Here is a 44943-nt window from a genome sequence, read left to right on the forward strand (position 1 = left end):
GGCCGACCAGATGGCCGACATGGGCTTCATGCCGCAGGTCACCGAGCTGCTCGACCAGGTCAACGCCGACGGCCAGCGGATGCTGTTCTCGGCCACCCTGGACCGCAACGTGGACCTGCTGGTCCGCCGCTACCTGCACGACCCGGTCGTCCACTCCGTGGACCCCGCGGCCGGTGCGGTGACGACGATGGAGCACCACGTGCTCTACGTCCAGGGCGCCGACAAGTACGCGACGACCACCGAGATCGCCGCCCGTGAGGGCCGGGTGATCATGTTCCTCGACACCAAGCACGCGGTGGACAAGCTCACCGACCACCTGCTGCACAGCGGTGTCCGGGCGGCCGCGCTGCACGGCGGCAAGTCGCAGCCGCAGCGCACCCGCACCCTGGACCGCTTCAAGACCGGCCATGTCACGGTGCTGGTCGCCACGAACGTCGCCGCCCGCGGCATCCACGTCGACAACCTCGACCTGGTCGTCAACGTGGACCCGCCCAGCGACCACAAGGACTACCTGCACCGCGGCGGACGTACCGCGCGCGCCGGGGAGTCCGGCAGCGTCGTCACGCTGGTGCTGCCCAACCAGCGCCGCGAGATGACCCGGCTGATGGCCGACGCGGGCATCACGCCGCAGATCGCCCAGGTCCGCTCCGGCGAGGCCGAGCTCAACCGCATCACCGGTGCCCAGGCCCCCTCGGGTGTGCCCGTCACGATCAGCTCGCCGGTGTCGGAGCGCAAGAGCGGCAGTTCCGGCCCCCGGGGCCGGCGCGGCGCGCGTCCCGGCCAGGGGCGCCGTTCCAACGCCAACACGCCCACGCCGCAGGCGCGAGCCGCTTCGGCGCAGCGCCGGGCCAACAAGGCCGCGTAGTCACCCGGCCGGGAGCCCGGCCGTCCCTGTCCGGTTTTCTCCACGACACCCTTGTTGAGGCACCATGCGCTGTGTCATCGCCCGCTTCCCCTTCGACTTCTTCAAGAACGAGGTCGAGGACCTGATGAAGGGCGTCAAGCCCGAACCCGTCACGGGTGACGCGGTGGTCGTCAACCGCCGTGTGTACCCCGTCAAGCAGGTGGGCGAGATCATCACCCGCCAGGACCGCCGGGACTTCTCCGCCGGTGAGGTGACCAGGGCGCTGTCGCGTCTCGGCTTCACCTGCCGCCCGGCGGAGGTGCCCGTCCCCGTGGCGCCGCTCACGCCGCTGGAGAACGCGTCCGCCATGCTCGGAACGCCCGGCGAGGCCTGAGCCGCCGCTCCCTCCCGCGCACCGCACCCCCGAGGCCTTCCCGGCCCGGGGGTGCGGTGCGTCCCGGGGGCCTCAGGACTTCGGCACGGGCTTCCTGGCCCAGTCGAGCCGGGGCTCCACGACGTGACGGAACACGCGCCGCACGGGCGGGCTGCAGAGGGCGGTGACCACGGCCGCGGCGACGGCGGAGACCAGGACCCGGCCCAGCGGCGTGGAGACGACGTCCACCTCGTAGAGGCCGAGCTTGACCGCGCCCTTGATGAAGAAGCCGTGCAGCAGATAGCCGTAGAGCGTGCCGGCGCCGAGCGCGGTCATCCACAGCCTGCGGTTCGGCACCCAGGCGAGGAAGCAGGCGCTGAGCACGAGCGCGCAGCCGAACAGCAGCGGCGTCACCACGGCGCCCGTCCAGGCGGGCGAGCCGAGCTGCTCCGCGCCGTAGCGGCGGAAGAACCACGAGGTCGTCGAGCGCGGCACGGCCCAGTAGGCGACCGCCAGGGCCACCAGGCAGACCGGTACGGACGCGAGGCGCACCGCCCGGCGGCGTACGAGGTCGAAGTGCTCGGGACGCAGGCACAGCCCCAGGACGTAGTACGGGAGGAACTGCAGGATCCGCTGGAACTGCAGGTCCTCGCCGACGTTGCTGGTCACCGCGCCCATGGCGGCGATGACCAGGGCCAGTGCCATGGGCCACCGGACCCGTAGCCAGAAGGGTGTGGTGAGCCGCCAGAGGAACAGCGCGGGCAGGAACCAGAGCAGCCAGTACGGCGTGAGCGGGCTCAGGGGGAACTCCGGGGACCCGGTCAGGCGCTCGAAGAGGGTATAGGCGACCTCGAAGACGGCGTAGGGCACGGCGAGGCTCGTGACGAGCCTCCACACCCGGTCGGAGCTCAGCTCCAGGCCGCGCGAGAAGTATCCGGCGATGATGATGAAGACCGGCATGTGGAAGGTGTAGACGAAGGTGTAGAGCGTCTCCACCAGCCGCCCGCTGCCGGGGAGGGGCTCCCAGGAGTGCCCCATCGCGACGAGGACGATGGCCAGGTACTTCGCGTTGTCGAAGAACGGGTCGCGGCCGGGGCGGGACCGCGCTGCGGCCGGTTCTCCGGCGTCGGCGCCTGCCGGTCCCGGGGTGCGTGAGGTCAGGGAGGGCATCGGGCCACCCTAGAGCCTCCCGCCCGGGCCGGGCGGGTTCAGGGCGTCAGGATCAGCTTTCCCGTGGTCCGGCGCGCGAGCAGGTCCTCATGGGCGCGCCGGGCGTCGGCGAGCGGGTAGCTGCCGCCGGTCACGGGCCTGAGGCGGCCCTCGCCGACGAGGGCGAAGAGCTCCTTGAGGGGGCCGCTGACGCCACCCGGGGCCGCGAGGGCGGGGCGCAGCCAGAATCCGACGACGGAGGCGTTCAGGCGGCCGAGACGGGCCGGGTCGACCGGGGTGAAGCCGCCGCGGGCGGCGTTGCCGTAGGTCACCAGCCGGCCGAAGGACGCCAGGGAGCCCAGGGCCCGGTCGAAGAGGTCCCCGCCCACGGCGTCCAGGACGACGTCCGCCTTCTCGGCGAGGGGGTAGGCGGCCACCGCGTCGGCGCCGAGGTCCAGGGCGAGGCGCTCCTTCTCCGGGGTGGAGGCCTGGGCGAGCACCTGGCCCGCGCCGAACTCCCGGGCCAGCTGGACGGCCAGGCTGCCGACGCCACCCGCCGCGGAGTGCACGACGACGGTCTCCCCCTCGCGCAGCCGGGCCGCCGACCGCAGCAGATGCCAGGCGGTCAGGCCCTGCATCATGAGGGCGAGGGCCTGTGCGGCGCCGAGGTCCTCGGGGATCTCCAGGACGGCGGACTCCTTGGCGGTCACCTGCTCCGCGTACCCGTGGGAGACCCGGGCCAGCACCCGCCGGCCGTCCGGGGTGCGGCCCACGACCTCGCTGCCCGGGACGTACGGCAGGGCGTCGGCCCCGAGGTAGGAGCCGTCCACCTGATGGGTGTCCGCGAAGTTGACCCCCGCGGCCTCGACGGTGAGGAGCACCTCTCCGGGGCCGGGCACGGGGGCGGCCAGTTCCACGGGGCGGAGGACGTCGGGGCCACCGAAGCGGTCGAACTGGATCGCGAGCATGCCGCAGGGTATCGCGGGGCCGTCCGGAGGGGCCGGGGCCCGGTGACCGGCCGTCGGAATCCGGTGAGCGGGGAGGCGAAAACAGGACAATCGGTCGGTTATGGTCGTGAGGCCGGTCCGGGGCCCGGGGGGTGGGCCGGCCGGTGCTCCGGGCGTATCGGCCGTGGTCGTGGAGCGGTGCGCCTGCCAGACTGCGGGCCATGAGCGATCTTCTTCACGACAGAGTCGTCCTGATCACCGGGGCGAGCAGCGGTATCGGCGCGGCGGCGGCACGGGTGTTCTCCGAGGAGGGCGCGACGGTCGTCCTGGCCGCGCGCCGGGAGGACCGACTGGCCTCGCTGACGGCCGAATTGAAGGACAAGGGAGCCCAAGCCTCCTACGTCGTCTGCGATGTCACGGTGGCCGAGGACGCCGCCCGTGCCGTCGACTTCACGGTCGACACCTACGGGCGCCTGGACTCGGCCTTCAACAACGCGGGCCTCGGCGGTGACCGAACTCCCCTGCACCTCATGGGAGATGACGTCTACGACGCGGTCATGGACACCAACGTGCGGGGCGTCTGGAACTGCCTCCGCCACGAGATCGCGGCCATGCTGCCCAATTCCGGGGGCAGTTCCATTGTGAACAACAGCAGCGTGGGCGGGCTGGTGGCCATACCGGCGGCCGCGCCCTACATCGCGGCCAAGCACGCCGTCGTCGGTCTCACCAGGGCCGCCGCGGACGAGTACGCCCAACAGGGCATCAGGGTCAACGCGGTGGCGCCCGGTACCACCCGCAGCGAGATCACGGCCGACTGGTTCGGCCGTAACCCCGGGCTGGAGGAGATGGTCAACAGCCGTACGCCACAAGGGCGTACGGCTGAGCCCGAGGAGATAGCCAACGCGGTGGCCTGGCTGCTCAGCGACCGCTGCCCCTTCCTCACGGGCACCGTGCTCCCGGTGGACGGTGGCTTCATCAACCAGTGAGGCGTCAGCCGCAGGGCCCGCTCAGCCGGCCCCGGTAGACCGTCTCCCCGTCCTGCGCCGCGGTCACCAGGACGGAGGTCTCCCCGGGGCCGGCGGGCAGGATCTCCGCCTCGATCCAGCAGGGGCGGTCGAACTCGGCGTACCGCAGGAACTCACTGGTGACGGTGGTCGCTTCGAAGGGCGCGGGATACAGGGAGGCGTTCGCGGCCTGGTGGGCGGCCTCCATCAGGACGAGCCCCGGGACGTGGTCGACGGGGTGGTCGTAGAGCACCACGTTGTCCACGTCGTTGCGCAACTGCCAGTGCCGGGGCCGGTCTCCGGCCGAAAGGATCACGTCGTGCGGAGTGTGCCGCCCTACGGTCCGGGGGTCGACCGGGGCAGGCAGTGGCCAGGCGTTCCAGTCGACGGCGAGGTGTTCACCGCGGAGCCGGCGGTAGGCGCGCGGAGAAATCCAGCCGAACTCGGAATCCGCACGGGCGACCAAGCTGCCACCCTGGAGCACGCGGACGTCCATCCCGAGCGAACTGACCGTCCGTCCGCGCTTCTTGGGCTCGGCGACGGAGACCTCCACGTCGAGGCCGCAGGGGCCGTCGGCGGGGACGCGGAAGCCCGGGGCGACGGTGAAGTCGAAGTAGTGGAGCAGGGTTTGATCGGTCAGGGGAACGCCGTACGCTGCGTGCGCGATGACCAGTCCGCTCTGCCTGATGGTCTGGGTGAGCACCCGGGGGTCGTAAGGGAGCCCTTCCGCGGGTGCGGGCCATCGCGCGGACAGCGAGAACTCGCCATCTTCCCTGCTGTGCCAGGTGGTGAGGAAGACCATCTCGGTACGCCCGAGGTGGACGTACTCCTTGGGGACGCCGTTCCGGCCCTCCGCCGCGGAGTGCGGTGGTCTCGGAACAACGGGTATGTCGGGCACGGCCCTCCCGGAGAATGGAACAAAATGGGCATTACGGCGCTGATATGATACCGGTTCACCGGTACTTTTTGAAGAAGCGTCAGGCCACGTTCAAGGGGAGCGCGAGTTGGCACGACAGCAACGGGCGATCCGCACGCGCAGAATCTTCCTGGAAGCCGCCGCCGAGGTCTTCGACGAGCACGGTTACGACGCCGCCACGATCGCCGCGATCCTCGACCGGGCCGGTCTCACGCGGGGTGCGCTCTACTTCCACTTCACGTCGAAGGAGGAGCTGGCCCGCGGTGTCCTCCAGGAGGCGGTGACCGCGGACGGGGTCACCCCGCAGACCTTCAAGCTGCAGGAATGGGTGGACATAGCACTCCTGCTCGCCTACCGGCTGCCCAGGGAACCCCTGCTCAGTGCCTCGATCCGGCTGTCCGTCGACCCACGGGCGCGCGGGCTGTTCGGCACCCGCTGGCCCGACTGGATCGCCCTCGGCACGGAGATACTCACCGAGGCCAGGGAGCGGGGCGAGCTCCTTCCGCATGTGGACCCGGAGGCCACCTCGCGGCTCTTCGTCGGGGCGTGGACCGGGGTCCAGCTGGTGACCGAGTCCATGGCGGAGCCGCCGGACCTGGTCGCCGAGATCTCCGCCCTCTTCGAGCTCATCCTCCCGAACAACGCGGTCCCGGGCGTCCTCGCCCGGCTCGACACCTCCCCGCACCGCGCGGCGCGCATCATCGAGCAGCAGCAGGCGGTCGCCGTCTCCTGACCGTCCGGGCGGTGTCACGGGCGAGCCCCGGGCCCCCGCCCCATGTCACCCGATCGGGTGTGGGCGCCTGCGAAGTGGCTGGTCAGCCCGCATGGTGGCCCTATGTGGCTTCGCCGAACCGCCGTGTGCGCCATGGTCGTGCCGCTGGCGTTCCTGGTACTCCGGGACGCGCCGGTACGGCTTGCCGCGCCCGAGCAGGCCACCGCGAAGCCGGCGGCGCAGCCCGCGGCCCCGCGTCCCGCGATCGTCAGCCGGGCGGAGTGGCACGCGGACGAGAGCCTGGTCAAGGAGGACGCGGTGTACACGGGGACGGTGCGGGCCGTCTTCGTCCATCACACGGGTCACACCAACAACTACGACTGCGCCGACGCCCCCGAGATGCTCCGGGCGATGGAGGAGGCGCACGTACGCGGTGAGGGCTGGGACGACATCGGCTACAACTTCGTGGTCGACCGCTGCGGGACCATATACGAGGGCAGGGCGGGCGGCGTCGGGCGCACCGTGCGCGGGGCCCACACCACCGGGTTCAACGCGCACAGCGTGGGGATAGCGGCCCTCGGCTCCTTCGATCCCGGTGTCACCGTGCCGAAGGCGCTCATCGAGGGGATCGCGAAGGTCGGCGCGTGGAAGCTGGACCGCTCCATCGACCCCCGCGGCATCGTGCGGATGGTGTCGACGAACGACGACAGCCTGTACCGGCGCGGTGAGGTGGTCTACCTCCACGCCGTGGCCGGGCACCGCGACACCTTCTCGACGTACTGCCCCGGTGAGGCGCTCTACGCCCAACTGCCCGCTATCCGGGCGGAGATGGCGCGGCTGCGGGACCGGAAGAAGTAGCGCGGGAGCCGTACGGCGCGACGTCCCGCCCCGCACCTGGCGGTGCCGGCGGCGGCTGCGCGCGGTCACGCGGCGCGGCGAACCGGCGGGCCCTCCACCCGGGTGATTGTTCGGGAGTCGGCCGCGTCGAAGCCCATTGAAAAGATGATCGGCGGCTTATCTGTTCGTGCCCTTGCACACCTTCTGGAGCACAGCGGAGGAATACCGTCATGCCGGCATCACCCCTCGCAAAGCGGCCCGTCGAATCGGTGCTCGCCCTTCTGCTCGTCCTCCTGAGCGTGCTCGGCCTCGCCGGCCGCAGCGTTGCGGACGCCCCCGCCCAGGCCCCGGCCCGGACGCCCGCCCAGGCCGTACCTGCCCAGGCCGTCCCCGCCCGGGCCGTCATCGCGCCGACGGTCGTCGCGCCGACCGTCACGGCCGGCACCGACTGGGACCGCATCGCCGAGTGCGAGAGCAACGGCCGCTGGGGCATCAACACCGGCAACGGCTACCACGGTGGCCTCCAGTTCTCCCCCTCCACCTGGCGGGCCTACGGCGGCGGGCAGTACGCGCCCCGCGCCGACCTCGCCTCCAAGTCCGAGCAGATCGCCGTCGCCGAGCGTGTCCGGCGCTCGCAGGGACTGGGTGCCTGGCCCACCTGCGGCCGGCTCGGCGCCAACGGCACATCGAGCTCCTCGTCCTCCGGTGGCAGCGGCAGCAGTGGCAGCGTCGGCGGGAGTGACACGGCGCAGGCAGCCCCCGAGCGGCAGTCGACCGGCAGTTCGAACAGCGGCTCGTCCGGCAACACGTCGTCCGGCAGCTCGGCCGGCAGTTCGCACCACGGCGACGACAGCACCGCGGGCAGCGACAGCGGCACCACGCACCACTACTCCGAGGACCTCGTCGACGCCGACACGTACGTCGTCGAGCCGGGCGACTGCCTCTCCGTGATCGCCGAGCGAGCGGATGTGGACGGTGGCTGGCCCGCGCTGTACGAGCTGAACCGCGAGATCCTGGACCAGGGACCGCACCTGATCTTCCCCGGACAGCACCTCCGCCTGAACGCCTGAACGTCTGAACGCCTGAACGCTGAAACGCTGAACGTCTGAACGCCCGGACTTCTGAGCCATGACGGCCACGGCAGAGACGGAGACGAGAGCCATGAAGGCCACGGCGATTCACCGGTCGAGCGCGGACAACCCGCGGATCCGGAGCATGATGATCGTGACACCGAGGACCCCTGGCGCCGTACGTCCCCCGCTCCCGCGGACCGGACCGCATCCGGCTCCCGCCCCGACCCAGGCTCCGACCCGGACCCCGGCCCCCGCTCCGCTCAGTGACCGACGGAGTGCCTGCCCCGGACGGAATGCCTTCCCCGGTCCGACCCGGAGGTGGCCCCGGACATCCCCTCGTGACGGTGGCACTCAGGGTTGTCGCACGGCCCAGGTCCCCAGTGCGGGACGAAGATGCCGAGAGTTTTGTGCCGCGCCAGTACGGTCGCGACGGGCTGCTTGCAGGCCGGACACACGTACTCCGCCTGCCTGTCGGTCTGACGCTCGGTTCTGGCCATGTTTTTACGGTAGCCCCGAACGAGACATTTAGAAACTTTTCCGACTTTTTGCCAGTGCTTTCCTCGAAGGTTGCCCAGAGCTCGCGCCGGAGAACCGGCCTGCGGGCGCCACGAGGAGCGGCCCGGTCCGGAACCTGGTGCCATGGAACGGGGGCGCCTCGACGAAGGGACCACCGGTCATGGCACGTGCACCGTCACCGGCCGCAGTCCTGCTCTCCCTTCACGCCGTCGTCTTCGACACGGACGGTGTGATCACCGACTCCGCCCCGGCACACGCCGCGGCCTGGAAGGAGGCGTTCGACGCCTGCCTGGCCTCCCACGGAGACCGGCGCCCCTTCGACGAGGAGGCCGAATACCGGCGCTACGTCGACGGCAAGGCGCGTATGGACGGTGCGGCAGCCTTCCTGGCGTCCAGGGGACTCGATCTTCCCGAGGGCAGCCCCGACGACCCTCCCGGCACCGGAACGGTGTGGGCCGTCGCCGCGCGGAAGGACGAGGCCTTCACCCGGACCCTGCGCACCGAGCCGATCGCGGTCTGGCCCGGCACGGTCCGACTCCTGCACGTGCTGCACGAAGCCCGCGTGCCCATCGCCGCCGCGTCCGCGTCCCGGCACGCGACCGAACTGCTGGCAGGGGCAGGGCTCCTGGAGCTGTTCACGGCCGTGGTCGACGGCAACGAGGCGCGCCGCCTGGAGCTGCCGGGCAAGCCCGACCCCGCCCTGTTCATAGAGGCGGCACGGCGCCTGGGCGTCCCGGCCGGGGACTCCGCCGTCGTGGAGGACGCGCTGGCCGGCGTGGAGGCGGGCCGGCGGGGCGGCTTCGGACTCGTCGTCGGGGTGGACCGGACGGACAGCCCCGAGGGCGCCGCCGATCTGCGCCGCCACGGGGCCGACCTGGTGGTGGCCGATCCGGGCGACCTGCTGATCACCGGGGAGGACTGATGGCGCGCGGCTGGGTCTGGGCGTACGAGGGGTACGACCCGGAGAAGGAGCGCCTGCGCGAGGCGCTGTGCACCCTGGGCAACGGCTACTTCGCGACTCGGGGAGCCGCGCCCGAGACACCCGCCGCCGAGAAGCACTACCCGGGCACCTATGTGGCGGGCTGCTACAACCGGCTGACGTCCTCCGTCCAGGGGCGCCAGGTCGAGAACGAGGACGTGGTCAACCTCCCCAACTGGCTGCCGCTGCGCTACCGCATCCGCCCCGCAGGCTCCCGCACGGGCCCCTGGCTCACCCCCGACCACGCCTACCTCGTGGACCACCGGCAGTGGCTCGATCTGCGCGGCGGGATCCTCAACCGCCGCTCGGTGTACGAGGACAGGGCCGGCCGTCGGCTGACGGTGGAGCAGGAGCGGCTGGTTCACATGGGCGACCCCCATCTCGCCGCCCTGCACACGGTGTTCACCGCGGAGGGCTGGTCGGGCGAGCTGGAGGTGGAGTCCGGGATCGACGGGGACATCCGTAACAACGGGGTCGCGCGCTACCGGGAACTGGCCGACCGCCATCTCACCGGCTGGGAGACCGGCACCGAACCCGGGTCCATGGTGTGGCTGCGCTGCCGCACGGTGGAGTCGGACATCGGGATCGCCCTGGCCGCCCGCACGGTGGCCTCCTGCGGCCCGGAGCGCAACGGCGACCACCGGGCGGAACCCGAGCAGCAGCCCCGCGCGGTCCACCAGACGCTGCGGCTCCCGATCGCCCCGAAGTCCGGTGCCGTCGTCGACAAGACGGTGGCCCTCTACACCTCCCGGGACCCGGCCATCGGCAGTCCGCTACGGGCCGCCGTGTCCGCGGTGGGTGAGGCACCGGCGTACGTCCGGGTGCGGGCCTCGCACCGCAGGGCCTGGGCCGACCTGTGGCAGCAGGTGAAGATCGAGGTGCCCGGTGAGCCCGGGCACATCCTGCGGCTGCACCTCTTCCATGTGCTCCAGACCCTCTCCCCGCACACGGCGGAACTCGATGTCGGGGTGCCGGCGCGAGGGCTGCACGGGGAGGCGTACCGGGGGCATGTCTTCTGGGACGAGCTGTTCGTGCTGCCCTTCCTGAACCTGCATCTCCCGGAGGTCTCACGGGGGTTGCTCGACTACCGCCACCGAAGGCTCCCCGCGGCCTGCGCCGCCGCGCGTGCGGTGGGCAGGGAGGGGGCGATGTATCCGTGGCAGAGCGCGGCCGAGGGGCGTGAGGAGACCCAGGAGCTCCACCTCAACCCCCGCTCGGGGCGCTGGCTGCCCGACCGGTCACGGCTGCAGCACCACGTCGGCTCGGCGGTGGCGTACAACGTGTGGCAGTACTGCCAGGCCACCGGCGACACGGAGTACCTCTACTCCAAGGGCGCCGAGATGCTGATGCAGATCGCCCGCTTCTGGGCGGACAGTGCGCAGTGGGACGCCTCCGTCGGGCGCTACCGGATCCGGGGGGTCGTCGGGCCCGACGAGTACCACGACGCCTACCCGGACTCCGAGGCCGCGGGGCTCGACGACAACACGTACACGAACGTGACGGCGGCCTGGGTGCTGGCCCGCGCGGGCGAGCTCTGCCGCACCCTGCCGCCGAGCCGGTGCGCGCAGCTCCTGGAGATGATCCGGCTCGACCCGGCGGAGCTGGAGCACTGGGACGACGTCTCCCGTCGGCTGTACGTCCCCCACCACCGGGGTGTCATCAGCCAGTTCGCCGGTTACGGCGACCTGGAGGAGCTGGACTGGGACGGCTACCGGCAGCGGTACGGGGACATCCGGCGGCTCGACCGGATCCTGGAGGCGGAGGGCGACACCGCCAACCGCTACCAGGCGTCCAAGCAGGCCGACGTCCTCATGCTGGGCTACCTCTTCTCACCCAAGGAACTCGCCGCGCTGTTCCGGCGGCTGGGCCACGCGCTCGACGACGACGCCTGGCGGGACACCGTCGACTACTACGTGGGCCGTACGAGCCACGGCTCCACGCTCAGCTCCCTCGTCCACGCCTGGGTGCTGGCGCGCGTCCACCGCGACGACGCCTGGGCGTACTGCGAGGAGGCGCTGATCGGCGATGTGGCCGACATCCAGGGCGGTACGACGGAGGAGGGCATCCACCTCGGCGCGATGGCCGGCACCCTCGACTTCGTCCAGCGCGGCATGACGGGCCTGGACACCCGCGACGACGCCCTGTGGCTCGCCCCGGCCACGCTGCCCCAGCTCTCGAAGTTCCGCATGCGGCTCCGCTTCCGCCGCCACTGGGACGTCGACCTGCGCCTGCGCGCCGAGCGCCTCCGGATCGCCGTACCGGACTCGGAGCGTCCGGGGGTACGGGTCAGGCTGGACGGCAGCGCGTACGTCATCGAGCCCGGGGAGGCGCGGTGGCTGGAGCTGCCCGACGACATGCCCGGCGGTTCATGACGGCCTGGAGGACACCAGGACGCCGATCTTGTCGATGCGGTGCTCCGGGTTGTGGTGGGCGTCGCGCCAGAAGTTGCCGGCCGCGTCGTCCTCCGGGGTTGCACAGGTGGAGAGGGTGATCATCGCCCGGGACGGTTCCTCGCCCGGCTTCCCCGGCACCTCGGCCCGCTGTTCGGCGAGCGAGCGCTCGGACCTGAAGGACGTCTGCCGGGTCTCCGTGATCCGGTACTCGTACACCGTGCCGCCCTCGGTGATCAGGACTTTGTCGCCCTTGTCGAGCGACGGCAGGTCCCGGAACGGGCCGCCGGCCGCGATCCGGTGGGCCGTCACCAGGTAGTTCCCCTTCTCGCCCGGCCCGACGCCGCCGTCCTCGCCGTACGGGCTGGCCGCGATACCGCGGTCCTGGATGCGGGTGCCGGGTCCGTCGTCCGTCGTGCCCTCGTACGGGACCACACGCAGGTCCGTCATGCCGATCGCCGGGACGGTGAGCTCGGCGGTCGCCGTGCGCGGATCTGTCCGGTCGGCCGGCAGGCCGGCGGGCGGCGCCGGAGCGGCCGCCGCGACGGCCGGGGGAGGGCCGGTGGCTGTCGGAGTCCCGGCGGCGGCCGTGCCTCCGGCGGCCAGCAGGACGACGGCCGCGCCCGCGAGGGCCCGGGGAACGCGTCGGAATCCATGGGGACGGTTCATGACGGTGTCCGGATCGGTGGCCGGTGGTGCCTGGGGCGGGCCCGGGAGCGCGGCCCGCACCCTTCCAGTACACCACCGGTCACCCGATCGCGTCGGGTGCGCCGATCAGCTCGCGCACCTCGTCGGCGCCCAGCTCCGTGAGCTCCTCGCCCACGAGCAGCCAGCGGGTGATGCCGGCCGACTCCAGGAACGCCAGGTCATGGCCCGCGATGATCAGGGCGCCCTCGTAGGACTCCAGGGCGCTCGTCAGCTGGCGCACGCTCGCCAGGTCCAGGTTGTTGGTCGGCTCGTCGAGCAGCAGGAGCTGCGGGGCCGGGGTGGCCAGCATCGTCGCCGCGAGGGCGGCCCGGAAGCGTTCACCGCCGGAAAGCGTCCCCGCGAGCTGCTCGGCGCGCGCCCCCTTGAACAGGAACCGGGCGAGCTGGGAGCGGATCTCGTTGTCGGTGGTCCCCGGTGCCGCGCGGGCCACGTTCGCGGCGACGCTCAGCCCGTCGTCCAGGACGTCGAGCCGCTGCGGCAGGAAGCGCAGCGGCACATGCGTCCGCGCCTCGCCGGCCTCCGGCGCCAGCTCCCCGGTGAGGGTGCGCAGCAACGTCGTCTTGCCCGCCCCGTTACGCCCGATCAGCGCGATGCGTTCGGGCCCCTGGACGTGGAGTCCGCCGTCGCGCAGGGCGCCGAAGCGGGGGCGGAGCCCGTGCGCGCTCAGGACCGTACGGCCGGCGGGGACGGCGGTGTGGGGGAGCCGTACCCGGATCTCGGCGTCGTCCCGGATGGCCTCCGACGCCGTGTCGAGCCGCTCCCGCGCCTCCTGGAGCCGGTCCTCGTGCAGCCCGCGGAGCTTGCCCGCCGCCTCCTGGGAGGACCTCTTGTGCTCGCCCGCGACGATCCTCGGCGCACGCCGCTGCGCGTCCATCTTCTTGTTGTGCCGCTGGCGGCGGGCCACCTTGATCTGGGCCTCCTCCAGCTCGCGCTTCTGCCGGCGTACGTCGGACTCGGCGGCCCGCACCATGCGGCCCGCCGCCTCCTGCTGGGTGGCCAGCGCCTCCTCGTACGCGGACCAGCCCCCGCCGTACCAACTCACCGCACCCGCGCGCAGATCCGCGATGCGGTCCACCCGTTCCAGCAGGTCACGGTCGTGGCTGACGACCACGAGCACCCCGGAGCGCCAGGACTCGACGGCGTCGTACAGCCGGCGGCGTGCGAACACGTCGAGATTGTTGGTCGGCTCGTCGAGCAGCAGGACGTCGGGGCGCTCCAGCAGGAGGGCGGCCAGCCGCAGCAGCACGGTCTCGCCGCCGGACAGCTGCCCCACGGTGCGGTCGAGGCCGACCTCGCCGAGGCCGAGCGAACCCAGGGTCGCCAGGGCGCGCTCCTCGACGTCCCAGTCGTCGCCGACGGTCTCGAAGTGCTCGTCGGCGACGTCGCCCGCCTCGATCGCGCGCAGCGCCGTACGCCGCGCGGTGATGCCGAGGGCGTCCTCGACGCGGAGACCGGTGTCCAGGGTGAGGTTCTGCGGGAGGTAGGCGAGATGCCCGCCGAAGGTCACCGAGCCGGCGGAGGGCTTCAGCCGGCCGGCCAGCAGCCGCAGCAGGGTCGACTTGCCGGAGCCGTTGGTCCCGACGAGCCCGGTGCGGCCCCGGCCGACGCTGAGGGAGAGCCCGTCGAAGACCTCCGTGCCGTCCGGCCACCGGAAGGACAGGGACGAGCAGCTCAGGGAAGCGGCGGGAGCGGTGGGATGAGACATGTGATCCTCGCGGTCGAAAGCGTGTGAACAGGGGCTTCGTGTGCGAGCACCACGCGGCGACCGGCCGGGGAGGAAGGGGTGTGGTCCGTCCGACGTACGGAGGACGGCTCATGCACCGAGGTCGCATCCACGCGGTGGGTCACGGGGCGGCAGGAAGGCCGACAGGGCGTGACGAGCTACGGCAGGGGCCGTACCGCGCGATGATCGCGGACCTCAGATGCGCAACGTCCACCTCTATCGGAGACAACAGGACTCAAAAACTGTACACCGTGGCCTCCCGCCGTGTCCCGGATCGTGTCCCGGGACGGACGGCCGCAGGGGGCGGCCATCCGGTGCGACGGAATCGGCCGTGCGATGCCTCCGAGACACCATCTGACCTGTGTGTACGCGGAGTTGTGCAGGTGGGACGCCCTCTTGACGCGGGCCTGCGGGCCTCCTTACCGTCTGCTCGCCCGATCGTGGTTCCGTACGAAACTTTCGGGTCCTGCGGCGGGTGACGCCCCTGCCGCTGCCGTCCGGACCAGGAGACACCGACGTATGAGACCGCACTCCGCACGATCCACGGGCCGCGCCCGTTCCGCCGGCCCCGGCCGTCCCGTCGGCCGGCTGGTGGCGTTACTCACCGGGGCCCTGCTCCTGGCGACGGCGGCTGCTCCGGCCACCTCCGCCGAGCCCGTGTCCCGGAGCACCGCGCCCGCGTCCTGGACCGGGACGTGGGCCACCACACCCACGGCGGCTCCGGCCTCGGACACCACGGAGTTCGCGAACGAGACGATCCGGCAGACCGTCCGCACCAGCATCGGCGGTGACCGGGTCCGTATCCGGCTGTCCAACGAATTCGGCAGCGGTCCCCTCGTCGTCGGCGAGGCCCGGGTCGCGCGTCCGGCGGCCGGCGGGCCCGCCGGCCGCATCGATCCGCGTACCGACCGGCCGCTCACCTTCGGCGGCCGTACCTCCGTGACCGTCCCGGCCGGGGCGCCGCTCCTCAGCGATCCGGTCTCCCTGAGGGTGCCCGCCGGGACCGACCTCGTGGTGAGCATCCACCTGCCCGGCCCCACCCCGGGCTCGACGCTCCACGCGTTCGCCCAGCGGCACAACTACGTGGCCGCGGGGAACGTCACCGGCCGTACCGACATCGAGCCCACCGCGACCGTCGACCGCTGGTACTTCCTGACCGGCGTGAGCGTGAGCACCGGCCGGGCCTCCTCGGCCGTCGTCACGCTCGGCGACTCGATCACCGACGGCGCGGAGACGGAGGTCGGCGCCGACCACCGGTGGCCCGACTTCCTCGCCCGACGGCTGCGTGCCTCGGCCGGGCCGGACACCGTCGGCGTACTCAACGAGGGCGTCAGCGGCAACCGCCTCCTGCACGACCCCAACCCGCCCGCCGGGTCCGACGCGGAGGACTTCGCCGCGTACTTCGGGCAGAGCGCCCTGCGCCGCTTCGACCGGGACGTCGCCTCCCAGCCCGGCGCCCGCCATCTGATCGTGCTCCTCGGCGTGAACGACCTCGGCCACCCCGGCACCGTCGCCCCCGAGTCGGAACGGGTCACCGCAGCCGACCTCATCGAGGCCCACCGCCAGATCATCGCCCGCGCCCACGACCGGGGCCTGAAGGCGTACGGCGGCACGGTCCTGCCCTTCAAGGGCGACACCCTGGGCTTCTACAGCCCGGAGAACGAGGCCGCCCGCCAGGCCCTCAACCACTGGATCCGCACCGGCGGGGAGTACGACGCGGTGATCGACTTCGACAGGGCGCTGCGCGACCCGGCCGACCCGCAGCGCCTCCTCGCGCGCTACGACAGCGGCGACCACCTCCACCCCGACGACGCCGGGGCGGAGGCGATGGCGCGGGCGGTTCCTCTCCGTCTGCTGCGCTGAGGAACCGTCCGAGCCCTTCGGCGGATGCGGAGTCCGTGTCCGTGGGTGCCGGTCACGGTGCCGTGAAGCCGATGGTGTCGATGCCCTGGTCCAGGAAGGCGGCCAGGGCATGGGCCTCCTCCTCGACGGCTTCCCGCTCCTGGGGGGAGAGGGGCCGCAGGGGCGTGATGCCGAGCCGCCGGTCGCGCGTGGTCCAGGTGGCGGCGACGCGGCCGTCGACGAGCACGGCGCGCAGCCCCGCGACGGACAGCCCGAGGTCGGCGTCGTCGATGATGCGGCTGCGGTCGCGGTAGCCGAGGATCGCGTTGTCGAAGGCCGGGAGGAAGCGGACGGGGGCCGGGGTGTCCGGGGACGGGCGGGGTGCGTCGGGCAGGTCGAGGAGCACCCGGCCGCGTTCGTCGCGGAAGGTGACCAGCTCGTCCCGGACGGCTTTCACCGCCGCGGGGAGGCCGGCCAGACCGCTCCAGGAGCGGAGGTCCGCGGTGGAGGCGGGCCCGTAGGCCGCGAGATAGCGGCGCACCAGCTGCTGTCCCACGGGGTCGTCGTCGGCGGCGCCCTCCGGCAGCGGAGCGAGGTCCCGTCCGGTCCAGGCGTCCAGGGGCAGGTTGCGTACGCCTGCCGTCGTCCGCCACAGACCGCGCGGGGGCAGCTGGGCCATCGGGACGAGCGCGGCGACGAGGAGCTCGCCCAAGGCGCGGCGCGGCGGGCCGGGCCAGCGGTCCTGGAGTGCCTGGACGAGCTCGGCCATGGTGCGGGGCCGGCCGTCGGCCATCACCGCCCGGCCGGCCGCGGCGAGCTCGTCGGGGTCGATCCCGGCGAGCTCGCTCCGGTAGGTGGCCAGCACCCGCCCGCGCAGCATGGCGTCGTGGCGGGCCCGCCAGGCGAGTGCGTCGTCGGCGGTGACCAGGTGGACGGTGCGGCGCATCAGATGCGTGCGTACGACGTGCCGGTCCGTCAGGGCCCGGTCGAGCAGGCCGGGGGTGAAGCCGCGCTGCCGCGACCACAGGCCGGTGAAGGGTTCCTGCGGTTCCTGGGCCTGGAGGCCCGCCAGATGCGCCACCACCTCCTGGACCGGTGCGGTCGTGCGCTCCAGCAGGTGCTGCCGGGCGAGGGTGGCGCGGTTGAGAGCGCGTGCGCTGAGGACGGTCATGGGAGCCGGCCCTCCTTTCTGCCGCACACCATGCTGTCCGGCTACCTTGCGGTTCGTCGCCGACCGGGCCGGTCGGGGAGAGGTTCAGCCGTTGTACGGGGCCGCCACGTCCAGCACCCAGGTCACGCCGAAGCGGTCGGTGAGCATGCCGTACAGCGGTGCCCACGGCGACGGGCCCAGGGGCTGCACGACCGTCGAGCCCACCGCCAGCTTCTGCCAGAGGGCGCTGATCTCGTCCGCACCGTCCCCGCGTACGGAGACGAAGAACGGGCTGCGGCCCTGGTCCCAGGGCAGGTGGGAGGGCACGTCGTACGCCATGACGTGGAAGCCGTTGTCGCCCCGCACCTCACCCCACATCACCCAGTCCGCCTCGCCCTCGTTCCGTACGTCCCCCGTGTCCTTGTACGTGACGGCGGTGACGCGGCCGCCGAAGACGGACCGGTAGTGGTCCAGAGCGGGCCGGGCGTCCCCGCGGAAGTTCAGGTGGGTGGTGGTCGTGACGGACATGGCGTGCTCCTTGTGCGTATGTGGGTGACTGCGCGCGTTCGTGCTGCGTGTTTTTGCGTGGCGGGTTCTCTCCGCTGATCTCGGGACCGACCATTCCATGGGTAGCGGACAGGTTGTGTCCTGTACTGCGGGCAGAATGAGGAGCATGCAGAAGACGTCCGCGCGGCTGCTCGCCCTGCTCTCGCTGCTCCAGACGCACCGCGACTGGTCAGGTGACGACCTCGCCGGGCGGCTCGGCATCACTCCGCGCACGGTGCGCCGCGACATCGACCGGCTACGGGAGTTGGGCTACCCGGTCCGCGCTACCAAGGGGCCCTCCGGTGGCTACCGGCTGGACGCCGGTGCGCACCTGCCCCCGCTGCTGTTCGACGACGGCCAGGCGGTCGCCCTGGCGCTGGCTCTCCGGTCGGCGGCGACCGACGAAACAATCGGGGAGGACGCGGCCCGGGCCCTGGTCGCCGTGCGCCAGGTCATGCCGTCGCGCCTGCGCCGGCGCATCGACACGCTGCGGGTCACCGCGGTCCGGCCGCCCGGGGCCGGCAGCGCCTCCCCGGTCGGCACGGGGCTGCTCGCGGAGCTGGGCCGCGTCATCCACGCCCGCGAGGAACTGCGCTTCGACTACGGGGACGATGATGGCGGGGCTGCCGGTGCCGCCGGGGCTGCCGGTGTTTCGGGAGTCTCAGGCGCCTCCGGTACCGCCGGGGCTGCCGGTGCCGTCGGGCGGCCACGCCGGGTGCAGCCGCACCACCTCGCCACCTGGCGCGGTCGCTGGTACCTGGTCGCCTGGGATCTCGACCGGGACGACTGGCGTACCTTCCGCGCCGACCGCATACGCCCCCGCACCCCCACCGGCCCGCGCTTCACCCCACGCGAGCTGCCCGGCGAGGACGTGGCCGCGTTCGTCGCCGGCCGGTTCCGGGGGACCGACGGCTCCACCACCGACTGGCCCTGCCGGGGTGAAGTCGTCCTCGGTCTTCCGGCCGAGGCGGTGGCCCCCTTCGCGCGGGACGGAATCGTCGAGGAACTCGGCCTCGACCGCTGCCGTCTCACCCTCGGCTCCTGGTCGTGGACCGGCCTCGCCACCACGATCGGCCACTTCGACGCCGACATCCAGGTCATCGGACCGCCCGAGCTGACCGGCGCGTTCGCCGAACTCGCCGCACGCTACGCCGCGGCGGCAGCAGGCCGGATCCAGGTATCTCCCGGGAGCACCCCCGCGCCCTGAGGCGCGCGGGTGCCCCGAGCCGTCAGGCCGAGGCCCCGCTGTCGATGACCAGGTCGGTGCCGACCACCGCACCGGCCGCGGGTGAGGCGAGGTAGAGCACCGCTGCGGCCACCTCCTCGGCCTCCGCGACCCGGCCGAGGGGGTTCTCCGCCTTCATCCGCTCCGTACGCTCGGCCTCCGTCTCGCCGGGGCGGAGCGACATGGGGGCGGCGGAGGCGCCGGGGCTGACGGCGTTGATGCGAATGCCCTGGTGGATGTGGTCGAGAGCGGCGGCACGGGTCAGCACGGAGACCCCCGCCTTCGAGGTGAGGTACGCGGCGGCACCGGGGATGCGGAGGTGCGCGCCCAGGTTGGAGGAAATGTTGACGATGGCTCCGCCGCCGTTCTCCTTCATGTGCGCGATCTCGTGCTTCATGGCCAGCCATACGCCGGTGAGGTTGGTCCGCATGACCGCGTCCCAGTCCTCCTCGCCCACCTCTCCGACAGGCCCGGAGCCCCGGAATATCCCGGCGTTGTTCACCGCGATGTCGAGGCCGCCGTAGCGGGTGACGGTCTCGCGGACGAGATCGCGGAGCTGCCCGGAGTCGGTGACGTCGGCGGTGACGGCCACGGCGGTGCCGCCGGCCGCCTCGATGAGGCCGACCGTCTCGTGCAAGGTGGCGGCGGTGCGCCCGGCGGCGACCACCGAGGCCCCCTCGGCGGCGAAGGCACGTGCGATGGCGCGGCCGAGGCCGGAGCCTGCGCCGGTGACGAGCACGGTGGTGCCGGTGAAGCGGTCCATGTCAGCGTTCCCCTTTTTCGAGTGTCTTTGAGCGTGGGATCGGTCGGCGTGATGCGTCAGTCGGTGGGGGTGGTCTGCCGGTCGGGTGGTTCGGGTCGTGCAGAAGGAGGGCGACGGCGAGGACGACCAGGGCGGCACCCGTGGCGGCCAGGGACCGGGCGTCGCTGCCGAGCGTGAGCAGGACGGCGAACAGGACGGTGGGGCCCAGTTCCATCGCGCTGTTCAGCACGCCCCCGGCGAGCCCGGACCGCTGGGGCGGCACGCCCTCGGTGGCGAGCACGGTGGCGCCACCGAAGGAGGCCGCCGCGCCGGCCGGCAGCAGCAGGAGGCCCGGCAGCAGCCCGTACGCGTACGGGGTGTGCGGATCGAGCCCGGTGCAGGCCAGGAGGGCGAGCCCGGCCGCGCCGGTGGCGAGCCCCGCGGCCGTGACCGTCCGGGCGCCGTACCGGACGATGAGCGGCCCGGCCGTCCGGCCCGAGGCGATCAGCGCGAGGGCGAACGGAACGAAGGCGGCCGAGGTCTGCAGGGGTGACCAGCCGCGCGTCTGCTGGAGGTGGAGGGAGAGGACCACGAAGGTCATCGCGGTCCCGCAGGCGCTGAGCGCGATGGCCGCGAGGGCGAGTGCCCGCCGCTCGACGAGCAGGAAGCGGGGCGGCAGCAACGGGTCGGGGGTGCGCCGCTCGGCGTACAGGAACGCGGCGAGCAGTGCGGTCCCGCCGAGCAGGGGTACGAGCACGCCGGCCGACGACCAGGCCCGGGTGTCGGTCGAGACGAACCCGTAACTGGCGCAGGTGACACCCGTGGTGGCGAGCAGAGCCCCCGGAAGGTCGAGCGCCCTGCTCCGGTCGGGTTCGGTGCGCGGCAGCAGCCGGGACATGAGCACCAGGGCCGCGGCCGACACCACGAGGGGTACGGCGAAGGTCCAACGCCACGAGAGCAGCGTCGAGATGACCCCGGACAACAGATTGCCGGCCGTCGCGCCGAGCACGGAGAGACCGCCCCAGGTGGCCATCGACCGGCTGTACGCGGCGGGGGAGGCGGCCGCGGCGCGCAGCACAGCCATGGCGGCCGGCGCGACGAGGGCCGCGCCGGCGCCCTGGGCGAAGCGGGCCGCGAGCAGCGCCCAGACGCCGGGGGCGAACGGAGCGGCGGCCGAGGCGGCGCCGAGGACGACGAGCCCCGCGGCGAGGGCGGGCCGCCCGCCGTAGCGGTCGGCGAGGCGGCCCCCGAAGAGCAGCAGCCCGGCGAATGTCAGCCCGTAGGAGGCGCTGAGCAGGATCAGGTCCGGCCGCTCCAGGCCGAACTCCTCGCCGATGCGCGGCAGCGGCACGGCGATCGCGGCCAGCGTGAAGATCAGCGTGGTCTGGAGGCTCCCGAGCAGGACGAAGGCGTGGCGGTGCTGGCGCATGCCTCTGGCTCCCTTGGCTCCCCCGGCGGTCATGCCTCTCCTCCCCTTTGATAATTGATCGATCGGTCTATTATTCGGGCATGCGGCAGCCTGCTCCGGTGGCTCCGGCGGGAGTGAGGGGGGTGCGGTGGTGCGGTGGTGGCCGGGGCGGTGACGGCGGCTCAGTCCAGCAGGGTCAACGCCTGTTCCGCCGCGTCCCGCACCCGGGCGGGGTCGCTGGACGCCTTCCCGACGATCCGTACGCCCTGAAGCAGCACGAGCAGCATGCGGGCGAGCGCCTGCGGATCACGGGCCTCCGGCAACTCGCCCTGGGCCCGCGCCCGTACGAGTGCGGAGTGCAGCAGCGTCTCGATGTGCTCCCAGCTGATCTCGACCCGGCGGGCGGCGTCGGGATCGTGCGGTGCGAGCTCGGACGCGGTGTTGGTGATGAGGCAGCCGTTCAGCCGGACTTCGGGGGCGGCGGCCTCCGCGGCGAAGCGGCGCACCAGCGCCCGCACCGCGGGGAGCGCGGGCCCCGGCTGGGACAGCTCGGCCAGGATGAACGGATCGCATCCCTCGGAGTATCGGTCCAGGGCCTTCAGATACAGCTCGTGCTTGTTGCCGAAGGTGGCGTAGATGCTGGCGCGCCCGATGCCGAGGTGCTCGACGAGGTCGGCCATCGAGGTCGCTTCGTAACCGCGTCGCCAGAACAGCTCTAGGGCTGCCTGGAGCGCGGCGTCCGGATCAAATTCCTTGGTCCTGGCCACGGTCCAGACTCTAGGTCCAATCAGAACGATCGGTCAATAACCACCGTCCGGGGTGCGGGCCTCACTGCGGCGGGTTGAGCTTCCGGAAGTACGTCCAGCTGGTCTCGTTCGGCTCGCTCCACTTCTCCGGGGCGTGGGCGAACTCCGGGTGGCGGTCGGCGATGTAGGCGCGGGTCCGTTCGGGGACCTCGGCGTACGACCCGAGCTTGCGGCCCCGGCAGTGAAAGGTGAGGCCGCCGGGCCGCTGGCCACGGGCCATCCAGGGGAGCCACGGGGACATCCGGGACCACGACATGGTGGCCGGGACGCTCGGTGCCGGGCCGGCCAGGTCGGCACGGTCGGCGAAGAACTGGAAGAGCTCCAGGGCCTTGTACGTGTCGCCGGCGGAGTGGACGGGGTACTGGGCGACCGGCAGCGGCGAGGGGTAGGCGAGCGGGATCTCCAGGCTGAAGCAGACCTGTCCGCCGAGCTCGGTCGTCGGGACCGGGAAGGGGCGCCACTTCTGGTTCGCCGGGTCGTTCCAGACGTGCACCACGGGCAGGTCCTGCCAGCTCTCCAGGATCTCGCGGGTGGCGGGGTCCAGATAGAACGCGGCCTCACGGGTGAGCAGTTGATAGGCGTCCGGACCTGCTTCGGCATCCTGGACGAGACGGGCGACGTTGAGCCCCTCGAAGCCGAAGAGGCGCTGGTAGGGCTCGTCCGGGGCCCAGGAGTACACGTCTCCCGACCACCAGTACGTGACCTCCTCCCCGTCGAGCGAGGCACGGGTGCGGGCGAGGGAACGGAGCAGCTCTGCGGGTGTCGTCATGGAGACCACTCTGCGCGGCCGTCACCCTGATTGTTCGGGAAACGCTCCGGGCGGAGACGGAACCGGCTGGAAGGAGCCGCTCCCGGGCCGGCTCACAGCCCGGACCCGCCGCTGTGCGCCCCGCCGTGCGCCCCGCCGGACTCGGCCGCTGCCTCCCGCAGGGCCCGCAGGCCGTCCCTGACCAGCGGTGTGCGGCTCCCGCCCCGCCGTACGAACCCGACCAGCCGCCGCGTCGGCACCACGTCGCCGGTCAGCGGTACACGCACCAGCGCATCGCTCCGCGGGAACGTCGCGAGGCGCGGCAGCAGGCAGATGCCGTGACCACCGGCGACCAGGGCGGCGATGGCGGACCAGCCGACGGCGTTGTGGGTGACACGCGGCGAGAAGCCGGCCGCCGCGCACGCCGAGGTGAGCAACAGGTGCTGGTCACGGGGGTCGCCCGCGCGGAGCCATGTCTCCGTGGCCGCCTCGTGCAGCTCGACCGAGGTCCGGCCGGCGAACCGATGCCCCTGCGGCACCAGAAGATCCTGCGGTTCCTGGAGGAGGAGGTGCTGCTCGAACCGTTCGTCGTCGGACGGCGGTGTGCCCGGGGCGGGGATGACGACGGCGATGTCGCGCTCGCGGGTCAGCAGCATCCGGAAGCGGTCGGCCTCCGGGTCCTCGCCGAGGTAGTACGTCATCCCCGGATGCCACGAGAGCAGCCGGTCCATGGCCGGCACCACCAGCGTGCCGAGTGCCGTCGCCACCGAGGTGACGCGCAGCTCGCCCGGGCCGTTGTCCCGGTGGGCCGCGAGGTCGGCGACGGCCCGCTCCCACTGCGCGTGCAGGGTGTCCGCGTGGTCGATGAGCGTGCGGGCGGCCGGGGTGAGCCGGACCCGGCGCCCCTGCGGTTCGAGCAGTCGCACGTTCAGCTCGGCGGAGAGACGGCGCAACTGCTGGGAGACGGTGGACGGGGTGAGGTGCAGGGACTCGGCGGTGGCGGTGGCGGTGACGGTGCCGGTCTCGGCGAGGACGCGGAGGGTCTGGAGACGCGGGTCGATCATGTAGTGCCCTCGCATGATTCCGTACGTAAATCTTCGATGGACGCACACGATCGTAGGCCCGCAACCTGGTCCGTAACCGAACCGAACCGAGCCACCCGCCGGGCTCGCGACGGCGGCGCGGTCCTGGTACCCGACGCCGGTGTCGACGTCCCGGCCCGTCGAGAGAGCAGCCGGCCCATGACCGACACCACGTACGTCCTGCCTGATGTGCCCACCGCCACCGGACGCCAACTCGGCCACTCTGTGGCGGAGTCGGACCGGAGGGCAGGTGCTCCTGGCGCTCCTGGTGTGCCCGGTACGCCCGGTACCCCCGGTGCGCCCGGTCGGCCGGGCTCGACGGCCGTACGCGGCGAGGCCCGCTCATGACCGACGTGGTCGTCGCCGGCCTGCTCGCGGGATACGGCCTCGCGATCCCTGTCGGGGCGGTCGCCGTGCTGATGGTGAACATGACGGCGGCGACCTCCCTCCGGACCGGCGCCGCGGCGGCGCTCGGCGCGGCCACCGCCGACGCCGGGTACGCGGTCGCGGCCGTACTCGGGGGCAGCGCACTGGTGGTGGTCGTACGGCCGGTGCTGGGGCCGCTGCGGTGGGCGGCCTTCGCGATCCTGGCCTTCATGGCCGCACGCATCCTCGCCGGAGCTCTGGGGCGGAACCGCGGAGAGCCCGGGGCCCCCGCCGTGAGCGGGGCGTCCGCCACAGCCTCGTCGGGAACCCCGGACACCTCGGGCGCCCCGGCCCGCCGACGGATCACCCCGCTGCGGGCCTACCTCGCCTATTTCTCGCTGACCGCGCTCAACCGTGGCCCGCCCTCTACTTCGTCACCCTCATCCTCGGACAACAGGCCCAACGGCCCCTCAGCACCGCCGAGTCGCTGGCCTACCTGTCCGCCATTACCTTCGCCTCGGCGAGCTGGCAGCTGCTGCTGGCAGGCGGCGGCCGGCTGCTCGGGGGCGCCCTCACCAGCCGCCGCGGCCGTACGGTCACGGCCGCGGTCTCCAGCTGCCTGATCCTCGGCCTGGGCCTGCGCATGGCGATGGGCTGAACTGCTGCCGCCCGCTCAGCAGCGGGCCAACGAGCCGACCTGGCCGGTGAGGTTGTCGCCGGACATCCAGCCCGAGGTGCTCGCGCCGTCGACCCGCACATGGATCCACTTGTTGCCGTACGCGTTGACGACGTAGCAGTGGTACCAGAGCTTCGTACCGGACTTGGCCTGGGCCACGCCCGAGCACGCCTGGTACGGCCCGGTGACTATGTAGTACGTGCCGGACATGTAGCCGTAGGTGCCCGGCGAAGGGTTCTGGTGGCCCCAGCCGTTGCAACTCGTCGAGACCGGACCGGACCCGGTCGTGGGCGAGGCCGACGGTTTCGAGGAGGCGGACGGCTTCGGGGCCGTGCCGCCGCCGGCGCTCGGCGACGTCGCGGGATCCGCGTCGCCGGCCTTGTCGCCGGAACCCTCGGTCCGGCCCGACTGCTCCGAGGGAACCCCGGACGGTCCCCTCGAGGAGCTCTCGGACGGCGAGGCGCTCGGGGTGGCGGCCCCGGTGGCCAGGTCGCCACCGCTCGGCCGACTGCCGCCCGCAGGCGAACTGACCCCGAGCGGAGCCGGCCCTGCTTCCTCGCTGCTCGTACCGCCGTCATCACCCATCAGGCCGTACGCCACTCCACCCCCGACGAGCACGACGGCGGCCGCCGCGGCGACGACAGCGCGGCCGCGGCGCCGCGAACGGCGGGCCGCGGTGCGGCCCGTGCCGGGAGCATCGCTCACCGTCGGATCGCCGGGCTGCGGGAAGGCGGGCGCCTGGGCGTGCGGCGGATACCCGGTGTACGGAGGCTGCGGGGCGGCCGCGACGAACGGCGGCGGACCGAACCCGGGCGGCGGTGTCTGGACGACCCCCTGGGGCGGCGTCCGGACGGGGTGCTGCGCGGATGTCTGTACGGGGGCGGGGTCCTGCACCGGCGTCGGTGCGGGGGACTGCGCGGTCTGCACCGGCGTCATACGCGTCGAGGCCTGTGATGGGAGTGGTGCCAGGCCTTCCGAGCTGCCCGCGGCCACCCGCTCCAGCATCTCGCGCGCCTGGTCGGCGGTGGGCCGGCTCTCCGGGTTCTTGTCCATCAGTGCCCGCAGCACCGGAGCGAGGGGCCCCGCACGCCGGGGCTCCGGCAGCGGCTCGGTGACGATCGCCGACAAGGTGGACCACGCCGACGGACGGCGGAACGGAGGCGCCCCCTCCACCGCCGCGTACAGCGTCATGCCGAGCGACCAGACGTCCGACGCGGGACCGGGCTCCATGCCCTGCGCGCGCTCCGGCGGAAGATAGTCGAGCGAACCGACGAGCTGGCCGCTCTGGGTGAGCTTGGCCATGGCCTCGTCGCCGGCGGCCTCCATGCTGGCTATGCCGAAGTCGGTGAGCACGACCCGCCCGCCGCGCTCCAGCAGGACATTGCCCGGCTTCACGTCCCGGTGCAGCACGCCGGCCCGGTGCGCCGCGTGGAGCGCGTCCATCAGCTTGGCGCCGATCGCCGCGGCCTCGCGCGGATCCAGCGCCCCGCGCTCCGTCAGTACGTCGTCGAGCGAGGGCCCGTCGACGAGTTCCATGACGATGACGGGCAGGCCCCGCTCCTCCGTCACGTCGTGCACGGTGACCACGCCGCCGTGCCGGATCCGGGCAGCGGCCTGCGCCTCCCGCTGCATCCGGAACCGCAGATCGGCCAGTTCGGTTCCGGAGGCGTCGGTGTAGGCCCGCAGGACCTTGACGGCGACCTCCCGGTTGAGCAGTTCGTCCACCGCCCGGGCGACGATGCCCATGCCACCGCGCCCGATCAGCGCGGTCACCCGGTAACGCCCCCCGAGCAGTGCCCCTACGAGCTCCCTGCCGTTCGCTTCCCCCGCCGTCACCGCATGCCCCGTTCCGTAACTGCTCGTCAATCGAACACCTGGCGGGCCCCAGCGTAGAGGTAGGCGTACGCACATGGCTCGCCCGACGGAGGATGCTGCCCGTGCACCCGGCCGGACGCCGTCCGGCTCTCCACACGCGGACTACGGGGTCAGCAGGAGGCGCGGGATTCGGCGGCGGCCTTGAGGTCCTTCAGCCAGATCTCGAGACCGGCTCCGAGCGCCTCGGTCGAGACGGGGACGTCGGCCTCGGCCTGCTCCCCGGTCCAGGTCTCCTCCGTACGCACGAGGACCCCGCCCTTGACCTTCGTGAAGGTCCACACATGGGTCCCCTCGTCGATGTGGATGCCGTCGCCGTCCGCCGGCCCGGTCCACCGGACGCAGTGGTTGCGCTGGAGCTGGTGGACGGTGGAGGTGATCTCCAGCGTGGTGGCGGGCGTCGACGGGGTGGCGGGCACCGGGGTGGTCCACCTGAAGGAGGAGCCCGCGCGCAGAGGACCGGAGTCGAGCCGCTCGCTGGTGAGGACGGCGGCCTGCCAGGACGGCCACTGCTCCACGTCGGTCTGGGTCCTGAAGACGGTGCTCAGCGGGGCGTCGATCAAGACCTCGGACCGGTAGCGGACGAGGGCGTCGGGGTCGACACCCTGCCCACGGCACGTGAGCCCGGCGTCGTGACGGCCGCTCAGCGCGTGACCTGACGCAGCCTCGGCGGGCGAGGCGGTGGCGGAGAGGACGCTGCCTGCAGCGGCGAGTGAGAGCGCGAGCGCGGCGATGCGGGTGACGAGGCCGGACCGGGTGGCGGACATGGAGTGGATTCCTTCCGTAAAGGGGCTCTGGACAGGGCGAGTTGTGGACGCACGACGCACAGGGCGCAATCAGCGCCGACGCACGCCATGGATGGTGAGGAGGAGCGCCGCGGATATGGCGACGATCAACCCGACGAAGCCGGGATGGATGTCCTTCGAGAGGCTCGGCGCACCGTCGGGCCGCGCCCGCCACAGGACGAACGGGACCGCATAGGCGACGGCGAGGACCGCGGCCACCGCTTTGACCCCTGTGTCGCGGGCCCGGGCGAGAGCGGCGACCAGCGCGATCAGCACGGGAACGAACGCGACGAACGCGAACCCGGTAAGCACCAGCAACGGGGCGGCCCAGGCGGAGACGGTCACCGCCAGGGGAGTGCGAGGCACCCCCTCACGCGCGATGGCGTCGGATGAGATTGCCATGACGTCCTCCTTGTTTCTCTCGCTTCTCGTTCTTGGGCTCGTGCATGGCACGCCGACGGTCACGCCCGGCCGGATCCTGACGCCCCATCGACCTTACGAGCGTAAGGCTACGGCTGTAAGTCGATGGTGGCAAGGGGGTGGTGGCAAGAGGGCGGGGCCCGTCGTCCGCACCGAAGTGCGCGCGTGGGCGGGCGGCCCGGCGGGGCCGTCCGAGGGGCGCCGGGCGTGACGTGGATTCATGGCCCGACTGCGCGGGCCCGACATCGCGCAGGCGTAGCTCCGCAGCTCCGGCGGAATTCACACCGACGGGCCGATGTGGCTGCTGAAAAGGGTGTTCGGAAGCGAAATGGAGATCTCGCGAATATCGCCGCATTTATCCGCGCGATCGCGTTCCGCTCGGGATGCGGTAGGAGTCATCTCGCCTTCCTCTGGGCAGAATTGACGGCAAGATGGGTGACGTCGGATGGGTGTGGGAAAGCGCCCGAAGGGCCGATGTGTGATCGTTTTCGTGGTAGAGTTCTTATGAATTCACAGGACGCCACGAAAAAAGGGGAATGGCGTGAATACCGAGAAGGTTACGGCTCGACGTCTTACGGCCGAAGAGGTTTCTGAGCTGGGCCTCCAGGACAGCATCTTCGTCTCGGCGGGGATGGATGGCCTTCCTCTCGACTGCTACGCACCGGCCTTCCTCACGGAGCCGGGTAAGAAGTTCGAGGGTGGGTCCTTCTTCGCGAGGACGGTCTTCGGTGAGCAGGTCTCCGTCCTCCCGGACAATGCCGAAGAGCCCGGGGTCTGGATCGCCGACAAGGCAGGGGAGGAGATCGAGGTCCTCCAGAGCGCCGGTGTCCTCCTGAACCTCGCCCTCTTCGTTCCGAACGGGAGCGAGGAATCCCTGCAGTCGCTCTACTCCTCCGCGCGGGACGCATTCGGTGCCGGAGTCGTCCAGCGCTGGAGCGAGGAGACCGTCGCGGTGCCCGACGTCAAGGTCGACCTGTACGAGGAGCCGGCTCGGGGGCGGAAGAACACGAACAACCAGAACCGCGACCGCCGGGCCCTGGACATCTACCCGACCCGGGTGCGGTTCCTGGAGCCCAGCGACGGCTGGAAGTTCGTCGTCGAGCCGCACAAGGAGATCGTCGACGACACACCGACGATCTGACCTGATGGCAGGTTGAGCCTCACCTTTCGCGGGAGCCCGTCAGCATGCTGACGGGCTCTTCCCCGTTCCGCCGGCCTCGGCGGTGTACGACGGGGTGTCAAGGAGCGGTGAGCAGCGGGCGTTCGGTGTGGGCGATCAGCTGTATGGCCCCCGAACGCCCTCCGACCTGCGTATGTGGCGGAACTCCTCCGTTTGTCGTCACCCTCCTGCGGGTTCGTCCGCGATCGGTAACAGGGGGTCCCCGCAGGGTCGTTCGTGTGGCTACATGAGGGCACGGCATCGGCGTAGGCAGCAAAGGGGCGGGCAGACATGGCGAAGCACAAGGGAAGGGGATGGCACAGCCGGCTTCTGGCAGCGGGACTCGGGGTGACGGCGCTGGCCGCGGCCACCTCGGTGTGGTCCGCGCAGGCCGACCCCGCCGGCGCGCGCAAGCCGCAGGCGAGTGTGTCGGACACCGGGCCCGCGGCCGCCGTGTCGGAGGAGATCGTGCACGCCTCGGATCGCGGTGAGCGGGGCGTCAACATCACCATCGACGACGGGCCGGACCCGACCTGGACGCCCCAGGTGCTCCAACTGCTCAAGGAAAACGGTGTGAAGGCCACGTTCTGCATGGTGGGTACGCAGGCCAAGGCCTACCCGGACCTCGTCAAGAAGGTCGTCGCGGACGGGCACCGACTGTGTGACCACACGATCTCGCACGACACCGCCATGGACTCCAAGTCCGAGGCGTACCAGTCCCAGCAGATCCTGGATGCCGAGCGGATGATCACCGAGGCGTCCGGAGGGGTACGCCCGCAGTACTACCGGGCCCCGGGCGGCGCCTTCACCCCGTACAGCCGGAAGCTCGCCGCCTCCCGTGGGATGCGGCCGCTGGGCTGGAACGTCGACTCCAAGGACTTCGAGCGTCCCGGCGTCGACGCCATGGTCGCCACCGTCAAGAGCGAGATCGCCAACGGGCCGACCGTCCTCTTCCACGACGCGGGCGGGGACCGGGCTCAGACCGTCGGGGCTCTGCGCCAGGTGCTGCCCTGGCTGAAGGAGCAGGGGTACTCCTTCGGCTTCCCCGTGCGCTGAGCGAGAGCCCTCCCGCACCGGCGGCCTGCGTACGCATGGATCAGGCATGGATCAGGACAGTCCCTGATCCATGCCTGATCCATGTCCGGTCCGTGTCCGGTCCGTGCCGGATCCCTGCCGGGGCTGTGTCCCGACCCTTGCCCGATCCGGAAGGGAGTCCCTAGCCCAGCCACACCGCGCTCGTGGCGATCTTCTTCAGCTGGTCGAGGGTCAGGGCGGGCTCCTCCCGGGAGGCCGCCTCGTTCTGGTTCGCCGCGTTGAAGGCGGAGATCACCACCCGCAGGCCGTCGGGACGGATCGTGTCGACCTCCCTCATCTTCACGCCCGCACCGCCCTTCTCGCCCGGGCCCTGATGCGTGACGACCTTCGTGCCGTCCTCCAGGACCTCGGCTTCGGCGCCGAAGAGTTCCTCCACGACATCGGACATGCCCGGCTGGACGTTGATCTGCACGAAGCTCTTGCCCTGGCCGTCGTCGACCACGACGTACGCGTACTCCGCCTCCTGCTTCCCGGACTCCTTCACCGTCAGGCCCTTCGGCAGCAGCTCGGTCAGCCGGCTCAGGATCACGTCACCGCTCAGGCCCTCCGGGGCGGGCGGTCGGGGCGCCGACGCCTCGGGTTCGGGGAGGGACGCGAGGAGGGGGCGCCACTCCTCGGCCTGGGCGAGTCGCTTCATGCGGTCCAGCGACAGGGGCGGTGCGGGACGGCTGACGCGGGCGCCCTTCTCCGCGGGCGCGTTCCATTCGTGCACCGAGATCCGGTAGCCCTCGGGTGTCAGCAGGTCCGCGTACCACCACCTCGTCTCCTCGCGCCGGTCCGGATACTCCCAGCCCTTGAACAGCACGAGGCGTGATCCGTCCGTCAGGGTCTTGGCGGAGCAGGTCTCGAAGGGGGTGAAGTTCTTGTCCGGGCAGGCGAGGTCGCCCTCGGCCACTTCCTTCGGGTTCTGCCGGTCGAGGCTCACCGACAGGGCGGCCTTCCCATGGCCGTCGTCGTACACGACCGCGGCCGAGGACTGGGACGAGCGCTTCCGGACGCCCGCGGGGGTGCCGCCACCGCTGGGCTGCTTGCTGAGCTTCGCCTCCGGCAGCAGTTCTTCGAGCGTACTGATCACCTGCTGCCCGGGGGGGCTGCCTGCGGCCTCGCCGGTGTTCTCCGACGCCCGCGCACCTACCGCCGCCCCGTTGCCGCCGCCCTGCGACGTGCCGATGCCCCCGGTGACGTACGACCCGCCGAGCCCGATCAGGGCAAGCGCCGCCACGCTCCCGGTCACCGTGGCGCTGCGGCGCAGCACCATCCGGCGCCGGCCGCGTGTGATCCCGCCGTCCACGAGTGGGCGTCCCGCGACGGAGAACGCCTCCGCCTCCTCCTTCATCGCCGCGCCGAGCCCGCCCTCGAAGGCGTCCCGGTCCTTCTCAGCACTGTTTTCCTGCATGCCGTCCACCACCGTCCCCACATCTGTGGAAAAGAACAAAGGAAAGAAAAGAGAGGAACGAAGAGAGTGAAGGGGGAGACCGGCCGGCTCAGGGCGCGGCCAGCTCGCCGACGGAGTCCTGGAGCTGCTCACGCAGCCGGGCGAGCGCACGGGTGCTGCGGGTGCGTACCGCCGCCGAGCTGACGTGCAGCGCGTCCGCGGTCTCCGTGACCGAGCGGTCCTCCCAGTAACGCAGCACGATCACCGCCCGGTCCTTGGGCGGCAGACCGCGCAGGGCTTCGATGAGCGTCATCCTCAGGGTCGCGTCCCCGGCCGACTGCCCTGCACGGTCCGGCAGTTCGCCGCTCGGCCGCTCCCCCGCGGACTTGCGCCGCCGGTGCCCGAGATAGCACCGCACGAGCACGGTCTGCGCGTACGCCGCCGGGTTCCCGACACGTGACACGCGCCCCCAGGCCGCGTACATCTTGCCGAGCGTCTCCTGCACGAGGTCCTCGGCGAGGTGTGTGTCCCCGCCGGTCAGCAGGCACGCCGAACGGAACAGATGCCCCATGCGGGCTTCCGCGAACTCACGGAAGGCGCTCTCCTTGGACTGCCTCATCCGCCACCCCTCTCCCCTACCCCCCTTCAGATGCGGTGAGTGCCGGGAAATGTTTCACTCCTGCGCGGGCGGATCTGTGCACCGGGAGCGGAGGCTCCCACTCCGCCCCTGTACGCCCCCTGCCCCGGCCCGCTCTCACCGTCCCGGCGGCACCCACGTCCCCTGCCCCCGGCCGCCAGGCCCGTCCCCTATGTGATCATCCGGGTGTTCCGGAGCCGTCTGCGAGGATGTGATGCATGGATGTGCGCAGCAGGAACCATGTGACGGTGACAGGGCGGGCCGGCGCACCCGTGGTGATGCTGGCGCACGGGTTCGGCTGTGACCAGAACCTGTGGCGCCTGGTGGTGCCGACGCTGGAGCGCGACTTCACGGTGGTGCTCTTCGACCATGTGGGCTCGGGAAGTTCGCAGCTCTCGGCGTGGAGCCGGGAGCGTCATGGGTCGCTGGACGGGTACGTCGACGACGTGCTGGAGCTGTGCCGGGAGCTGGCGCTGGGCCCGGTCACGTTCGTCGGGCATTCGGTGAGCGCGATGATGGGGGTGCTGGCCGCCGCACGCGAGCCCGACGCGTTCTCCGGCCTGGTGCTGCTCGCCCCCTCCCCGTGTTTCGTCGACGACCCGGCGACCGGCTACCGGGGCGGGTTCAGCGCCGAGGACATCGACGAGCTGCTGGAGTCGCTGGACGCGAACTACCTCGGCTGGTCGGGTGCCATGGCGCCGGTGATCATGGGGAACGCGGGACGGCCGGAACTGGCTGAGGAGCTGACCAACAGCTTCTGCCGTACCGACCCCGCGATCGCCCGGGTCTTCGCCCGGGTGACGTTCCTGTCCGACAACCGGGCCGACCTCACCGCGGTGCGGGTACCCACGCTCGTCGCCCAGTGCTCCCTGGACGCGATCGCCCCGCCGGAGGTCGGCGCGTACGTGCACGCGCAGATACCGGGCAGCGAGCTGCTCACGCTGAACGCGACGGGGCACTGCCCCCAGCTCGCCGCCCCGGAGGAGACCGCGGCCGCGATCGCCGCGTTCGCGGGAACCGCCCGGTGATGCCCGGTACGGGTGACCCGGACAGCCTGGACCCCCGCGAGGGCCGGGCACCGCAGGAGGACCGGACACAGTTCTCCGCACTGCTGGAGGACAGCGCCGAGGACCTGTACGAGCACGCCCCGTGCGGCTATCTGTCCACTCTCCTGGACGGACAGATCGCGAAGATCAACACCACCCTGCTCGACTGGCTCGGCTACGAGCGTGGTGACTTGGTCGGCCGCAAGCACTTCTCCGACCTGCTGACCGTGGGCGGCCGGCTCTACCACGAGACGCACTTCGCCCCCCTGCTGAGGATGCAGGGCGAGATCAGCGGCATCGCCCTGGAGTTGAAGGCCGCCGACGGCTCCCGCCTGCCCGTCATGATCACCTCGACGGTCAGGACCGGCAGCGACGGTCAGCCCCTGCTCGTCCGTACGACCGTCTTCGACGCCCGCGACCGCCGGGCCTACGAGACGGAACTGCTGCGGGCCCGCCAGGAAGCCGACCTGGAGCGCGACCGGCTGAAGCTCCTGAACACGACCCTGCAGAAGACCCTGCTGCCGCCGGCCCTGGCGAACGTGCCCGGTCTCGACGTGTCCGCGCACTACCACATCGCCTCCGTCGACGAGGTGGGCGGCGACTTCTACGACCTCTTCCCCCTGGCCGCCGGGACCTGGGGCCTCTTTCTGGGGGACGTGTGCGGCAAGGGCGCAGGGGCCGCGGCCGTCACCTCCCTGGCCCGCTACACCCTGCGTGCCGCCTCCGTCTACGACCCCGACCCGGCAGCCGTCCTCGCCAACCTCAACACGGTGCTCAACCACGAGTACACGGGCACCGACCCCCGCTTCTGCACCGTCGTCTTCGGGGTGCTCACCCCCGACCCCGACCTCGGCGGCTTCCAGATCACCCTGGCCAGCGGCGGACACCCGCCGGCCCTGTTGATGCGCGCGGACGGCACAGCGGACTACCTGCCCACCCCCGGCGGACAACTGATCGGCGTCCTGCCCGACGCCCACATCGCCACCACCACGGTCCGTCTCGCCCCGGGTGACACCCTGCTCCTGCACACCGACGGCCTGACCGAAGCCCACACCATCGCCGGAGGTGCGGACCGGTACGGGGACGACGCGTTCCTCGATTTCGCCCGCTCCCTGGCTCCCACCACCGCTTCGGCCACCGTCGGCGCGGTCCGCGACCTGCTCGACACGTTCGGCACCGGGGTGGACGACGACACCGCCGTCCTCGCCGTCCATGTGCCCCGACCCACCGGTGAAGAGCAGCAGTGACCCAGCACCTGACCCTCCACACCCGCACCACCCCTGCCGGAGCGGTGGTCGAGCTCGCCGGGGACCTGGACCACCGCACCGCACCCGAGGTCCGCGCGGCGCTGCCCCGACTCGGCATCCGGCCGGGTCAGCAGCTCGTCCTGGACCTCACCGGCATCACCTTCTGCGACTCCAGCGGGATCACCGCCCTCATCGCCGCCCGCAACTACGCACTGGCGGCCGAGGCGACGATCGCCCTGGCCGCCGTCCCCGACCGCGTCAGCCGGATCTTCCGCATCGTCGGCCTGGACCGGGTCTTCCCGACCCACCCCACCGCACAGGCCGCTCAGGACTCCTGGCAGCCGACACCGGACTGATCCCCGGAAGGCCGTCCCGGCGGGAAGACGCCCTTCCGGCGGAGCGTGTGCGGGGCGTCTGCGTGTGCGTGTGCTTTTGCGGTGCGTGGTGCGTGGTGCGTGGTGCGTGCGGGATGTGCGGGCCCCGCCGCACGCGGGTCAGCGGAGTCCGGCGAAGAGGTCGTTCTCGGGTACGTCCGCGCCGGTGGCGTCCTTGACGCGTACGAAGGTCTCCACACCCATCAGCTCGCCGAACCTCTCCTTGCCCATCTTGAGGAAGAAGATGTTCTCGCCCTGGCTGGCGTGCGCGGCCAGCGCGTCGAACTTCTGGCCGCTGAACGCGGTGGTGTCCACCCAGGTGCTGATCTCCTCGTCGGGGAGGCCGATCTCGGCCATCGCGGCGGCCTCGGCGGGATCCGGCTCCGGCATGTCCTCGCCGAACTCGCGCATGGTCTCCCCGAACCGCTGCATCGCCGAGCGGGGCATCGTCGTCCAGTACACCTTCGGCGTCAGCTCGGTCATCTCCAGCGCCGCCATCGTGATGCGATGGGACTGGATGTGGTCGGGGTGGCCGTAGAAGCCGTTCTCGTCGTAGGTGACGACCACATCGGGCCGGTAGTGCCGCATGAGCTCCGCGAGCCGGGCGGCGCCTTCCTCCACGGGGGTACGCCAGAAGGATCCGGGGGCGTCGTTGCTCGGCCAGCCGATCATCCCGGAGTCGGCGTAGTCGAGCATCTCCAGGTCGCTGATCTTCAGGACGTCGCAGCTCGCCGCCAGTTCACGGCGGCGCATCTGGGCGACGGCGGCCGGATCGTGCCCGGGTTCACCTGGTTTGACACCCCCCGGCCCGTCACCGCAGCCGCCGTCGGTACAGGTCACGAGAACCGTGCGGATGCCTTCCGCCGCGTACCGGGCGAGGACCCCTCCGGTTCCGGTGGCCTCGTCGTCGGGGTGGGCGTGTACCGCCATGAGCGTCAAGGGCCGGTCGGTCATGGAAACAGTCCTCCTGCGGATGTACGTCGTGGTCAGGGCGCGCGGCGGTCGTACCGCGATCCTGGGTCCGGGTCCTGGCGGGGGCGTACGGCCTCGTGGCCCGCGTGTCGTTCCCCGCCCGTGCGGCACCGGTCCCTGGGTGCAACCGCGCCGGTCGGGCCTGCTGTTCCCGGCGTGCCCTGCGCTGTCTGCGTAAGGCGCAAGGCGTCAGGTGTCAGGTGTCAGGTGTCAGGTGTCAGGCGTAAGCGTCAGTCGTCGAGGGCGCCGGCCACAGGCGTCCTGAGCGGCGGCGGCTCCGGCCAGCCTCCTTCGACCGCCGGGCCACTTCCCGCGGGAACGTTCGCCGCTATCAGCGCCGCGGCCTCGCGGGCGTCGAGGCGGGATCCGAGCACGCGTGCCGGAATGTCCGGTGACCAGCGCGACCACCGGAGAACCACGTTCCACAGTCCGTCGACGGTCGGCATCGCCCCGGGAACTTCCTCGTAGAAGGGGTCAGCTGTACTGCTGAGGAGGCTGAACGCCCCGTGCGACGGAAACGGGAAGAACACGCGCAGGGCGGGCTGCGCGTACAGGGCCTCGGCCAGTTCGGCATCGCCCAGCCTGATCGTGGGTGAGCGCTCCAGGGTCAGCCGCCATGCGGTCGGCACGACCCTCCCCGGCGGGGCCGCTTCCAGCGGGCTCGCCGCGAGCAGGGCCCACTCGCGCCGCAGTTGGCCGATCGACGCCCCCTCACGCACGGCGTGCAGGACGGCTTCGACCACCGCGAGGTCGTCGGTGCTGCCGAAGGCGGCCCAATGCCGTCCGGAGTCCCCGGCGATCTGGATGCGGAACTCGCGTACGTCGGCGTTGGTCGCGTACGCCGCGAACCGTGACTCTCCATGCGCCCAGCAGGCGGCGACCGCGGGACCGTACCCCTCGACGGGCTCCGGCGGTCCGGTACGCCGCCCGTGCCGCGCAGCCTCGCGGGCCAGCGCTTCCGCCAGGCCACCTGATGCGATCAGCTCCGGATAGAGCGCGGGCGGTACGCCGTTCGACTGTTCGGGCATGCGCATACCTTAGGCAGCGACAGCGCCTGGAGCTTTCTCATGGAGCGGGTGACGAGTAGTGCCGTACGCGACGACGCCTGACGGGGTCCGCATCGCCTATCAGATCCGGGGCGAAGGGGCCGGAACTCCGCTGGTCCTGCTGGCAGGGCAAGCGAACAACCACCACTGGTGGGACGGGGTACGCGACGACTTCCACGCGGCCCGCAGCATGCTCACCCTCGACTACCGAGGCACGGGGGAGAGCGACAAACCCGATACGCCCTACAGCACGGAGCTCTTCGCCCAGGACGTCATCGCGGTGCTCGACGACCTCGGTGCCGACCGGGCCGACGTCTACGGTACGTCCATGGGCGGACGCGTGGCCCAGCAGCTGGCGGCCCGCCATCCGCACCGGGTGCGCGCCCTGGTTCTCGGCTGTACGTCACCCGGGGGACCGCACGGGGTGGAACGCGGCAACGATGTGCGGAGGTCGCTGGTCCAGCAGCAACCGGGGGCGGCGCGCCAGGCCCTCCTGGAGCTGATGTACACCCCGGCCTGGCTGGCGACACACGCCGGCCCGTACCGGACGCTCGGCGACCCGGGCATGCCCGCCCACGCCCAGCGCCGTCATCTGGCGGCCAGTAACCAGCACGATGCCTGGGCGCTCCTGCCCGGTGTCGGCGCACCCACTCTGGTCGTGCACGGCAGCGACGACCTGCTCAACCCCGCAGCCAACGCCCCACTGCTCGCGAACCGCATTCCGGGCGCCAGGCTGCACATGATCCCCGGAGCGCGCCATGCCTACTTCGAGGAGTTCCGCACCGTCGCGAGCCCGCTCGTCCTGGACTTCCTCACCTCGGTGCCGGGGCGCTGAGAGAGGTGCCGGACGGCCGTCGGACACCATGGCGAAGAAGCGCGGTGCCGAGGGCGCGGGTCGGGTTCGTCAGACGATGACGGGGACGGCCTCGGCGCGGTCGGTGGCCCAGTTGGTGACGATGGGCTTGTCGACGGTGGCGGTGTCGGGGAGCTTGAGCTCGGCCGGGTTGGGGTCGTCGTTGGTGACGGAGATGATGACGTTCTCGAACTCCACACCGCCATCGGTGTTGGTGGTCTTGGGGCTGATACCGGTGTAGGCGACGGCGGAGCCGGTGAGCTTGATCGGGTCTTCGCCACCCTGTCCGACGGGGGAGGCGAGGCCCTCGTCACCGGAGCCGAAGGACACGCTGGGCGTGTTGACGTCCAGGTAGCAGGTGATACCGGACTTGGCCTTGGCGGTGACGAGGTAGTAGCCGCCGGCCTGGGTCTCCGAAGTGACTTTGAAGTCCAGGTCGTTGGTGCCGCAGGACTGCCCGTAGCCGCTCTTGTCACCGTCGCCGGAGGCCTCGGTCTTGGCATCGGAGCTGCCGGAGTCGGAGGAGCCGCCGGAACCGGACGCGCTCGCGGAGACGCTCTCGCCGGCGGAGGGGCTGTCGGTCTTGCCGGCGGAGGCGGAGGCAGCCGGCGAACTGCCGGTGTCCTCGGCGTCGTCGGGGCTGCAGGCGGTGGAGGTGGCGGCGAGGGCCGTCACAGCCGCAGCGGCGAGGACGAGGCGGGCGGAACGGGCGGCGAGGCGCGAACGCATCATGATCTCCAGCGGCTTTCGGTCGGTGCTTCCTGCTTGCACTGATGACACTATGGCCGGGGCGATCCTGAAATGATCCTGCGCGTGTCCGGGTTCTGTCTCAGCAAGATCGGTTCCGGAGAACGGGGAGCGTTGCAGGATCCTCACCTGGACGGGCCGTCGAGCGGCCTGAGGAACCGGCGCTCGTAGCGCTTGATGCAGCGGGTCTCACGAGCCAGTTCGAACGCCTGCTGGCACTCCGGGTCGGACATGCTGTCCGAGCGGTACTGCTCGTACGCGGCCAGACTGGGGAAGGAGAACAGGGCGTAGGCGATGTCGCTGTCGCCCTCGCTCGGCAGGAAGTAGCCGTGGTGCGTCCCACCGAACCGGTTGACGAGCCGGACCCAGCGGCGACCGTACTCCTCGAAATCCTCGAGCTTGTCGGCGTCGATCTCGTACTTCAGGTGAACAGTGATCATGCGTGCATGATGCCGTGTCACGACCGGGACCCCGTACGACCGGGGCCGGTGGCCAGAGCCTCCGGCACGGACACGGCCCGCGGAGGAGACGTAGACGCAGCTCCGTCACCCCTGCCCGGCGAGGAAGCGGTCGCGTGGTTCGCCGTGGAGGTGCCCCGGCGGGAGCCGTCGGCCGTACGCGAGCAGGAGGAGATCCTGTGCGGAGCCGGACAGGCGCGTGCCGGTGCCGAAGGACCAGTCGAGGTCGTCGGCGCTGAGTTCGATGCCGCTCAGGTCGACACCGAAAAAGGTGAGGGTCCTGGCGTCGATGCTCCCCAGGAGAATGCGCAGGCGCTCCTCGGGAACCCGGCGGCCGAGGCCCAGAGCGACCGTGATGTCCAAGCCGTGGACGACGTCGTGGCCCAGGGCAGCCTCGATCCCGCCGACCGGCGGTTTCCAGGGGTGGTGCGCGTTGTCGCCGAGGAAGGCGGCGAGCTCCGCCGTTGAATGGGCGGCCGCGTCCTTGTGGGCGCACCGGCTGGTCATCCGGTGGAGGCTGCCTCGTGCCTTGACCAGTTCCCACGCCATGGTGGGGAGGGAGTACCGGAACCCCATCGTCATGTGGGCCGCGACCTCCCGTACCCGCCAGCCTTCGCACAGGCTCGGAGCGTCCCACTCCTCGTCCGACAAGCCGTTCAACACGACTGCCAGCTCCCGGCGTTCGGCTGCGATCGCGGCCTTGATGTCCGCTACTGGTCTCCGGTGCGACGTGTTCCTCATGGCCTCAAGGCTCTCGGCAGCCTCGTCATAAGTCCAAGAGTTTGTATGACTCACAACTAGAATGAGCAGTTATGGACATTCGGCAGCTGCGGTACTTCGTCACGGTCGCCGAGGAAGCCAATTTCACCCGCGCCGCTGCCCGACTGCACCTGTCGCAGCCGGGGTTGAGCGCACAGGTGCGTCAGCTCGAAAGAGAACTCGGACACCCGCTGCTCGACCGCACCGGCCGGTCGGTGACCCTGACGGAGGTGGGTGAGGCCGTACTGCCGTACGCGCGTGCCGCGCTCGGTGCCGTCGAAGCGGTACGGCAGATCGCTGACGAGTTCACCGGATTGCTGCGTGGTCACGTCACCCTCGGCCTGGTCTCGGGCGCAGCCGCGGCATCCCAAGAGTTCGACCTGGCCGCCGTACTGGCCGGCTTCCACGAGGACCACCCCCAAGTCGAGATCGCCCTGACCGAGGACACCTCGGAGCGGATGCTCACCCAACTGAATCGCGGGGAGCTCGACATAGCCGTGATCGGACTCGCGGACGAGGAGCCCCCGCCGGGCATCTCCGCCCAGCTCCTGGTCGACGAACCCCTGGTCGCAGGCGTGGCCCTGGACGACCCGGCCCTCACGCCCCCGGAGCGCACGAGCATTCCGTTGGCCGAGCTCCGCGATCGTTCGCTGATCAGCCTGCCGCGTGGCACAGGACTGCGCGGGGTACTCGATCGCGCGTGCGGGCAGGCGGCGTTCCAGCCCCGCATCGCCTTCGAGGCCGCCGCTCCACTGTTCCTCGCCCACCTCGCCTCCCGCGGCCTCGGCGTGGCGGTGATCCCGGCCCTCCCAGCCGACGCAGCGGCGGCCCTCGGCCTGCGGACACTGGAGATCACCGAACCGCGGCTACGCGGCCGGGTCGCCCTGGCCTGGCGAACGGACGGCCCCTCCAGCCCTGCGGCCACCGCCCTTCTGGACCTGCTGTGCGCAAGCCTCACCACGCCGGGGGAGGGCGGCCCGGGAGCCCGAACTGACGCGCCGTGAGGGCGATTGCGGCACGTGAATGGCACACACACGCGCCCCGAGAGGTCTGGACAGCAACGAAGGCCCGGGCCGATGACCCGGCGGTCTCGGGGGTTACATCGGAGGCCGCACCCACGAAGCGAAGCTCTGGCCGGGGGCTGCATGGTCCCGCCAGTACCTGAGCACGGTCTCACGCACGACCCTCAAACCGCCCTGCGGCGGTCCGGGCGCCGCAGCGGCCGCTCAGAGGTGATCGTCCAGGAACTTCCGTACCTCGTCGACGGTCATGGGCCCCGTGCCGTGCGCCACCGCCGTTCCCTCCTTCAGCAGGAGGCAGGACGGGGCTCCGGTGATCCCGTATCGCTCGGTTGCCGCCGGGCAACGCGTGATGTCGGTGCGGACGACCGTCAGGCGGCCCGTGTACGCGGCGGCGATGTCGCCCACGACGACATCCATCACCCGGCAGGGCTCGATGGCCTTGGGCCATGCCCCGGTGAAGTACGCGAGAACCGGAACCTCGCTTCTCCCGAGGATGAAATCGAACTCCGCGTCCTCACGAGGCCGGTGAACCAGTTTTGGCATGGGAGCTCCTGACCTCACGCTTCGTACTCCACCCCATCATCCCTCGCGCGGTGTGCCAGGTGGACCCCGACCGGTCGTCCGACCGGCTGCCGGGAGGGAGGTACGGGCCGCCGCAGGACGGCGGTGGCCCCTGGGACGACCGCTCGCGGACGCGGCGGTGGACGGGTGACGCGTCAGCTGACCCGGAGGCCGACCGCCAGCGTCAGTTCAAGGACCCGGTGTGGTGATGCGAGATCGGGAAACAGCTCCCGGAGCTGCGACATCCGGTATCGGACCGTCTGGGGATGGACGAACAATGCCGCCGCGACCTCGTCCCGCCTTCCCTGGTGCAGCAGCCACTCCCGCAACGTCTCCTCCAGCCGTCGTGCGGTTGCGGCAGGCAGGGTCTGCAACGGTGCGAGGGCTCGGGCGCGCAGGTCTGCGAACGCGTCCGCGTCGGCGCTGAGCACCAGGTCGGGCAGGTGGTCCTCGGTGTCGCGAATGTCAGGGGAAAGGGAGCGCGCGCGTAGGGCTCGTGCGTACGAGGCGGACGCGCGGGTCCACGGCCGGGCCGGGCCGACCACGGCGGCGCGGTCGGTCAGCTGCCGCAGGAGACGTGACCGGTCTGCATCGGGGACGAGCAGCACACCGGTGGCATCCGGCAGATCGTCGAGGACGAGGGTGCTCGGGTCGAGCGCACGGTAGACAGGTCGGGCCTGGGCGGCGGGCAGCAGCACCGCGGTCAGCGAAACCGGAGGCTGCCACCCGGCCCGTTGGCCGGAGGCCAGCAGCACGTCCGAGCCGGCGCCGGCGAGGAGCTCGCGGGCCAGGTGTTCCAGGTGGCGCTCGTGGGCCCTGCCCCGGGCGGCCAGTTCGTCGGCGTGGCCCGCAGCGCTCGCGGCGGAGAGCTCGTCGATGTAGGCGAAGGTCAGCTCGGCGAACTTGGCGACCTCGGCGGCGGGCAGCCCAGCGGGTACGGCACCCGCTGCCAGGCATCGCCAGGCCACGCGGGCGCCGACGCGGTAGGCGCTGAGCAGGGCGTCCATCGAACGCCCGTCGCGCACCTCGCCGCGGCCCAGCTCGTAGGCTGCGTCATCGCCGTCGCCGCCTGTGGCGTTCCCGCTCGCAAGGTCCAGGTAGTGCCCCAGGGCGGTGCGGACGGCCCGGCGGATGGTGCCGCCCATGCGGCCCGAAAGGGCGTTGGCGTAGGACGGGACCTCGTCGATGATCGCCTGGACGACCTCGTCGGCGGTGGTCTTCAACGCGGCCCGAAGTGCGGTGACCGTCGTCTCATCCAGAGCCAGCTCGCTGGCCCTCCGGACTGCATGACTCACTTTTTGTTCCCTGCGAACAATTCGGCCGACCAGATTCACGTCTTACGGTCAGGACTTTACACCGTGAAGTACAGCAAGCTGGAGCCATGACGAGTACAGCCCTCCGCAGCAGGGCGTGGAAACTGCTGGAGATGGTCACGACGCCGCTGCTGCCGTCGGACTACCTCGACCTGGTCAGCCCACTGCGGGCGGGCGCCGACCTCCGTGGGCGCATCGAGGCCGTACACCCCGAGACGGATGACGCCGCGACTGTCGTGATCAGGCCAGGACGGGGCTGGCGCGGCCACACAGCCGGCCAGTACGTGCGGATCGGGGTCGACGTCGACGGAGTGCGTCTGTGGCGTGCCTACTCCATCACCTCACCGACGAATCGCCAGGACGGCCGCGTCACGATCACCGTGAAGGCGATCCCCGACGGCAAGGTCAGCAACCACCTGGTCCGCAGGGCGAAACCGGGCACGCTGATCCAGATCGACCAGCCGACCGGTGACTTCGTCCTGCCGCGGACCAAGCCCGCCAAGGTGCTCTACCTGACGGCCGGCAGCGGCATCACGCCTGTGATGGGCATGCTGCGCGACACCGCGTTCGACGACGTCGTCATGGTCCACTGCGCGCCACAGCCTCAGGACGTGATCTTCCGCAACGAACTGCACGGCCTGGTCGCGGACAAGAAGCTTCGGCTCACCGAGGTGCACACCGACACGGACGGCAAGCTCGACATCGCCCGTCTCCAAGAGCTCGTGCCCGACTGGGCCGAGCGCGAGACCTGGGCGTGCGGGCCCGCGAGCCTGCTCGACGCCGCCGAGGAGCACTGGAGAGAGCACGGCGTCCATGAGCGCCTGCACACCGAACGTTTCCGCCCCGGCATCGCCGTCGTCGGCGACGGCGGCGAGGTCACGTTCAGCACCACCGGCAAGACCGTCGACGCGGACGGCGCCACGCCGCTGCTGGACATCGGCGAGGAAGCCGGCGTCCTCATGCCCTCCGGGTGCCGCATGGGCATCTGCTTCGGCTGCGTCACGCCGCTCAAGGCCGGCGCTGTCCGCGACCTGCGTACCGGCGAGATCACCGAGGCCGAGCCGGGCGTCCTCATCCAGACCTGTGTGTCCGCCGCGGCGGGCCCCTGCGACATCGAACGGTAGGAGCACCTTGACCGCCATCGACCCCACCGCCCACCTGACCGCAGAGCAGATCGAGGAACTGGGACGCGAGCTGGACGCCATCCGCGACGAGGTGATCGCCGACCGCGGCGAGAAGGACGCCGCCTACATCCGGCGGATCATCTCGGCGCAGCGCAAGCTGGAGTTGGTCAGCAGGGGTGTGCTGCTGTTCTCGATCTTCCCGCCCGCGTGGCTGATCGGCACCGCCGGGCTGTCCGTGGCGAAGATCATGGACAACATGGAGATCGGCCACAACGTCCTGCACGGCCAGTGGGACTGGATGCGCGACCCGAAGATCCACTCCACCACCTGGGAGTGGGATCACGTCTCGCCGTCCGATCAGTGGAAGCACTCGCACAACGAGCTGCACCACACGTACACCAACGTGATCGGCAAGGACAACGACCTCGGCTACGGCATCATGCGCGTCGACGAGGACCAGAAGTGGCACCCCTTCCACCTCGGCCAGCCGCTGTGGAACTTCCTCAACGCCTGCTTCTTCGAGTACGGCATCGCCGCGTACGACCTGGAGCTCGGCAAGAACCTCCACAAGCGCCGCCGCAAGAACCCGGAGTTCCGCGCGCGGGCCAGGGCCGTGGGCCGCAAGATCCGCAAGCAGGTGCTCAAGGACTACGTGATCCACCCGCTGCTCTCGGGCCCCTCGTTCCTCACCACGCTCGCCGCCACGTTCACCGCGAACCTGGTCCGCAACATCTGGACCCACTCAGTGATCATGTGCGGGCACTTCCCCGAGGGCGTAAAGGTCTTCGAACGCCGGTCGATCACGGGCGAGACACGCGGTCAGTGGTACCTGCGCCAGATGATGGGCTCGGCGAACATCAGCGGCAGCAAGGCCATGCACTTCATGACCGGCAACCTGTCGCACCAGATCGAGCACCACCTGTTCCCGGACCTGCCGAGCAACCGGTACGCCGAGGTCGCGGTGAAGGTGCGCGCACTGTTCGAGAAGTACGAGCTGGAGTACGTCACCGGCCCGCTGCCCAAGCAGGTGTTCTCCGCGTGGCACAAGGTCTTCCGGCTCTCCCTGCCGAACAAGCAGCCCAAGGCCGGAACGCCGGACCGAGAGCAGGACCTCATCGCCGCCTGACTCTCCCCGGCCGGACCTCCGGCCTTTGGTGACGTCACTCACTGCTGCGACACGACGGCCTGCTCGGCCGGTGGAGTTCCCTGCTGCTGGGCACGGATGGGGCACAGGACCAGCAGTGCGATGCGTGCTCCGGGCGGGCCGACTGGTCAGAGGGGGATGATGCGGACTTGGTTGCCGCAGAGTTTGGTCA

At 71.4% G+C, this 44943-nt stretch carries 44 protein-coding genes; 20 read left to right on the plus strand and 24 right to left on the minus strand.

The genetic code is table 11. The features are described from left to right. Together JKV81_RS17770 and JKV81_RS17775 are read left to right on the plus strand one after the other, a co-directional pair. The coding region (locus JKV81_RS17770) for a helicase-related protein (protein WP_202076733.1) at positions 1-865 on the plus strand (865 nt) is incomplete at its 5' end. Between the two features lie 64 nt (positions 866-929). Continuing rightward, positions 930-1238: an SCO5918 family protein gene (locus JKV81_RS17775; RefSeq protein ID WP_124277799.1), complete on the plus strand. Its 309-nt coding sequence runs from the start codon at positions 930-932 to the stop codon at positions 1236-1238. Positions 1239-1310: 72 nt separating this feature from the next. Here JKV81_RS17775 and JKV81_RS17780 read toward each other — a convergent pair whose 3' ends face one another. Then, positions 1311-2387, minus strand: coding sequence for an acyltransferase family protein (locus tag JKV81_RS17780; RefSeq protein ID WP_202076735.1), 1077 nt, complete (start codon positions 2385-2387; stop codon positions 1311-1313). Positions 2388-2425: 38 nt separating this feature from the next. Next, entirely contained in the window at positions 2426-3334 is a 909-nt protein-coding gene (locus tag JKV81_RS17785; RefSeq protein WP_202076737.1) for a quinone oxidoreductase family protein, read from the minus strand. 200 nt (positions 3335-3534) lie between these two features. Between JKV81_RS17785 and JKV81_RS17790 the strand changes: the two genes are divergently transcribed. Then, complete coding sequence (locus JKV81_RS17790) at positions 3535-4299, plus strand: glucose 1-dehydrogenase (RefSeq protein ID WP_129264516.1); 765 nt, start codon at positions 3535-3537, stop codon at positions 4297-4299. 4 nt (positions 4300-4303) lie between these two features. On the opposite strand, the gene JKV81_RS17795 is transcribed toward JKV81_RS17790, so the two are convergent. Next, positions 4304-5215, minus strand: a complete 912-nt coding sequence (locus JKV81_RS17795; RefSeq protein WP_202076738.1) for a ScbA/BarX family gamma-butyrolactone biosynthesis protein — start codon at positions 5213-5215, stop codon at positions 4304-4306. Positions 5216-5321: 106 nt separating this feature from the next. Here JKV81_RS17795 and JKV81_RS17800 point away from each other — a divergent pair, with 106 nt between their 5' ends. From JKV81_RS17800 to JKV81_RS17820, 5 genes are all read left to right on the plus strand, one after another. Continuing rightward, positions 5322-5966 carry a ScbR family autoregulator-binding transcription factor gene (locus JKV81_RS17800; protein ID WP_099173389.1) on the plus strand — a complete coding sequence of 215 codons (645 nt, stop codon included), beginning with the start codon at positions 5322-5324 and terminating at the stop codon, positions 5964-5966. 102 nt (positions 5967-6068) lie between these two features. Next, positions 6069-6803 carry an N-acetylmuramoyl-L-alanine amidase gene (locus JKV81_RS17805; RefSeq protein ID WP_202076741.1) on the plus strand — a complete coding sequence of 245 codons (735 nt, stop codon included), beginning with the start codon at positions 6069-6071 and terminating at the stop codon, positions 6801-6803. Positions 6804-7012: 209 nt separating this feature from the next. Next, a complete protein-coding gene (locus JKV81_RS36710) occupies positions 7013-7852 on the plus strand; it encodes a LysM peptidoglycan-binding domain-containing protein (RefSeq protein ID WP_202076743.1) in 840 nt (279 codons plus the stop codon). 679 nt (positions 7853-8531) lie between these two features. Then, complete coding sequence (locus tag JKV81_RS17815) at positions 8532-9293, plus strand: HAD family hydrolase (RefSeq protein WP_202076745.1); 762 nt, start codon at positions 8532-8534, stop codon at positions 9291-9293. Then, the gene (locus tag JKV81_RS17820; protein ID WP_202076747.1) at positions 9293-11722 is read left to right on the plus strand and encodes a glycoside hydrolase family 65 protein; all 2430 of its coding nucleotides are present in this window, start codon (positions 9293-9295) and stop codon (positions 11720-11722) included. Before JKV81_RS17815 ends, JKV81_RS17820 begins: the two co-directional genes overlap by 1 nt. Here JKV81_RS17820 and JKV81_RS17825 read toward each other — a convergent pair. Together JKV81_RS17825 and JKV81_RS17830 are read right to left on the minus strand one after the other, a co-directional pair. Continuing rightward, positions 11717-12409 (minus strand): class E sortase, encoded by a 693-nt coding sequence (locus tag JKV81_RS17825; RefSeq protein ID WP_202076749.1) that lies wholly within the window; start codon positions 12407-12409, stop codon positions 11717-11719. The genes JKV81_RS17820 and JKV81_RS17825 overlap by 6 nt on opposite strands. Before the next feature lie 79 nt (positions 12410-12488). Further along, positions 12489-14153 (minus strand): ABC-F family ATP-binding cassette domain-containing protein, encoded by a 1665-nt coding sequence (locus JKV81_RS17830; protein ID WP_129264509.1) that lies wholly within the window; start codon positions 14151-14153, stop codon positions 12489-12491. Positions 14154-14690: 537 nt separating this feature from the next. On the opposite strand from JKV81_RS17830, the gene JKV81_RS17835 reads away from it, so the two are divergent. Beyond that, complete coding sequence (locus tag JKV81_RS17835) at positions 14691-16034, plus strand: SGNH/GDSL hydrolase family protein (RefSeq protein ID WP_129264508.1); 1344 nt, start codon at positions 14691-14693, stop codon at positions 16032-16034. Between the two features lie 52 nt (positions 16035-16086). On the opposite strand, the gene JKV81_RS17840 is transcribed toward JKV81_RS17835, so the two are convergent. Together JKV81_RS17840 and JKV81_RS17845 are read right to left on the minus strand one after the other, a co-directional pair. After that, the gene (locus JKV81_RS17840; RefSeq protein ID WP_202076751.1) at positions 16087-17184 is read right to left on the minus strand and encodes a winged helix DNA-binding domain-containing protein; all 1098 of its coding nucleotides are present in this window, start codon (positions 17182-17184) and stop codon (positions 16087-16089) included. Between the two features lie 84 nt (positions 17185-17268). Beyond that, a complete protein-coding gene (locus tag JKV81_RS17845; RefSeq protein ID WP_202076753.1) occupies positions 17269-17691 on the minus strand; it encodes a VOC family protein in 423 nt (140 codons plus the stop codon). Positions 17692-17836: 145 nt separating this feature from the next. Between JKV81_RS17845 and JKV81_RS17850 the strand changes: the two genes are divergently transcribed. Next, positions 17837-18916: a helix-turn-helix transcriptional regulator gene (locus JKV81_RS17850; protein ID WP_505016566.1), complete on the plus strand. Its 1080-nt coding sequence runs from the start codon at positions 17837-17839 to the stop codon at positions 18914-18916. Between the two features lie 22 nt (positions 18917-18938). Here the strand turns inward: JKV81_RS17850 and JKV81_RS17855 are convergent, their stop codons facing one another. The 5 genes from JKV81_RS17855 to JKV81_RS17875 all read right to left on the minus strand — a co-directional run bounded on the left by JKV81_RS17855 (position 18939) and on the right by JKV81_RS17875 (position 23717). After that, positions 18939-19697: an SDR family NAD(P)-dependent oxidoreductase gene (locus JKV81_RS17855; RefSeq protein ID WP_129264504.1), complete on the minus strand. Its 759-nt coding sequence runs from the start codon at positions 19695-19697 to the stop codon at positions 18939-18941. 1 nt (position 19698) lies between these two features. Further along, a complete protein-coding gene (locus JKV81_RS17860; protein WP_202076755.1) occupies positions 19699-21138 on the minus strand; it encodes an MFS transporter in 1440 nt (479 codons plus the stop codon). A 128-nt stretch (positions 21139-21266) separates the two neighbouring features. Further along, the gene (locus JKV81_RS17865; protein WP_129264502.1) at positions 21267-21851 is read right to left on the minus strand and encodes a TetR/AcrR family transcriptional regulator; all 585 of its coding nucleotides are present in this window, start codon (positions 21849-21851) and stop codon (positions 21267-21269) included. A gap of 61 nt (positions 21852-21912) precedes the next feature. Further along, positions 21913-22659, minus strand: a complete 747-nt coding sequence (locus JKV81_RS17870; protein ID WP_202076764.1) for a DUF1838 family protein — start codon at positions 22657-22659, stop codon at positions 21913-21915. 92 nt (positions 22660-22751) lie between these two features. Further along, positions 22752-23717, minus strand: coding sequence for a LysR family transcriptional regulator (locus JKV81_RS17875; RefSeq protein ID WP_236057007.1), 966 nt, complete (start codon positions 23715-23717; stop codon positions 22752-22754). A gap of 431 nt (positions 23718-24148) precedes the next feature. Here JKV81_RS17875 and JKV81_RS17880 point away from each other — a divergent pair, with 431 nt between their 5' ends. Beyond that, positions 24149-24709 carry a LysE family transporter gene (locus JKV81_RS17880; protein WP_307820568.1) on the plus strand — a complete coding sequence of 187 codons (561 nt, stop codon included), beginning with the start codon at positions 24149-24151 and terminating at the stop codon, positions 24707-24709. Between the two features lie 50 nt (positions 24710-24759). On the opposite strand, the gene JKV81_RS17885 is transcribed toward JKV81_RS17880, so the two are convergent. The 3 genes from JKV81_RS17885 to JKV81_RS17895 form a co-directional block, all read right to left on the minus strand. Next, a complete protein-coding gene (locus JKV81_RS17885; RefSeq protein ID WP_307820567.1) occupies positions 24760-26598 on the minus strand; it encodes a serine/threonine-protein kinase in 1839 nt (612 codons plus the stop codon). A 149-nt stretch (positions 26599-26747) separates the two neighbouring features. Then, a complete protein-coding gene (locus JKV81_RS17890) occupies positions 26748-27401 on the minus strand; it encodes an SRPBCC family protein (RefSeq protein ID WP_129264497.1) in 654 nt (217 codons plus the stop codon). 69 nt (positions 27402-27470) lie between these two features. Continuing rightward, complete coding sequence (locus JKV81_RS17895; RefSeq protein WP_129264496.1) at positions 27471-27821, minus strand: hypothetical protein; 351 nt, start codon at positions 27819-27821, stop codon at positions 27471-27473. Between the two features lie 559 nt (positions 27822-28380). Between JKV81_RS17895 and JKV81_RS17900 the strand changes: the two genes are divergently transcribed. Further along, positions 28381-28980, plus strand: coding sequence for a hypothetical protein (locus JKV81_RS17900; RefSeq protein WP_124277781.1), 600 nt, complete (start codon positions 28381-28383; stop codon positions 28978-28980). A gap of 309 nt (positions 28981-29289) precedes the next feature. After that, positions 29290-30054 carry a polysaccharide deacetylase family protein gene (locus tag JKV81_RS17905; RefSeq protein WP_202076768.1) on the plus strand — a complete coding sequence of 255 codons (765 nt, stop codon included), beginning with the start codon at positions 29290-29292 and terminating at the stop codon, positions 30052-30054. A 160-nt stretch (positions 30055-30214) separates the two neighbouring features. Here JKV81_RS17905 and JKV81_RS17910 read toward each other — a convergent pair whose 3' ends face one another. Both JKV81_RS17910 and JKV81_RS17915 read right to left on the minus strand, forming a co-directional pair. After that, positions 30215-31489, minus strand: a complete 1275-nt coding sequence (locus JKV81_RS17910) for a hypothetical protein (RefSeq protein WP_202076770.1) — start codon at positions 31487-31489, stop codon at positions 30215-30217. 88 nt (positions 31490-31577) lie between these two features. Beyond that, positions 31578-32087, minus strand: a complete 510-nt coding sequence (locus tag JKV81_RS17915; RefSeq protein ID WP_129264493.1) for a SigE family RNA polymerase sigma factor — start codon at positions 32085-32087, stop codon at positions 31578-31580. A 236-nt stretch (positions 32088-32323) separates the two neighbouring features. Between JKV81_RS17915 and JKV81_RS17920 the strand changes: the two genes are divergently transcribed. The 3 genes from JKV81_RS17920 to JKV81_RS17930 are packed head-to-tail and all read left to right on the plus strand — an operon-like array spanning position 32324 to position 34754. Continuing rightward, entirely contained in the window at positions 32324-33133 is an 810-nt protein-coding gene (locus JKV81_RS17920; RefSeq protein ID WP_202076771.1) for an alpha/beta fold hydrolase, read from the plus strand. Next, positions 33133-34398 (plus strand): PP2C family protein-serine/threonine phosphatase, encoded by a 1266-nt coding sequence (locus JKV81_RS17925; RefSeq protein WP_202076772.1) that lies wholly within the window; start codon positions 33133-33135, stop codon positions 34396-34398. Before JKV81_RS17920 ends, JKV81_RS17925 begins: the two co-directional genes overlap by 1 nt. Continuing rightward, positions 34395-34754, plus strand: coding sequence for an STAS domain-containing protein (locus JKV81_RS17930; protein ID WP_202076773.1), 360 nt, complete (start codon positions 34395-34397; stop codon positions 34752-34754). The genes JKV81_RS17925 and JKV81_RS17930 overlap by 4 nt, the downstream gene beginning before the upstream one ends. A 138-nt stretch (positions 34755-34892) precedes the next feature. Here JKV81_RS17930 and JKV81_RS17935 read toward each other — a convergent pair whose 3' ends face one another. Continuing rightward, complete coding sequence (locus tag JKV81_RS17935; RefSeq protein ID WP_202076774.1) at positions 34893-35726, minus strand: PIG-L family deacetylase; 834 nt, start codon at positions 35724-35726, stop codon at positions 34893-34895. 248 nt (positions 35727-35974) lie between these two features. Continuing rightward, on the minus strand, positions 35975-36772 hold the full coding sequence (locus tag JKV81_RS17940; protein WP_202076775.1) for a DUF6193 family natural product biosynthesis protein: 798 nt from the start codon (positions 36770-36772) through the stop codon (positions 35975-35977). Positions 36773-36830: 58 nt separating this feature from the next. Here JKV81_RS17940 and JKV81_RS17945 point away from each other — a divergent pair, with 58 nt between their 5' ends. After that, entirely contained in the window at positions 36831-37625 is a 795-nt protein-coding gene (locus JKV81_RS17945; protein WP_202076776.1) for an alpha/beta fold hydrolase, read from the plus strand. 69 nt (positions 37626-37694) lie between these two features. Here JKV81_RS17945 and JKV81_RS17950 read toward each other — a convergent pair whose 3' ends face one another. The 3 genes from JKV81_RS17950 to JKV81_RS17960 form a co-directional block, all read right to left on the minus strand. Further along, entirely contained in the window at positions 37695-38372 is a 678-nt protein-coding gene (locus tag JKV81_RS17950) for a DUF4232 domain-containing protein (protein ID WP_129267052.1), read from the minus strand. 143 nt (positions 38373-38515) lie between these two features. Then, positions 38516-38830 (minus strand): NIPSNAP family protein, encoded by a 315-nt coding sequence (locus tag JKV81_RS17955; RefSeq protein WP_129264486.1) that lies wholly within the window; start codon positions 38828-38830, stop codon positions 38516-38518. 105 nt (positions 38831-38935) lie between these two features. After that, positions 38936-39589, minus strand: coding sequence for a maleylpyruvate isomerase family mycothiol-dependent enzyme (locus tag JKV81_RS17960; RefSeq protein ID WP_129264485.1), 654 nt, complete (start codon positions 39587-39589; stop codon positions 38936-38938). Positions 39590-39660: 71 nt separating this feature from the next. Between JKV81_RS17960 and JKV81_RS17965 the strand changes: the two genes are divergently transcribed. After that, positions 39661-40611, plus strand: coding sequence for a LysR family transcriptional regulator (locus JKV81_RS17965; RefSeq protein ID WP_129264484.1), 951 nt, complete (start codon positions 39661-39663; stop codon positions 40609-40611). 222 nt (positions 40612-40833) lie between these two features. On the opposite strand, the gene JKV81_RS17970 is transcribed toward JKV81_RS17965, so the two are convergent. Both JKV81_RS17970 and JKV81_RS17975 read right to left on the minus strand, forming a co-directional pair. Then, complete coding sequence (locus JKV81_RS17970; protein ID WP_129264483.1) at positions 40834-41172, minus strand: thioredoxin family protein; 339 nt, start codon at positions 41170-41172, stop codon at positions 40834-40836. A gap of 173 nt (positions 41173-41345) precedes the next feature. Next, positions 41346-42485: a PucR family transcriptional regulator gene (locus JKV81_RS17975; RefSeq protein ID WP_129264482.1), complete on the minus strand. Its 1140-nt coding sequence runs from the start codon at positions 42483-42485 to the stop codon at positions 41346-41348. Positions 42486-42571: 86 nt separating this feature from the next. On the opposite strand from JKV81_RS17975, the gene JKV81_RS17980 reads away from it, so the two are divergent. Continuing rightward, positions 42572-43627: a ferredoxin reductase gene (locus JKV81_RS17980; protein ID WP_202076777.1), complete on the plus strand. Its 1056-nt coding sequence runs from the start codon at positions 42572-42574 to the stop codon at positions 43625-43627. 7 nt (positions 43628-43634) lie between these two features. Then, the gene (locus JKV81_RS17985; protein ID WP_129264480.1) at positions 43635-44753 is read left to right on the plus strand and encodes a fatty acid desaturase family protein; all 1119 of its coding nucleotides are present in this window, start codon (positions 43635-43637) and stop codon (positions 44751-44753) included. Positions 44754-44943 lie beyond the last annotated feature (190 nt).

The sequence above is a fragment of the Streptomyces silvae genome (assembly GCF_016745505.1).
GTDB classification, from domain to species: Bacteria; Actinomycetota; Actinomycetes; order Streptomycetales; family Streptomycetaceae; genus Streptomyces; species Streptomyces silvae.

What these genes read in the sequence shown, in the direction of transcription:
- JKV81_RS17775 (WP_124277799.1), top strand. Translation starts at nt 930, where the DNA reads ATGCGCTGTGTCATCGCCCGCTTCCCCTTCGACTTCTTCAAGAACGAG.
- JKV81_RS17780 (WP_202076735.1), bottom strand. Translation starts at nt 2,387, where the DNA reads ATGCCCTCCCTGACCTCACGCACCCCGGGACCGGCAGGCGCCGACGCC.
- JKV81_RS17785 (WP_202076737.1), bottom strand. Translation starts at nt 3,334, where the DNA reads ATGCTCGCGATCCAGTTCGACCGCTTCGGTGGCCCCGACGTCCTCCGC.
- JKV81_RS17790 (WP_129264516.1), top strand. Translation starts at nt 3,535, where the DNA reads ATGAGCGATCTTCTTCACGACAGAGTCGTCCTGATCACCGGGGCGAGC.
- JKV81_RS17805 (WP_202076741.1), top strand. Translation starts at nt 6,069, where the DNA reads ATGTGGCTTCGCCGAACCGCCGTGTGCGCCATGGTCGTGCCGCTGGCG.
- JKV81_RS36710 (WP_202076743.1), top strand. Translation starts at nt 7,013, where the DNA reads ATGCCGGCATCACCCCTCGCAAAGCGGCCCGTCGAATCGGTGCTCGCC.
- JKV81_RS17815 (WP_202076745.1), top strand. Translation starts at nt 8,532, where the DNA reads ATGGCACGTGCACCGTCACCGGCCGCAGTCCTGCTCTCCCTTCACGCC.
- JKV81_RS17820 (WP_202076747.1), top strand. Translation starts at nt 9,293, where the DNA reads ATGGCGCGCGGCTGGGTCTGGGCGTACGAGGGGTACGACCCGGAGAAG.
- JKV81_RS17825 (WP_202076749.1), bottom strand. Translation starts at nt 12,409, where the DNA reads ATGAACCGTCCCCATGGATTCCGACGCGTTCCCCGGGCCCTCGCGGGC.
- JKV81_RS17830 (WP_129264509.1), bottom strand. Translation starts at nt 14,153, where the DNA reads ATGTCTCATCCCACCGCTCCCGCCGCTTCCCTGAGCTGCTCGTCCCTG.
- JKV81_RS17835 (WP_129264508.1), top strand. Translation starts at nt 14,691, where the DNA reads ATGAGACCGCACTCCGCACGATCCACGGGCCGCGCCCGTTCCGCCGGC.
- JKV81_RS17840 (WP_202076751.1), bottom strand. Translation starts at nt 17,184, where the DNA reads ATGACCGTCCTCAGCGCACGCGCTCTCAACCGCGCCACCCTCGCCCGG.
- JKV81_RS17845 (WP_202076753.1), bottom strand. Translation starts at nt 17,691, where the DNA reads ATGTCCGTCACGACCACCACCCACCTGAACTTCCGCGGGGACGCCCGG.
- JKV81_RS17850 (WP_505016566.1), top strand. Translation starts at nt 17,837, where the DNA reads ATGCAGAAGACGTCCGCGCGGCTGCTCGCCCTGCTCTCGCTGCTCCAG.
- JKV81_RS17855 (WP_129264504.1), bottom strand. Translation starts at nt 19,697, where the DNA reads ATGGACCGCTTCACCGGCACCACCGTGCTCGTCACCGGCGCAGGCTCC.
- JKV81_RS17860 (WP_202076755.1), bottom strand. Translation starts at nt 21,138, where the DNA reads ATGACCGCCGGGGGAGCCAAGGGAGCCAGAGGCATGCGCCAGCACCGC.
- JKV81_RS17870 (WP_202076764.1), bottom strand. Translation starts at nt 22,659, where the DNA reads ATGACGACACCCGCAGAGCTGCTCCGTTCCCTCGCCCGCACCCGTGCC.
- JKV81_RS17875 (WP_236057007.1), bottom strand. Translation starts at nt 23,717, where the DNA reads ATGCGAGGGCACTACATGATCGACCCGCGTCTCCAGACCCTCCGCGTC.
- JKV81_RS17880 (WP_307820568.1), top strand. Translation starts at nt 24,149, where the DNA reads ATGACGGCGGCGACCTCCCTCCGGACCGGCGCCGCGGCGGCGCTCGGC.
- JKV81_RS17890 (WP_129264497.1), bottom strand. Translation starts at nt 27,401, where the DNA reads ATGTCCGCCACCCGGTCCGGCCTCGTCACCCGCATCGCCGCGCTCGCG.
- JKV81_RS17895 (WP_129264496.1), bottom strand. Translation starts at nt 27,821, where the DNA reads ATGGCAATCTCATCCGACGCCATCGCGCGTGAGGGGGTGCCTCGCACT.
- JKV81_RS17905 (WP_202076768.1), top strand. Translation starts at nt 29,290, where the DNA reads ATGGCGAAGCACAAGGGAAGGGGATGGCACAGCCGGCTTCTGGCAGCG.
- JKV81_RS17910 (WP_202076770.1), bottom strand. Translation starts at nt 31,489, where the DNA reads ATGCAGGAAAACAGTGCTGAGAAGGACCGGGACGCCTTCGAGGGCGGG.
- JKV81_RS17915 (WP_129264493.1), bottom strand. Translation starts at nt 32,087, where the DNA reads ATGAGGCAGTCCAAGGAGAGCGCCTTCCGTGAGTTCGCGGAAGCCCGC.
- JKV81_RS17920 (WP_202076771.1), top strand. Translation starts at nt 32,324, where the DNA reads ATGGATGTGCGCAGCAGGAACCATGTGACGGTGACAGGGCGGGCCGGC.
- JKV81_RS17925 (WP_202076772.1), top strand. Translation starts at nt 33,133, where the DNA reads ATGCCCGGTACGGGTGACCCGGACAGCCTGGACCCCCGCGAGGGCCGG.
- JKV81_RS17935 (WP_202076774.1), bottom strand. Translation starts at nt 35,726, where the DNA reads ATGACCGACCGGCCCTTGACGCTCATGGCGGTACACGCCCACCCCGAC.
- JKV81_RS17940 (WP_202076775.1), bottom strand. Translation starts at nt 36,772, where the DNA reads ATGCCCGAACAGTCGAACGGCGTACCGCCCGCGCTCTATCCGGAGCTG.
- JKV81_RS17950 (WP_129267052.1), bottom strand. Translation starts at nt 38,372, where the DNA reads ATGCGTTCGCGCCTCGCCGCCCGTTCCGCCCGCCTCGTCCTCGCCGCT.
- JKV81_RS17955 (WP_129264486.1), bottom strand. Translation starts at nt 38,830, where the DNA reads ATGATCACTGTTCACCTGAAGTACGAGATCGACGCCGACAAGCTCGAG.
- JKV81_RS17960 (WP_129264485.1), bottom strand. Translation starts at nt 39,589, where the DNA reads ATGAGGAACACGTCGCACCGGAGACCAGTAGCGGACATCAAGGCCGCG.
- JKV81_RS17965 (WP_129264484.1), top strand. Translation starts at nt 39,661, where the DNA reads ATGGACATTCGGCAGCTGCGGTACTTCGTCACGGTCGCCGAGGAAGCC.
- JKV81_RS17970 (WP_129264483.1), bottom strand. Translation starts at nt 41,172, where the DNA reads ATGCCAAAACTGGTTCACCGGCCTCGTGAGGACGCGGAGTTCGATTTC.
- JKV81_RS17980 (WP_202076777.1), top strand. Translation starts at nt 42,572, where the DNA reads ATGACGAGTACAGCCCTCCGCAGCAGGGCGTGGAAACTGCTGGAGATG.